31 protein-coding genes and 1 pseudogene are annotated in these 43845 nt (G+C 53.6%); 18 read left to right on the forward strand and 14 right to left on the reverse strand.

Translation table 11 applies throughout. From position 1 onward, the window contains the following. The 11 genes from KTQ90_RS05360 to KTQ90_RS05405 form a co-directional block, all read left to right on the forward strand. The coding region (locus tag KTQ90_RS05360; protein WP_217317495.1) for a transposase at window positions 1–571 on the forward strand (571 nt) is incomplete at its 5' end. Window positions 572–724: 153 nt separating this feature from the next. Continuing rightward, on the forward strand, window positions 725–853 hold the full coding sequence (locus tag KTQ90_RS13865; RefSeq protein WP_302180504.1) for a hypothetical protein: 129 nt from the start codon (window positions 725–727) through the stop codon (window positions 851–853). A gap of 741 nt (window positions 854–1594) precedes the next feature. Further along, entirely contained in the window at window positions 1595–1876 is a 282-nt protein-coding gene (citD, locus tag KTQ90_RS05365; protein WP_217317496.1) for a citrate lyase acyl carrier protein, read from the forward strand. 23 nt (window positions 1877–1899) lie between these two features. After that, window positions 1900–2790 carry a citrate (pro-3S)-lyase subunit beta gene (gene citE / locus KTQ90_RS05370; RefSeq protein WP_022157586.1) on the forward strand — a complete coding sequence of 297 codons (891 nt, stop codon included), beginning with the start codon at window positions 1900–1902 and terminating at the stop codon, window positions 2788–2790. Continuing rightward, window positions 2787–4325 (forward strand): citrate lyase subunit alpha, encoded by a 1539-nt coding sequence (gene citF / locus KTQ90_RS05375; protein WP_217317497.1) that lies wholly within the window; start codon window positions 2787–2789, stop codon window positions 4323–4325. Before citE ends, citF begins: the two co-directional genes overlap by 4 nt. Before the next feature lie 148 nt (window positions 4326–4473). Continuing rightward, window positions 4474–4980 (forward strand): citrate lyase holo-[acyl-carrier protein] synthase, encoded by a 507-nt coding sequence (gene citX, locus KTQ90_RS05380; RefSeq protein WP_217317498.1) that lies wholly within the window; start codon window positions 4474–4476, stop codon window positions 4978–4980. Between the two features lie 11 nt (window positions 4981–4991). Beyond that, a complete protein-coding gene (locus KTQ90_RS05385; protein ID WP_217317499.1) occupies window positions 4992–6890 on the forward strand; it encodes a GNAT family N-acetyltransferase in 1899 nt (632 codons plus the stop codon). Window positions 6891–7388: 498 nt separating this feature from the next. Further along, window positions 7389–9626, forward strand: a complete 2238-nt coding sequence (locus KTQ90_RS05390) for a hydratase (RefSeq protein WP_217317500.1) — start codon at window positions 7389–7391, stop codon at window positions 9624–9626. 20 nt (window positions 9627–9646) lie between these two features. Continuing rightward, on the forward strand, window positions 9647–10858 hold the full coding sequence (locus tag KTQ90_RS05395) for an NADP-dependent isocitrate dehydrogenase (protein ID WP_022157592.1): 1212 nt from the start codon (window positions 9647–9649) through the stop codon (window positions 10856–10858). 556 nt (window positions 10859–11414) lie between these two features. Then, on the forward strand, window positions 11415–13079 hold the full coding sequence (locus KTQ90_RS05400; protein WP_217317501.1) for a hypothetical protein: 1665 nt from the start codon (window positions 11415–11417) through the stop codon (window positions 13077–13079). 40 nt (window positions 13080–13119) lie between these two features. After that, window positions 13120–13596, forward strand: a complete 477-nt coding sequence (locus KTQ90_RS05405) for a hypothetical protein (RefSeq protein ID WP_217317502.1) — start codon at window positions 13120–13122, stop codon at window positions 13594–13596. 147 nt (window positions 13597–13743) lie between these two features. On the opposite strand, the gene KTQ90_RS05410 is transcribed toward KTQ90_RS05405, so the two are convergent. From KTQ90_RS05410 to KTQ90_RS05420, 3 genes are all read right to left on the reverse strand, one after another. Then, window positions 13744–15687 (reverse strand): DEAD/DEAH box helicase, encoded by a 1944-nt coding sequence (locus KTQ90_RS05410; RefSeq protein ID WP_217317503.1) that lies wholly within the window; start codon window positions 15685–15687, stop codon window positions 13744–13746. A gap of 724 nt (window positions 15688–16411) precedes the next feature. Continuing rightward, complete coding sequence (locus tag KTQ90_RS05415; protein WP_217317504.1) at window positions 16412–17590, reverse strand: FprA family A-type flavoprotein; 1179 nt, start codon at window positions 17588–17590, stop codon at window positions 16412–16414. 67 nt (window positions 17591–17657) lie between these two features. Next, complete coding sequence (locus KTQ90_RS05420) at window positions 17658–18572, reverse strand: endonuclease/exonuclease/phosphatase family protein (RefSeq protein WP_217317505.1); 915 nt, start codon at window positions 18570–18572, stop codon at window positions 17658–17660. A gap of 113 nt (window positions 18573–18685) precedes the next feature. On the opposite strand from KTQ90_RS05420, the gene KTQ90_RS05425 reads away from it, so the two are divergent. Then, the gene (locus KTQ90_RS05425) at window positions 18686–20086 is read left to right on the forward strand and encodes a DUF2851 family protein (protein ID WP_217317506.1); all 1401 of its coding nucleotides are present in this window, start codon (window positions 18686–18688) and stop codon (window positions 20084–20086) included. A gap of 175 nt (window positions 20087–20261) precedes the next feature. Continuing rightward, window positions 20262–20792, forward strand: coding sequence for an LOG family protein (locus tag KTQ90_RS05430; protein ID WP_217317507.1), 531 nt, complete (start codon window positions 20262–20264; stop codon window positions 20790–20792). A gap of 547 nt (window positions 20793–21339) precedes the next feature. Here the strand turns inward: KTQ90_RS05430 and KTQ90_RS05435 are convergent. The 5 genes from KTQ90_RS05435 to KTQ90_RS05455 are packed head-to-tail and all read right to left on the reverse strand — an operon-like array spanning window position 21340 to window position 28268. Further along, window positions 21340–23457 (reverse strand): S46 family peptidase, encoded by a 2118-nt coding sequence (locus tag KTQ90_RS05435; RefSeq protein ID WP_217317508.1) that lies wholly within the window; start codon window positions 23455–23457, stop codon window positions 21340–21342. Between the two features lie 38 nt (window positions 23458–23495). Continuing rightward, window positions 23496–24491, reverse strand: a complete 996-nt coding sequence (locus tag KTQ90_RS05440) for a BsuBI/PstI family type II restriction endonuclease (RefSeq protein ID WP_217317509.1) — start codon at window positions 24489–24491, stop codon at window positions 23496–23498. After that, window positions 24488–25507: a DNA cytosine methyltransferase gene (locus tag KTQ90_RS05445; protein ID WP_217317510.1), complete on the reverse strand. Its 1020-nt coding sequence runs from the start codon at window positions 25505–25507 to the stop codon at window positions 24488–24490. Before KTQ90_RS05445 ends, KTQ90_RS05440 begins: the two co-directional genes overlap by 4 nt. Window positions 25508–25533: 26 nt before the next feature. Further along, a complete protein-coding gene (locus KTQ90_RS05450) occupies window positions 25534–27021 on the reverse strand; it encodes a lipopolysaccharide biosynthesis protein (RefSeq protein WP_217317511.1) in 1488 nt (495 codons plus the stop codon). A 17-nt stretch (window positions 27022–27038) separates the two neighbouring features. Then, on the reverse strand, window positions 27039–28268 hold the full coding sequence (locus KTQ90_RS05455) for a nucleoside recognition domain-containing protein (RefSeq protein ID WP_217317512.1): 1230 nt from the start codon (window positions 28266–28268) through the stop codon (window positions 27039–27041). 178 nt (window positions 28269–28446) lie between these two features. Here KTQ90_RS05455 and coaD point away from each other — a divergent pair, with 178 nt between their 5' ends. Beyond that, window positions 28447–28899 carry a pantetheine-phosphate adenylyltransferase gene (gene coaD, locus KTQ90_RS05460; RefSeq protein WP_217317513.1) on the forward strand — a complete coding sequence of 151 codons (453 nt, stop codon included), beginning with the start codon at window positions 28447–28449 and terminating at the stop codon, window positions 28897–28899. 168 nt (window positions 28900–29067) lie between these two features. After that, a complete protein-coding gene (ybeY, locus tag KTQ90_RS05465) occupies window positions 29068–29490 on the forward strand; it encodes an rRNA maturation RNase YbeY (RefSeq protein ID WP_007898564.1) in 423 nt (140 codons plus the stop codon). A 394-nt stretch (window positions 29491–29884) separates the two neighbouring features. Here the strand turns inward: ybeY and KTQ90_RS05470 are convergent, their stop codons facing one another. Further along, window positions 29885–31162, reverse strand: a complete 1278-nt coding sequence (locus KTQ90_RS05470; protein WP_217317520.1) for a M16 family metallopeptidase — start codon at window positions 31160–31162, stop codon at window positions 29885–29887. Window positions 31163–31271: 109 nt separating this feature from the next. Here KTQ90_RS05470 and KTQ90_RS05475 point away from each other — a divergent pair, with 109 nt between their 5' ends. Together KTQ90_RS05475 and KTQ90_RS05480 are read left to right on the forward strand one after the other, a co-directional pair. Next, complete coding sequence (locus KTQ90_RS05475; RefSeq protein WP_217317514.1) at window positions 31272–34442, forward strand: glycoside hydrolase family 2 TIM barrel-domain containing protein; 3171 nt, start codon at window positions 31272–31274, stop codon at window positions 34440–34442. Window positions 34443–34538: 96 nt separating this feature from the next. Beyond that, complete coding sequence (locus KTQ90_RS05480) at window positions 34539–36074, forward strand: sulfatase (protein WP_217317515.1); 1536 nt, start codon at window positions 34539–34541, stop codon at window positions 36072–36074. A 106-nt stretch (window positions 36075–36180) separates the two neighbouring features. On the opposite strand, the gene KTQ90_RS05485 is transcribed toward KTQ90_RS05480, so the two are convergent. The 5 genes and pseudogenes from KTQ90_RS05485 to KTQ90_RS05505 all read right to left on the reverse strand — a co-directional run bounded on the left by KTQ90_RS05485 (window position 36181) and on the right by KTQ90_RS05505 (window position 42350). Then, the gene (locus KTQ90_RS05485) at window positions 36181–37824 is read right to left on the reverse strand and encodes a flotillin family protein (RefSeq protein ID WP_217317516.1); all 1644 of its coding nucleotides are present in this window, start codon (window positions 37822–37824) and stop codon (window positions 36181–36183) included. A gap of 132 nt (window positions 37825–37956) precedes the next feature. Next, window positions 37957–38472: a hypothetical protein gene (locus KTQ90_RS05490; RefSeq protein ID WP_217317517.1), complete on the reverse strand. Its 516-nt coding sequence runs from the start codon at window positions 38470–38472 to the stop codon at window positions 37957–37959. A 260-nt stretch (window positions 38473–38732) separates the two neighbouring features. Next, on the reverse strand, window positions 38733–40034 hold the full coding sequence (locus KTQ90_RS05495; RefSeq protein ID WP_217317518.1) for a uracil-xanthine permease family protein: 1302 nt from the start codon (window positions 40032–40034) through the stop codon (window positions 38733–38735). Between the two features lie 118 nt (window positions 40035–40152). Beyond that, window positions 40153–40723: pseudogene (locus KTQ90_RS05500) on the reverse strand (virulence RhuM family protein). A gap of 76 nt (window positions 40724–40799) precedes the next feature. After that, a complete protein-coding gene (locus KTQ90_RS05505) occupies window positions 40800–42350 on the reverse strand; it encodes a YifB family Mg chelatase-like AAA ATPase (protein WP_217317519.1) in 1551 nt (516 codons plus the stop codon). A gap of 164 nt (window positions 42351–42514) precedes the next feature. Between KTQ90_RS05505 and ruvB the strand changes: the two genes are divergently transcribed. Further along, window positions 42515–43549 carry a Holliday junction branch migration DNA helicase RuvB gene (gene ruvB, locus KTQ90_RS05510; RefSeq protein WP_022157504.1) on the forward strand — a complete coding sequence of 345 codons (1035 nt, stop codon included), beginning with the start codon at window positions 42515–42517 and terminating at the stop codon, window positions 43547–43549. The last annotated feature ends 296 nt before the right edge of the window (window positions 43550–43845 follow it).

Genomic DNA, 43845 nt, shown 5'->3' on the forward strand with positions numbered 1-43845 from the left:
ATGCAGTTTTCAGGTGCGTAGAGGCGAGAAGAGACTCACCATGGAGAAATCGCCTGTCAAGACAATGATTTCGCAAAGCGGACGACATATTGTCTCTGAACTCAATAAGGAGATAGAGAAGATAGACAAGCGCATTGCCGAACTCATCAAGTCGGACGAGGAACTCACCGAGGTGTTCACCATCGTGACCTCGGTGCCTGGCATAGGAACGCAGAACGCCGTGTGCCTGATGGTGTACACCGACAACTTCCGCAGATTCAACTACGATTCAAGGAAGATAGCCTGTTACTACGGCATAGCCCCATTCGGCAAAGATTCGGGTACCAGTGTGCATTCCGATCCGCATGTACACTACATGGCGAACCGCCAGATTAAGGCCATGCTGACGCAGGCTGCACTGGCTGCTGTCAACTTCAATCCCGTTATGGCGAGGTACTATATGCGCCTCGTAGAACGCGGAAAGAAGAAGCAGGTTGCACTGAACAATGTCAAGAACAAACTTGTGCATTTGGTCACAGCAATGGTTAGAAATCGCCAAACATTCACCCCTGAATATAAAATCTCAGCTTAAAATGAAAATAATGGTCAAAACATTTGGATTTTAACATAGAAAGCAGATCATCACAGATGTTAGGGTGCGCAGACCTCCCACAGAATCCACAGATTTCAGAAGCAAGAGTGCCTTCAAGGGGGTGCACTTGTCTCAAGTGCACCAACCGAACTGATGGCACCAACCGAACAGATGGCACCAACCGAGCAAGAAATACGCCAACCGAGCAAGAAGTGCACCGTCAGCTTGGTTGGTGCAGCAGAGACTGCTGCACCCCCTGAGAGATGCGCATCAACAGACTAAGAGTTGCGTTACCCGACATTTCGTTTTAGAATGTTACCACGTACTGGTAACACTATTACATGTACGCGGTAACGACATTACCAGTATACGGTAACAGCGTTACCAGTACGCGGTAATCACCCAAAGGGGGTGCACTTGTCTCAAGTGCACCAACAAAGCAAGCGATGCACCCAACAAAGCAAGCGGTACACCAACAAAGCAAGCGATGCACCAACAAAGCAAGTGGTGCACCAACAAAGCAATTGGTGCACTTGAGACAAGTGCACCCCCTAAGAGGTACCCCAGCAAAAAAATCCTCGCAAAATGCTTGCTCGTTTCACAATTAATGCGTATCTTTACCTCGCGAAATAGAAATCCGCACGCAGAACGTGTTTTGTGCGGACACAGACATTATTACCCTTATATACTGCTCGCGCGAGCGTAAGTATAACTCGGTTCTCTTCGGTGTAAAGACGGAAGGAAGTGTTGTTGTATTTACGCAATTTTTGTTTTATTACGTTTCTACTCCACACCACTCCCAACCGCATCTTCTCCAGGCACGCCGGCGCCCATGAAGCAAGCAAAAGCAACACACATGCTGAAGCATGCAAAAGCGCATGGAAACATCAAGCACGTAAAGCAAGTTAAAGCGATGCACGTGCTGACGCACGCAAGGCACGCTGGCGCCCGTCGGAGCACACGACGCCGACCCCATATCTCTCAAAGAATCTAAAGACCACAAACTTTTTAAATACTATACCTATGGAACTTAAACAAGCTACTGCCGGAACAATGGAGTCCGGCGACATCATGATTCAGATTGCCCCTTGCGAGAAAGAGGGACTGAACATCGATTTGCAGAGTTCGGTTGCCTACCAGTTCGGCGACCAGATACGCAAGGTGATAGCTGAGACGCTCGATGGACTCGGTATCACCCGTGCCGAGGTGCACGCCACTGACAAGGGCGCGCTCGACTGCACTATCCGCGCACGCGTCACTGCGGCTGCCGTAAGAGCTACGGGCAAAGACGTGTGGAAAGACTAACCCCTAAAAAAACTTTTTGACCTATGAAACGACTAAGAAGAACTATGATGTTCGTGCCGGGAAACAACCCCGGTATGATGCAGGATGCATATATATATCATCCCGACTCAATAATGCTCGACCTTGAGGACTCTGTTACAATGGCAGAGAAAGACGCGGCACGCCTGCTCGTCTACAACGCATTGAAGACCATCGACTATGGCACGACGGAAATGGTGGTGCGCATCAACCCGCTCAACACTCCGTACGGCAAGAAGGATATCGAGGCTGTCGTTAAGGCTGGCGTCGACGTCATCCGTATGCCTAAGACCGAGACCGCCGAGGAGGTGATCGAGGTGGAGCGCGAGATAGAGAAGGTGGAGCAGGAGCTGGGCTGCGTGGGTCGCACGCAGATTATGGCTGCACTGGAGAGCACGCTCGGCGTTGTGAACGCCTACGCCATCGCTACCGCTTCCAAGCGCATGATGGGCATAGCGCTCGGTGCGGAGGACTACTGCGCCAACCTGAAGACGCAGCGCTCGCCCGAGGGCATGGAGCTGCTCATGGCACGCCAGACCATCGTGGTGGCTGCACGCGCTGCAGGCATCGACGCGCTCGACACCGTCTACTCTAACCTCAACGACATGGAGACATTCCGCAAGGAGGTGGAGCTGATTCATCAGTTGGGCTTCGACGGAAAATCGATCATCAACCCGCGCCAGATAGAAATCATCAACGAGGTGTTCACGCCGACTCAGAAGGCTATCGACAAGGCGCTCGCCGTTATCGCTGCCATCAAGGAGGCTGAGAAGAAGGGTTCGGGCGTTATCGCCGTGAACGGTAAAATGGTTGACCGACCAGTGGTGATACGCGCACAGCGCGTCATCGACTTGGCACTGGCTTCGGGCGTAATTAAACAGGAGGACATAGCATGAGCACACTGAACGAAAGACATACCCTCGCCGAGCAGGTGGCTCAGGCTATGGGAAAGAGCGTATATAATAATGTAGAGGCACACAAGGACATCACGCCGCGCCTCGAACTGCAGCAGAAAAGCCCCAAACTCATGACGCTCGAGGAGGCTATACGCCACTCGGGACTGAAGGACGGCATGACTATATCGTTCCACCACCACTTCCGCGGTGGAGACAAGGTGGTGAACATGGTTGTGGCTAAGCTCGCAGAGATGGGATTCAAGGGTCTGCACCTCGCGGCTTCGAGCTTGCAGGACGTACACGAACCGCTCATCGAGCACATTCGCAACGGCGTAATCACAGAGATTTCAACATCTGGTCTGCGCGGCGAACTGGCTAAGGAGATTTCGCACGGACTGATGGAGAAGCCGGTGGTGTTCCGCTCGCACGGCGGACGCGGCGAGGCTATCGCTTCGGGCGAGTTGCACATCGACGTGGCGTTCCTCGGCGCTTCTTCTTCAGACCCGCTCGGCAACGCCTGCGGCTACTCGCGCTCGGAGAACGCTAAGAGCATCTGCGGTTCGCTCGGTTACGCGCTGCCCGACGCTCACTACGCCGACAAGGTGGTGATACTCACCGACGACCTCGTGCCTTATCCTAACACTCCGAACTCTATCTCGGAGCACGACGTCGACTACGTGGTTGAGGTAGAATCGGTAGGCGACTCATCAAAGATTGCTTCGGGAGCCATCCGCGACACAAAGAACCCGCGCGACATTCTGCTCGCTCAGCAGGCTGCGAAGGTAATCGTGAACAGCGGCTACTTCAAGAACGGATTCTCTATACAGACCGGTTCGGGCGGCGCTTCGCTCGCTGCCGTTAAGTATATCCGCCAGAGCATGATAGATCAGGACATCAAGGCTTCGTTCGCCCTCGGAGGCATCACCGCTCACATGGTGAAGATGCACGAGGAAGGACTCATCGAGCGCCTCATCGACGTGCAGTCGTTCGACAAGGTGGCTGCAGAGTCGCTCAAGAACGACCCGAAGCACAAGGAGGTGTCGGCTTGCGAATACGCAAGTATGCACGAGCAGGGCGCTGCTACACACTATCTCGACATCGTGATACTCTCGGCGCTTGAGGTGGACGTCAACTTCAACGTGAACGTGCTCGTAGGTAGCGACGGCATCATACGCGGCGCTATCGGCGGACACCCCGACACAGCCGAAGACTCGGCTCTCTCTATCATCGTCTGCCCGCTGCTCCGCGGCAGAATACCGTGTGTCGTTAACGAGGTTACTACGCTCATCACGCCGGGTCGCACCGTAGACGTGGTCGTAACCGAATACGGCATCGCTGTCAACCCGGCTCGACCGGAGATAGCTGAACGTCTGAAGGCTGCCGGCTTGAAGCTCGTCACACTCGAAGAGCTCCGCGACCGCGCACTCTCTGTAATCGGCAACCCCGCACCGCTGCCATTCGGCGACAAGGTGGTAGGCGTCGTTATGAACCGCGACGGCTCGGTAATGGATGTCATCAAGAACATCGTTGAATAAGTTTTGAATTTTGAGTTTTGAATTTTGAGTTGTCGGCTACGCCGATGTTGAATTATTCAATGTTTAATTCACAATTCAAAAATTCAAAACTCAAAATGCGCGAAGCGCACAATTCAAAACTCAAAACTCAAAATTCAAAATTCAAAGAATGATTACGCTCCACGAACTTCTGGCGAGCCGCGACGCACGCCATGCCACACAGCAGAAGCTGCTGGCTGAACACTCGGGAAAGACACTGGTGTGCCTTACTGTCGTCATGCCAGGAAGCGTGAAGCGTAATCAGCAGTCGCTCACGGCAGCACACGCCGCTGTAGAAGCCATGCGCAAAGCTTTCGGTCAAGAGCAGCTCCTCGAGCTCGACCTCGAGACCGGCTACGAAGCCTACCTCATCACCCCGATGCCGCTCCTCGAAGCCAAGGGCATAGCCGTCAACATCGAAGACACCCACCCACTCGGGCGCCTCTTCGACATCGACATCATCAACGCCGACGGCGTGCCCGTCTCAAGAGACGCCATCGGCGAAAAGCCACGACGCTGTCTCGTCTGCGACCACGAAGCGCGCTACTGCATGAGGATGCGCTGGCACACGCAAGAAGAGATATGGGCGAAAATCAACGAAATGGTGGACAGCTACGTCGAAGCTCGCAAATCTTAATACTTAAACCTATGGAGATACAGACCCTCAACCCCGCAACACCCCGTCAGCGCCAACGCATAGAAGCGTTCCTCAAACGCAACGCACTGCGCATCGACGACATGAACTACTACGCCGCAGTGTTCGACGACGACGGCGAGATGATAGCCGGTGGCGGATTGAAGGACGACGTAATAAAGTGCGTTGCAGTGGACGATGCGCACAAAGGCGAAGCTATCGCCAACACGCTCGTCTCGCACATCATATCGCACGCCAACCAGGAGGGCTACAGCTGCATCAAGCTGTTCACAAAGCCCAAGAACCGTCAACTCTTCGAGAGTCTGTCGTTCAGGCTCCTCGCCGAAGCCCCCGAAGCAATACTCATGGAGACCGGCATCGGAGGAATCAGCAATACGGTCGAGGCTCTGAAAAAGATAAAAGAGGAATCAGAAAAGTATAAAGAATACAATAAGGAGTGTAAAGAGGATAGTAAGAAGTGTAAAGAAAACACCTCATATCTCAACACCTCAACACCTCAACACCTCAACACCACAATGCAGCCCACCGGCTGCATTGTAATGAACTGCAACCCCTTCACCCTCGGCCACCGCTATCTTGTGGAGAGCGCATCGCGAATGGTGGAGCATCTCTTCGTGATTGTGGTTAGAGAAGACCGTTCAGCCTTCTCCTATCAGGAACGCAAGGCGATGGTCACGGCAGGCACAGCCGACCTTAAGAACGTAACGGTATGCGACGGCAGCGAGTATGCCATCAGCAACACCACCTTCCCCACTTATTTTCTGAAACGACTGTCGGATGCCACCGACACGCAGATACTGCTCGACCTCGATCTGTTCCGCCGCCATATAGCCCCGGCACTTGGCGCCGAAGTTCGCTTTGTAGGCACCGAGCCCACCGATGAACTGACACGCAGATACAACGAACTGATGATGAAGAGTCTTGGCAAAGACCATGTGGTTCAGATTCCGCGTCTTGAGAATGGCGGTGTGGCGGTCAGCGCATCGCGTGTTCGCAGGGCAATGGATAGCAACAGTCTGAAGGAAGCCGCACAGCTCGTGCCACCCACTACCCTACCTTATATTATAGCACATCTCGCAACACGCGCCCTTCATGCCGAACTCGACACCACTCCAAAACCCGGTCTTGTAGACAAGGACAACAGCGGAGCGCACCGCGACATGGATCATGCGCTGATGTCGCGCAGCATACGTGCCATACATCCCTATTTCGTCAGACTCGCCCTACTCGGTTTCGCTGCCGACATGCCCAGCCATGACGACATTGTAAAGACGGGCATTGAGGCAGAGCGCGCCATGTTTGAAGCCACCAATGGCGTCAACACATACAAGGGAGCGCTTTTCTCCATGGGACTCGCCGTCGTAGCCGCCGCAGGAAAGGCTTGGCAAGGCTACAGCATCACGCCGCAGGCACTTTCCGCAGCCATCAGCAAACTTGCCTTCGCTTTCCCAGACACAAAAGGCACGCACGGCAGCAAGGCAAAACAGACTGCGGCTTCTGAAACGGCTACGTTCAAGGGAGCACTCGACAATGCCCGCGAGGGATACCCCATGCTCTTCAACGACTGGCTACCGTTCTATGCGAACCTCAGCAAGAACGGCGAACCGCATGCGCTCCACCTCACGCTTCTGCGCATAATGTGCGACCTCGACGACACCAACATCGTATACCGCACGTCGCTTGCCATGATGAAGCAGGTGAAGGAAGAATCGCGCGACGTGCTCAGCCGATGGAGCGAAGCAACACATGGTACGCCGCAAGATGACGGCGGCACAAACCTCGACACTATACTCGGCGACATGAACCGCAGCTTCGTGCAGCGCAACATATCGCCAGGCGGAAGTGCAGACATGCTCTCGCTCGTAGTATTCATCAATGGCGTTCTCGGTTGAGAACGCCATTGATGAATGTAAAGAACGCCAATCAGAAGGCATGAGCATATCAAATTGGAAACTCGAAATAGCAAACACGGAATTGAAGGCTGGCATTTGCTGAAAAGAGAGTATGAAAAAGAAAAAATCAGCCACAAATCTTTGGTGGGATAATATAAAATATGTATCTTTACGCCGTGAAATGACAGTTCGCAGAACGAATGTGTTCTTGCGGAAACAATGAGTTTTTTTTCATCCATTACTACTCGCGCGAGCGTAAGTATTGAAGCAGTCCTATTCAGTGTTTTTAGAACAGGAGTGTTGTCGTATTTACGTGTTTTTAAAACAATAATCTTACACCACATCTCCAACATATCTATATACGCTGATATAGTATAAGACGATAGTTCACGCTATCATACACTGGCTGTTCATGCTGTCATACACCCCAACCGGCAATATCGGTTATCTCAAAGAATTATAAAACCTAACTCTATAAACTATAAACAATCTAACTTTATGGTAGAAGTAATCAATCATGGAGTTTACCTCCTTAACGGCAATGAAATCGTAAACGAGTGTCAGACCCTTACCCCGGAGCAGGCACGCGAGAACACTATCACCTACGGCATCCTCCGCTCTCACGACGTGGACGGCTCGAAGGGAAAGAAGATGCGCATCCGCTTCGACGCAATGATGTCACACGACATCACATACGTTGGAATCATTCAGACAGCACGCGCAAGCGGTCTGCAAGAGTTCCCATTGCCTTACGCTATGACAAACTGCCACAACTCGCTCTGTGCAGTAGGCGGCACTATCAATGAGGACGACCACGTATTCGGTCTGTCAGCAGCTAAGAAGTACGGCGGCATCTACGTTCCTGCCAACCAGGCTGTCATCCACCAGTATGCTCGCGAGATGATGGTGAAGTGCGGCAACATGATTCTCGGTTCCGACTCTCACACACGCTACGGTTCGCTCGGTAATATGGGCGTTGGCGAAGGCGGCGGCGAGCTCGTGAAGCAGTTGCTCAAGAACACATGGGACATCAACGCACCGGAAGTGGTGCTCGTATGGCTCGAGGGCAAGCCCAAGAAGGGCGTAGGTCCGCACGACGTGGCTATCTCTCTCGTTAAGGCTACATTCGAGAGCGGCGTTGTGAAGAACAAGGTGCTCGAGTTCGCAGGTCCTGGCGTTAAGGAGTTGCCTATCGACTTCCGTAACGGTATCGACATCATGACTACCGAGACCACTTGCTTGAGCTCTATCTGGGTTACAGACGAAGAGGTGAAGCACCATTACGACATACACGAGCGTCCGCAGGACTTCAAGGAACTGAAGCCGGGCGACGTAGCTTACTACGATATGATGATTCGCATCGACCTTTCTTCTCAGGAGGCGATGATCGCTCTGCCGTTCCACCCGTCGAACGCAGTTACTATCCACGAGCTTCAGGCCGACCCGGTGGGCATCCTCACACGCATCGAGGAAGACGCCAAGAAGCGTTTCGGCGACAAGGTGGACGTGCACCTCGTTGACAAGGTTGTCGACGGCAAGGTATACGCCGACCAGGGTATCATCGCAGGCTGCTCGGGCGGTACATACGACAACCTCGCAGAGGCTGGCGCTATCCTTAAGGGCAAGAGCATCGGCAACGACTACTTCACAGCTTCGGCTTATCCGCAGTCGACACCGGTATCAATGGCTGTAACACGCGAAGGCATCACAGCCGACCTCATCGAGGCGGGCGTTGTTATGAAGCCGGCATTCTGCGGTCCGTGCTTCGGCGCAGGCGACGTTCCGTCTAACAACGGTCTGTCTATCCGCCACACCACACGCAACTTCCCCAACCGCGAGGGTTCTAAGCCTGGTCAGGGTCAGCTCTCTCTCGTTGCGCTTATGGACGCACGCTCTATCGCTGCTACAGCAGCCAACGGTGGCGTGATTACGGCTGCGACAGACGTAGAGTACGAGAACACTCACAAGCCATACGTTTACGACGACAAGATATACAAGTGCCGCGTATACAACGGCTACGGCAGACCGCGTCCTGAGACAGAGCTTCGCTACGGTCCGAACATCAAGGACTGGCCTACAATGTATCCGATGCAGGAGAACATGTTGCTCGAGTTGGCAGCTGTTATCCACGACCCGGTTACAACTACCGACGAGCTTATCCCGTCTGGCGAGACAAGTTCTTACCGTTCTAACCCGTTGAAGCTTTCTGAGTTCGCCCTCTCTCGCCGCGTGCCTGAGTACGTTGGTCTGAGCAAGGAGATTCAGAAGCAGGACCTCGCACGCCGTGCAGGTGAGGTGAGCGCAAACATCGCAGAGGCTCTCGCAAAGGTAGGCGCAAAGGCTGAGGAGACATCGTTCGGCTCATGCGTATTCGCCAACCGTCCTGGCGACGGCTCGGCTCGCGAGCAGGCTGCTTCTTGCCAGAAGGTGCTCGGCGGCGACGCTAACGTTTGCTACGAGTACGCTACAAAGCGCTACCGTTCTAACTGTATCAACTGGGGTATCGTGCCGTTCACCATCGCCAAGGACGTTGAGTTTAACTTCGAGCCGGGCGACAAGCTCTTCGTGCCGGGCATCCACGAGGCTATCCTCGCTGGCAAGGAGGAGATCGACGCGCAGGTTATCGCACGCGACGGCGTTAAGCCTATACACCTCTTCTTCCAGAACCTCACCGCCGACGAGCGTCAGATTCTGGCAGACGGCTGCTTGATGAACTATTATAAGAACAAGAAATAAACTCTTAAATCCAAATAACTATGACCGAAAAAATTCAGATGACCACTCCACTCGTAGAGATGGATGGCGACGAGATGACCCGTATTTTGTGGCAGATGATCAAGGATGAGCTTATCCTTCCGTTCGTTGACCTCAAGACAGAGTATTACGACTTGGGACTCGTTAAGCGCGACGAGACCGGCGACCAGATAACAAAGGACGCAGCTGAGGCTACAAAGCGCCTGGGCGTAGCCGTTAAGTGTGCTACCATCACACCTAACCACCAGCGCATGGACGAGTACAAGCTCCATCAGATGTGGAAGAGCCCGAACGGCACTATCCGCTCTATCCTTGACGGCACCGTATTCCGCACACCTATCACTATCCCGAGTATCCATCCTGCAGTGAAGAACTGGGAGAAGCCTATCACGATCGCTCGTCACGCTTACGGCGACGTTTACAAGAGCGTTGAGATCCGTGCCGACGAGCCGGGCGTAGCTAAGCTCGTCTTCGACGGCGAGAGCGGCAAGCACGAGGAGGTTGTGGTTCACACATTCAAGGGCGCTGGCGTGCTCCAGGCAATGCACAACACCGACAAGTCGATTCGTTCGTTCGCACACTCTTGCTTCAAGTTCGCGCTCGACACCAACCAGAGCCTCTGGTTCTCTACAAAGGACACCATCTCTAAGAAGTACGACGCACAGTTCAAGATTATCTTCTACGAGGTATTCGAGGAGTACAAGGAGGAGTTCGAGAAGCGCGGCTTAGAGTTCTTCTACACTCTCATCGACGACGCTGTAGCACGCGTTATCCGCTCTAAGGGCGGCTTTATCTGGGCTTGCAAGAACTACGACGGCGACGTTATGTCCGACATGGTTTCTACCGCATTCGGCTCGTTGGCAATGATGACTTCTGTGCTCGTTTCGCCGGACGGCAAGTACGAGTACGAAGCTGCTCACGGCACCGTTACACGCCACTACTACAAGTATCTGAAGGGCGAAGAGACATCTACCAACCCGATGGCTACTATCTTCGCTTGGAGCGGCGCTCTGCGCAAGCGCGGCGAGATGGACAACCTGCCCGAACTCGTACGCTACGCTGACGCTCTCGAGGCTGCTTGCTTCGACACTCTCAACGAGGGTATCGTAACGAAGGACCTCGCTGGTCTTATGGAAGGCGTTACTCCGCAGACAAAGAACTCTGCAGGCTTCATCGCTGCCATCCGCGAGCGCTTGGAGAAGAAGCTGGCATAATTCGTACTGAACAAGCAGGTTGAACCGCTTTTACAATTATGTTCTACTTCGGATTAACCGGACTTAAAATATTACACTAAACAACGGATCAACCGAGCTTAGAATATTATACAGAAACAACGGATTAACCGGATTGAACGGATTTTCTTCATTGAGTAAAGAATCCGCTTAATCCTGTTAATCCGTTGTTCGTTTCTACGCACCAAGTCTGTGCTTCTCATCACTACAAATACTACAGTTTGTAAGTTAAAGACTATTGCTATTCGATAAAACAGACAGCAATAGTCTTTTATATCTTCGCAGTAAAACCTCACGAAAAGTCATCGTCACCCGAACGGAATCCGATCGGACGGCGGACGGAAACCGATCAGACGGCGAACGGAATCCGATCGGACGGCGGACGGAAACGGTGAGAAAAGTTTACCTGACAAGCAATAGTTAAAAACCAACATTTCATTGATATTTGTTTGCTGTTTCGCCAATTCTTTGTACATTTGCCACAAGTCACGCTGTTAGACTAACAGAACGTGGCACAACCATTAAAAAAACCATCGTAATGAAACACAGGTTAATCGCACTGGGTCTGCTGGCATCTGCCGTAGGACTCGCACAAGCACAAAGCACCCGTCAGTTGTATCTTGTGAAAGGCAAGAAAGTTGTAGCTACATTCCCCGCTTCGGACGTCGACTTCATTACGTTCGACGGCACACAGCAGTTCTACCTGCCTATCACGCTGAAGCAGGGCAAGGGCACAACCATCGTGATGTACAACGCGAGCGACGACTGGGACAAGGACCCGGCGGAGCGAAAGTTCGACCAGCTTGCCGGACAGCCTGTGAAATTCGTGTGGTATAGCGACTACGGATTCGACGGCACGCTGAAGATTACGTCTGCCAGCGGCGACGACGTGCCCTACGAGTACGTCACCGACGACGAGGACTTCGGCACGTGCTGGCTCTGCATCATGCCGGCGGAGCCGATAACCATAGAGACCGTGGGCAAGGAGAAGACTACGTTCGCAGGTCGCGCCTTCGTGGGCGACTATAAGGGCTTCCCCATCTCGGTCGGCACAAACGGCGTGCTGCAGAGCGCAGAGCCTACGCTCAGCCTCAACCTCGCAGCCAACTCGTCGTTCCACGCTACGGTGAGCGGAGAGAAGACTTTCGGCGGATGCTACACGTTCGACGACGCCACAAACCGATTCTCTTACGACGACACGTACAGCGCCGACGTGTGGGGACGCCGCACGTACGGCGTCTCGGGCAAGTGGTTTGAGGGCGGCGACGCGCTCGTGGTGGTGAACGACCTTAACAACGACAAGCCCGACAACAATCGCTACTACTTCGCAAGCACCGCCGACTGCTCATACACGGCTGCCGCAAGCGACTCGTACGGCTCGCGCTACCTCCTGGAACTGCTCGAAGGCGCCGCACGACGCTGGTATTACTACGACCGTCTCTCTAACTCTATCGAGCCAGTGAGCCTCAGTTTCTCTAATGGCGCATCGGTAGCCGACGCCGCCGACGCTCTCGTGAGTAACGCTGCAGGCGAGACGCTGTTCCGCTACACACGCGCTTCAGAGACTGCCCAGCCACAGTTCGTGATGAAGGGCAAGGAGGCAGGCACGTTCCTGCCCGAAAGCGGCACGGGCGACGCTCTGGTGCTCGACGGATTCGGCAACGCCACATACGGCGCCGTGAAGGGCACGTACACATACGAGAACGGCGTGGTGAAGATGAAGCCCACGACGGGCAGCGAGATGACGTTCCTCGTAGACCTCACAACGATGAAATACTCTACTTCGGCTGCGGCTGAATGGGACGGCGCCGAGAACTTCGCAGCGCCAGTCAACGGCACGTACGACTCGAACACTATGTCGATGGGTATGTTCGCTCTGCAGTTCAACCACAACTATGCGGGCAAGGAGGCGAAAGGCTCTGTGAAGGTGCAGGTGACGCTGACCAGCGATATGTACGAGACGAAGGAGATAATAGCCAGCACCGCATCGTACACATACGATGCTACGGCTAAGCAGATTACCGTTTCGGGCGTACTCGCAGGCACAGCAGACGGCAGAAGCAGCGAGCGCGTGAGCATCGTGTTCGACGTGAACGACGCAAAGACTCAGCTCACATGCAACGAAGACAAGCTGCTGCGCGCCGTTTCGGGCGGCGACACACGCTACATCAACCTCAAGGGTCTGACGCTGCAGGCACGCTGATGCCCCACTACATCACAAACAGTAAGAGAAAGGATACATTATGAGAACAAGAATAATTGCTATACTCGCTCTGCTCGCCACGGCTCTCGGCACGCACGCCGACGATGTGGTGACGGTGGTGACGCAGAACGGACAGAAGTCGTACTCTATGGACAAGCTGGCGCGCATCGAACTGGGCGAAGACGACCTCGTGGTGGTCGGTTCCGACGAGAAAGGCACGACGTACGCCTTCGACAAGGTACAGAAAATTCTGATTTCGCTCAACACGACGGCGCTTAACGACGCCACAGCCGACAGCAAGCCCACGCTCAAGCTCACCGTCTCTACAGACGGCGCAGAAATGAGCTTCAACGGATGGGACAGCAACATCGCAGCCCCACTCTATGTCTACGACGCAGGCGGCAGAAGCGTGCTCCATCGCGAGGCGTGGCGCGGCGAGACCGTGAGCATATCGGCGCTCGCTAAGGGCGTGTACGTGGTGAAAGCCGGTGAGCACACCGCGAAGTTCAGGAAGTAACAACAAAAAAACGTAGCGGAGGTCTCTGGCCTCCGCAGCATCCAACATAGTAAATAGCGAATATTAGCTATAGACTTGGTGCTGCGGAGGCCGGGAGACCTCCGCTACTGTTATATAAAAACTATTTACTTCTTCTTTCTCGGCTCTTTACTTCTTCTTTCTCGGCTTGCGGCGTGCCCATCCTTCTTCAGAGAAGTCTGGCTCCTCGCCTTTGAGCTGAATGTCGGGGTTGTTGATGAACTGTCGCCAGTCGTCCTGGCGTCCGCTTTCGTAGCGCGAACCTCCGCGCTGACCACGCTGCGAACGGTTGCGACCCTCCATCTCGTTGCGGCGCTTAGAGCGCTTCTCGTACGGATTGGCGTCGTTGGCAGCGTCCTTGCGGCGCGATGTACGACCACCATCACGGTCGGAAGAACGGCGCGAGCCACGCTTTCCGTCGCCACTTGAAGCAGCAGCCGTGTCATCGGCGTCGTTGCAGCGCACGGTGCGGTTGCGGTAAGACGCTCCGTTCAGCGCACGCATCACCTTCTCGGCGTCCTGCTCCGGCACTTCGATATACGAAATGCGTGCAAGCAGATCGATATGTCCAACATCCTGGCGGCCATGCACGTTGCGGTTGATGAACTGCATCACCTCACCAGGATAGAATCCGTCGTCTTTTCCCAGATTGATGAACAAACGGCGATAGCCTGCCTCCGGCGCACGCTTCTCGCGCTTTCTGCCGTCGCGGCCCTCGCCGCGCTCCTTGCGGTCGCGTGTGGTAGAAGGCTTCACAATCTCCGGCGCGTTGGCGTAGTACTTCAGGAACTTGCCGAACTCCAGCGAAACGATCTTCTTCAGGATATCCTCCTTGTCAAAGTACTCGAAATGGCGGTTGATGTCCTCCATGAACGGAGCAATCTGCTCATCGTCCACATCCACCTTCTCTATCTCGTCGATGGCCTTGAAAAGCTGCTTAGAGCAAATCTCCTGCGGCGTAGGCAGCGTGCCGTCAACGAACTCCTTGCCTATCACGCGCTCCACCTCGCGAACACGTCCGCGCTCCTTGGTGTGGATGATAGAGATAGAGGTGCCCTTCTTGCCCGCACGACCCGTACGGCCAGAGCGGTGAGTGTAACTCTCTGTATCGCTCGGCATACCATAGTTGATGACGTGCGTGAGGTCGTCCACGTCCAGACCGCGCGCAGCCACGTCTGTAGCCACGAGCAGCTGCGTGATGTGCTGGCGGAACTTCTGCATAGTGATGTCGCGCTGCTGCTGCGAGAGGTCGCCGTGCAGCGGTTCGGCATTGTATCCGTCACGTATGAGTTTGTCAGCCACCTCCTGCGTCTCAGCCTTTGTGCGGCAGAACACGATGCCGTAGATGCGCGGATAGAAGTCGACGATGCGCTTCAATGCGAGGTACTTATCCTTGGCGTTCACCATATAGTAGATATGGTTGACATTCTCAGCGCCCTCGTTGCGCGAACCCACCACAATCTCCTTGTGGTCGTGCAGATAGTTGAGCGCAATCTTCTCAATCTCCTTGCTCATCGTAGCCGAGAAGAGCAGCGTGTTGCGGTCGGCAGGCACGTTGTCGAATATCTCGTTGATGCTGTCAGAGAAGCCCATGTTGAGCATCTCGTCAGCCTCGTCGAGCACAACGTTCTGCACGGCGTCGAGCTTGGCTGCTCCGCGGTGCATAAGGTCGATAAGACGGCCCGGTGTAGCCACGATAATCTGCGCGCCGTGCTTCAGCGCACGCATCTGGTCGACGATAGACGTACCGCCGTATACTGCTACAATGTTGATTCCTTTAATATACTTAGAGAACGACTTCAGGTCGTCGGCTATCTGTAGGCAAAGCTCGCGTGTGGGCGAGATGACGATAGCCTGCGTAGTGCGGTCTGTTGGGTCGGTGCGCTGCAACAACGGAATGCCGAAAGCGGCTGTCTTGCCGGTTCCGGTCTGCGCAAGTGCGATAACATCGTTGCCGTTACCCAACAAAAACGGTATAACTTCCTCCTGAACCGGCATCGGATGTTCGAAGCCGAGTTCCTCGATGGCGCGGCGAATCTCTTCGCTTACGCCCAATTCTTCAAATGTCTTCAATGTAAAAATGTTGTTTCTTTAATGCCTGCAAGCCAGAGGCTTCGCAGAGCTGCTTAATACTAAAAAGGGGTGGACTTAACTCTAATCTGTAGCTGCTCGGTGTCTTCCCCAGCCATGTCACAACGTCGTATCTTTAGCGAATAAGAAATTGATTGAAGACATTAGGGCAGCTTCCCGTAAAATATAAATCCTGAATTCGGGTACAAAGTTACTGCAAAAATCCGATTAAGCGAAGCAAATGGAAATTTATTTACATTTGTGAGCGCGAGGATTTTATCTAAATCGAAAACAATACAAAATGAATTCATTCATTTTTATTGTTGAGATGCAGCGTAACTTATCAAAAGATACTGCAAAAATCCGATTAAGCGAAGTAAATGGAGATTTATAAAACTAAAAAACCAAAAAGATTTTGAAGAATAGAAATAAAAAATGTATTTTTGCAAATGATAGAATAATATAAAGATTTGTCAAAATGGAGAAAATAACTAAAGCAGAAGCATTGCGACGCTAGAATTCTGCCAAAGAACAGAAAAAAGCTATGGTCGAAAAGATGCGCGAAATACTTTACGATGACTACAAGACGCGAACAGGAGAGGAACCGATGACATTCAATGTATTATAATACGTTAATTGAATCAATTATATAGCAAAATAAACGCCCGTGTTTTTGCACGGGCGTTTATTGGTTTATATACGTATGTATTTATTGCATTACACCTTCTTACTTCAGTCGCTCAGCCATTGCCTTGCCGAGCGCCTCGCAAGCCGCTTCGGTCTCTGCGCTGAGGCTCTGCTTTATCTCAGCCGGTGTGCCTACAAGCTCGAACTTCATGCGTGTTTCGTTCCACTCCGTAATCTTCTTCACAGCCTGACCAGCCCATGTATAAGAGCCGAAGATGCCGAGGAGGTGGTCTTTGATGCCGCGCTCAGCGAGTTCGTTGAGCAGCATCTCCATTTCGGGATAGAGTCCGTTGTTGTATGTGGGCGCACCAAGGATGAGTCCGCGATACTTGAAGATGTCGCTGAGGATGAACGAGTGGTTCTCGCGCGACACGTCGTGGATGACGATGTTCTTCACGCCGGCACGGCTTGCTGCGCTGGCTATCTTCTCGGCAGCGCGCTCCGTGTTGCCGTACATCGAGCCGTAGCATACCACGAGTCCCGGCTCTGTAGCGTAGCGGCTCATGCGGTCGTACTCGCCGATGACGCGTGCGATGTGCTCATGCCATATTGGTCCGTGCGTCGGGCAGATATAGTCGATCTGCACGCCGGCGAGCTTCTTCAGCGCCTGCTGCACGGGCACGCCGTACTTGCCCACGATGTTCGAGTAGTAGCGCTGCATCTCGTTCCAATAAACGTCGCAGTTCATCTCGCTGTCTACGTATGCGCCGTTCAGTGCGCCGAAGCATCCGAAGGCGTCGCCCGAGAAGAGCACGTGCTCTGTGACATCGAGCGTAACCATCGTTTCAGGCCAGTGAACCATAGGTATCATGGTGAACGCCAGCTGGTGTGTGCCGAGCGAGAGCGTGTCGCCGTTCTTCACTTCTACAATCTCGTCTTCCTCGTTGCCCACGTTGTAGTAACCGCGCATCATGTCGAACGTCTTCTTGTTGCCCACGATCTTTGCGTCGGGATAATACTTCTTGATGAGTGCGAGCGAGCCGCTGTGGTCGGGCTCCATGTGGTTGACGATGATGTAGTCGATAGGACGGTCGCCGATGACGCGGCGCACGTTGTCTATGAACTGCGAGAAGAAGTCTACTTCTACTGTGTCTACGAGCGCTACCTTCTCGTCGTCGATGATATAGGCGTTGTAGCTTACGCCGAACGGCAAGGGCCAGAGACCCTCAAAAAGTGTTTTGTGGCGGTCGTTGACGCCTACTGGATGAATGTTGGTCATGTTATGATATGGTGTTATGGTGAGGTGGTGAGATATGCACTAATGTCAACATCTCAACACAACAACATCATTTCTTATAATTGATTCTTACAAACACTGGATAGTGATCGCTTGGTGTGCGGAGAGTCATCTTGCGGAACTCCAGCTCGCTGGGCGCCTGGTTACTGTTCTGAGCGTCGGTCTGAGCGTCGTCGGTCCAGTACATGTTGGTGAGCATGCCGTAGCGGTCGACGTTGAACTCGGGCGAAACGAATACATGGTCGATGCGCGACTGTGTCTTCATGTACGGCTTGTAGTCGTTGAACGTGCCGTTCTCGGCGAAGCGCAGACGAGCGTGCGTGTACGAGTCGTTGAGTATGCCCGACGATGTGAAGATGCGGTATATCTCGTCGTTCTGGTCGACGTTGAAGTCGCCGGTGAGCACCACGGGGGCGCCCTTTGCTATCTCTCCAATCTTCTTCACAACGAGCTTTGCAGCCTCCCGGCGCGCCACTACGCCCACATGGTCCATGTGCAGATTGAAGTAGTAGAAGCGGAAACCGGTCTCTGCCTGCTCAAACTCGCCCCACGAGCAGATGCGTATGCACGCAGCGTCCCAGCCCAGCTTCGGCTTGTCGGGCGTTTCGTTCAGCCAGAAGTTGCCCTTGTTGAGCAGCTTCACGCGGTCTTTCTTATAGAATATGGCGGCATATTCGCCCTTTGTCTTGCCGTTGTCGCGGCCCACGCCGATATAGTCGTAGCCGTCGAGTGCGCCGAGCAGGTCGCCGAGCTGCGCATGCAGCACTTCCTGCGCGCCGAAGATGTCGGGACTCTCGAAGTTCACCTGGTCGCAGATTACCTTGCAGCGTGTCTTCCACACGTTGCCGTTGCGGTCGTCGTCCGAATTATGGTAGCGTATGTTGTATGATCCCACGAAGAGCGACTGTGCGCTCATTGCCATTGCGAAGCAGAGCGCAGCGGCTGATAGTAGATAGCGTTTCATTTCTTTATGTAGTTAATTGATTCTGTTTACAAAATTACTGATTTTTTGAATATAAAAACCACTTTCAATGTGAAAAAAAACGTAACTTTGAGGTCGTTAAAATCCGAATGTCTATGGAAAAGCTACTGCACTATATATGGAAGCATCGTATTCTGCCGCTCGCCGAACTGCAAACTACCGACGGACGCAGCGTGGAGGTGATAGACCCCGGACTGCATAACATGCACGCCGGACCCGACTTCTTCAACGCTAAGGTGCGCATCGACGGCGTGATGTGGGTGGGCAATGTGGAGATTCACGAGCGCTCTGCCGACTGGTTTCTGCATGGTCACGACACCGACGCGGCGTACAACAACGTGGTCTTGCACGTGGCGGCGGTAGTGGATGCCGATGTCGTGACGGAACGTGGCGACCACCTGCCGCAGGTGCAGCTCGAGGTGCCGCAGCACGTGCTCGCCAACTACCGCCGCCTGCTTGCCTTCGACCGCTATCCGCCGTGCCGCGACGCCGTGCTGCCGCTCGACTCGATAAAGAAGCGCACGTGGCTGAGCGCGCTGCTTGCCGAGCGGCTCAACGATAAGACGGAGGCTATACGCCGCCGCGTGGCGCTGTTCGAAGGCTCATGGGAGGCGGCGTTCTTCGCCACGATGGCGCGCAGCTTCGGCTTCGGCGTAAACAGTGAGGCGTTCGGACAGTGGGCTGAGCGTCTGCCACTGATGCAGATTGCACACCACCGCGACGACCCGTTTCAGGTGGAGGCGATGTTCATGGGCATGGCTGGTCTGCTCGACGAGACGCAGATGACGCCGCAGACGCGCGAGGCGGCTGAGGGCGACGCCTACTTCCTCAGTCTGAAGCGCGAGTTCGGCTATCTCTCGCGCAAGTTCGGACTCGAGCCGATGTCGCGTCAGGCATGGCGCTTCCTGCGTCTGCGCCCGCAGAACTTTCCTTACATACGCATGTCGCAGCTGGCTCAGCTCTACTGCTCGCGCCGTGCGGCGCTTGCCGATATAACGGCGTGCGAGAATGTGAAGAAGCTGCACGCCGTGCTGCAAACCGGCGTGGGCGAATACTGGCGCACTCACTACACCTTCGGCAAGGAGAGTCGCGCTAACGACAAGCGTCTCTCTGCCTCGTCCATAAACCTGCTCATCATCAACGCCGCCGTGCCGCTGCTGCACGCCTGGGGCTGCTACCGCGACGACGAGCGACTGGTGCAGCGCGCGCTCGACTGGCTCGAAGAGCTACCCGCCGAGGACAACACGTATATACGCTTATGGAAGGAGTGCGGCGTGGAGGCGAGCAACGCCGCCGACACGCAGGCGCTCATACAACTGCAGCACCGCTACTGCGAGCGGAAAGACTGCCTGCGCTGCCGATTCGGATACTATAGTCTAAAGAGAGGTAGCCCCTCCCAAAGCCCCTCCCAAAGCCCCTCCCAAAGCAACAGCGAGAGCCCCTCCCAAAGCAACAGCGAGAGCCCCTCCCAACCCTCCCCATCGGGGAGGGCTTAGTTAGCAGTTCTTCCTCGGCTTAGTCAGCAATGGCTTAGAAAGGCCTAAAAAGGCTTAGGAAAGCTTAGTTAGTAGTCAGCAATGGCTTAGAAAGGCCTAAGAAGGCTTAGAAAGGCTTAGTTAGTAGTCAGCAATGGCTTAGAAAGGCTTAGTTAATAATAAAAAAATAATAGCAATGAACATTTGTATTTTCTGCTCCGCCAACTCGAATCTTCCCACCGAATACTTCGACCGCACGCGCGAGCTGGGCGCCTGGATGGGTGCCAACGGGCATACGCTGGTGTTCGGCGGATGCAACCTCGGAATGATGGAGTGCGTGGCTGAGGCTGTGCACAACGCAAAGGGAATGACCGTAGGCGTCGTACCGTCGATTGTCGAGAAAGGTGGCAAGGTGTCTGAGCATGTCGACGTGAAGATTCTCTGCGACAACCTCTCCGACCGCAAGGATCTAATGATTCAGCGCAGCGACGTGATAATAGCGCTGCCTGGCGGAGTGGGCACGCTCGACGAGATATTCACCGTGCTTGCCGCTGCCTCCATCGGCTACCACAACAAGCGCGTCATTCTCTACAACATCGGCGGCTTTTGGAACTCGCTCATCGCCATGCTCGACGACCTTAAGGCGCACGGAGTGCTGCGTGCGGGCTTCGACGACACGCTGAAGGTGGCGCAGTCGCTCGATGAAATCGCCGGTTTTATCGGATAAGGCACAGCTCCTGCCCGATGAAATCGCTGATTTTGTTCGATGAAATCGCTGCTTTTATCATCCTACAGCCTCAACGAAAGTCATCGTTCTCCGTACGCCGTCCGATCGGGCGGCGAACGCAATCCAATCGGGTGGCGAACGCAATCTGATCAGACGGCGGACGCAATCCGATCGGGCGGCGTTCGGAACCCACCGCTAAAGATTAATATTTTAACAACGGACTCCGTAGTTTCTTCTCTACGCACCCTAAACTTCTGTGGGTTCCGTGCGTTCCGTGGGAGAACAATACGCACTCTAAACTTCTGGATTCCGTGCGTTCTGTGGGAGTTTCCTCAAGGTTAGTGCACTTCTTGCTACGTTGGTGCACTTGGGGACAAGTGCACCCCCTTGAAGCAACCTAACTTCTGTGGATTCCGTGCGTTCTGTGGGCACTTCTTTTTCCCACGGAATTCACAAAATTCACAGAATCTCTTGCTATGGGTATTTCCTATAAAAATAGGCTACGACACAGAACAGTCGTAGCCTATTTTCATTATGTAACAAATTCTTACTTCACGCCAATCTCCTTGAGCAGACGCTCTGCGTTGCCCCACTTGTCCATGAGGAAGAGCATGTAGCGGATGTCGACGCCGATGCAGCGAGCCAGGCGCTTGTCGAACCAGATGTCGCTTGAGAGCGAATCCCAGTTGCCGTCGAACGCCAGACCGATGAGATTGCCGTTGCCGTCGAACATCGGCGATCCGGAGTTGCCGCCGGTGATATCGTTGTTGGTGAGGAAGCAGAGCTGCATCTTACCCGTTGTCTTGTCGGTGTACTTGCCGAAATCGGGCGAAGAGAGAAGCTGCTTCATCACTGGCTCAGCCTGGTAGTCGATGATGCCCTTCTCGCCAGCCTCCATCTTGCGCACGATAGACGAAGCATCGGTGTAGTAGCCCGACGGCTCGCCGCCAAGCAGATAGCCGCCTACCTGACCGTACGACAGACGCATCGTGAAGTTGGCGTCAGAGTAGTGAGGCAGTTCCTGCTCGTAGCGCACCTTGGCGTCGCAGAGGTAGCGCTCCTGCTCCTCGATAGCCTCGCGCACGTCGTTTATCACGCCCCTGCACTTGTCGTACACAGCCTTCAGAGCCTTTGCATACTGGTAGCCGGGGTCTTTTGCGAGCGCCTTCTCAGAGAGCTTTATCTTCTTGCCGCTCTTCATCAGAACGGATGTAGACCACAGCCACTCTACATACTTGCGTGTGTCGCCGCCGAACTGCTTCTCGATGGTCTTGTAGAACTCGGGCAGGTCTTCCTTAGCCACATACTGACGGAAGTTGTCGATGAGCGCAGCCTGCACGTCCTTGTCGAGAGCCGCGTCCCACTCCTCGCTGTTGTCGGGGAAGCTGTATGTGGTCTTAGCCTTCTTGCTACCCTTCTCGGGCATCATGCCGATAAGCGTGAGAGCACGTGTGTTGAACTCGCCGGTGCGTGCGAATGTCTCGCGCCATACGGTGCTGAGCTTGTCGGCGTCGAAGCGTGTGGCGTAGAGGTTCTTCATCTTTTCGAAGTCGAGCTTGCCCTTCAGGTAGCCGGTCCACTTCTGATACTCCTGGATGCGGTCCTCGAAGTCGGCCTTCTGACGGATGATGCCAACGGAGTCGATACACTTGTTCATACCGAGCGAGTTCTTCCAGTAGTTGGAACTCTGCGCGTACTTAGAGTCGTACTTGATGCGCACAGCCTCGTCGGCGCGCATGTGACGTATCATCACCTCCTGCTTCACACCGCGTATCTGGGCGCGCGGAGCGTTCTCGGCGTCGCGCATCTCGCGTATGCCGTAGCTTGAGAGATAGCGCTCTGTAGAGCCCGGATAGCCGATAGTCATGGCGAAGTCGCCCTCCTTGTATCCGTCCATCGACACCTTAGCCCAGTGCTTCGGCTTGTAAGGCACGTTGTCCTTCGAATAGGCAGCAGGTCCGTTGGTCTTAGGGTCGGCGTAGATGCGGAACACCGAGTAGTCGCAGGTCTGGCGCGGCCACATCCAGTTGTCGGTCTCGCCGCCGAACTTGCCCATCGACTTCGGGATAGTAAACACAAGGCGCAGGTCGCGGAAGGTGCGGTATGTCGTAGCGTAATACTTGTTGCCCTCGTAGAACGGCTTAATCTCAAGGTCGAGCGACGGGTCCTGCTCGTGCAGCTCCTTAATCATCTGGTTCTCCACCTCGTTGAGCAACTTCTCGCGTTGCTCGTTGTTCATCTCGTTGAAGCCGCGCTGGGCGAGCATCTCTGTGATGTCCTTCTGGTCGACCATGAAGCTCACGAACATATCCTTGTTAGGCAGCTCCTCCTCGAAGGTCTTCGCATAGAAGCCGTTGAGCATGTAGTCGTGCTCCACGGTAGAGTGCGAACGGATAGCCTCGAAGCCACAGTGGTGGTTGGTGAAGACGAGTCCGTCGGGCGACACTACGACGCCAGAGCAGTAACCCGAGAAGTTGACAACGGCGTTCTTGATGGCGTCCTCGCTCTTGTAGAGCTGGTCGTAAGAAGGAGTGAAGCCATAGCTCTTCATCTGCTCGTAAACCGCCTGCGGCAGGTTGTAGAGCGTCCACATGCCTTCGTCGGCATGAGCGGCAGCCGATGAGAGCGCAAGGGCTGCAGCGAGGAACAGATTCTTTTTCTTCATTTTATTAATTTTATATGGTTAGTTTGTCAATAAAATCATCATTTATGTATATCTAAAAAATTATAGCCATTGAAATGCACAAGATGTTCTGGCGATTCTGCAATCCACACTTCCGTTTCCCATGCTATATCTTTAGCCTTTTGCTTGAAAGCATTTTTGGTCTCAAAGGCCGTAAAGAAGACAACGTCTGCTGTACAACCAGACTCTTTGAGCTTACGTTTTACTTTTCGCACTCTTATTTCGTTCCATTCTCCAGTGGAGTGATAGGCTTCAATAAGGTACAACAAGTTTTTCCCATGGCTATATGCCACGACATCAGGCAGTTCGTCATGTTCCAAGACGAAAAAGTTTATCTCTTTCAATGCTTTTTCATCCAAATGCAGGAACTTATCTGTTGTATCACCTACATAAAGTACTTCTGCACCAAAACCGAACAATGGTAAGAAAGTCTCTATTATCTCTTTTTGCAAATCATTATGTGCGCCATAAGACAGACTTATCCGTTTGCCTCCGGGAAGAGTTACCGGAACTTTCATCAGATTACGTCTACATTCTAACTCTTCCTTAAGTGATTTCGCTTCTTTCAGATACCCAGAAAGTCGCATATCCCATTCTTCAGAACCATAACTATACAACAACTCCACAAAAGATTTGCTTAAAGCATATCCACGCGAAGGGTTGTTAGTAGCCAGATTCTCTTTGGATGAAGAATTGATGACGATTCCTGCTTCAATCAGCAATTTTAAATCCTTCCTTCTTATATCGTCATAAGATCCTGGAGAAATGTGTTCTCCATAATTTTCATTCTCAAATGATATTATATCTCGTGTTCTTACAAAACCATCATTCTCTTCAGAAAGAGCTTCAGCGAAACTTTTCTTTATTTTTCCTACCGCAAGACAGGCTTTAGCCATGCGCTCCACCTTTCTATCGGTACCATCAACAGGTATACCTATTTTCTGGAAGACATCCAAAAGATTGTATACCAACGACCTTACTTTTGCAGATGTCTTAGCTTGAACTTTTATCTTCATATCGCAAACAAACTATTAGGAATATTTCTTTGTAAAATATATTCTTCTGATTTTTGTTCCAAATAATAAGTATTCTTTACCTGCTGAGCAATCTTATATGCCAGCAATGGCGGTACCGCATTTCCTATTTGATAGAATTGCTTGGTCTCTGTGCCAGAGAACTCAAACCAATCAGGGAATGTCTGAAGACGCGCTGCTTCACGGTACGTAAGACGTCTCCGTCTTCCGTCCGCAAGACGCACCCTCTGCATATCGCTCGTTGCCCCTGCAAGATTTCTGCAAGTAATGGTTCTCGCAGGCCTGTCTGGATATAAATCACGAGGATTTACACAATGCGACTTCTTCTCGTATACTGCTATGTATTCGTCTTGTCGCGAAGTAAGTATCTTACTTTCGGGTTCAGGACTTAACATTGTGTCTCCTATCGCTTCAGCAACAGTTCGCTTCTCACGCTCTATTGCAGGAAAATGGAATGATGCGCGGTGTCCGACACATATAAGTCTTTCGCGCCTTTGAGGAACACCATAATCAACGGCATTCAACACTTTGTATTCCACGATATAACCCAAATTCTGAAGTTCCTGAACTATCAAGTCCAGATACCATTTATGTCTCCCTAAGATATTGGCGACATTCTCAAAAAGAAACACTTTAGGTTGTAGACGACGAACAGCATCTATAAATATAGGAAAGCCGTCACGTGCATCTTCCATGCCTTTTTGATTACCAAATCTGCTGAACGGTTGACAGGGAGGTCCCCCTATTATTATATCTATATTTTCTTCTTCCGGATAATTAAAACCTACTTCAAGAAACTGGTTATAGCATTTTCCTTTAAGATTTCTGTTATACGTATCAACAGCCTCGTCAACCATTTCGAAACCGATAGTTCTAAAACCTACAGCCTCAAATCCAAGCGACAAACCTCCACAACCAGCAAACAAGTCCAATACCACCGCAGGTTCTTGAACTTTTGGTTTCAATAATCCATCTATGTATTGACTATATTCTGTCATCTATAATTCTTTGTTCAATTTTTATTTCACTTGAAATACTTGCCCACGACGGGCAGACTCTTCAGCGACAGGTCGTGATAGACGATGTGACCGATGAACGCCACGACGAGTGCGGTGTTCACAGCGAGCGCAGCCCACTCGGGCAGGTTGTCGTTGGCAAGATTCATGAGGAAGTAGAACAGCGCCGTGATAGCCACGTACACGCCTATCGACTTCAGCGGATAGTTGATGGGATACTTGCGCTGACCGACGAGATAAGACAGCACCATCGCCGTGCCGTAGCCCGCTACGCCGCCCCATGCGCAAGCCATATAGCTGTACTTGGGCACGAAGAGCACGTTCACCACTACCAGCACCAAGCAGCCCGCAGCAGAGAACCACGCACCGTATATGGTCTTGTCGATGAGCTTGTACCAGAACGAGAGGTTGAAGTAGACGCCCATCATTATCTCGGCAGCCATCACGATAGGCACGACGCGCAGACCAGGCCAGTAGCTCTCGTTAGGGATGATGAAGCGCAGGATGTCGATGTAGGCGATAACGACGAGGAACGCAAGCAGCGTGAAGATGATGAAGAACTTCATGGCCTTGGCGTACGTCTCGCGGTTGTCCTTGTCTTTCGACTTGCCGAAAACGAACGGCTCGTAGGCGTAGCGGAACGCCTGCGTAATCATCGCCATGATCATCGCAATCTTCGTAGCCGCACCGTAAATGCCGAGCTGCGTCTTCTCGTCGGCTCCGTCGTAGAGATACGGGAAGATAATCTTGTCGAGTGTCTGGTTGAGGATGCCGGCTATGCCCAACACTAACAGAGGCATGGCGTAGCGCAGCATACGGCGCCACAACTGCACGTCGAAGCGCCAGCGGAAACCCGTCAGCTCGCGCCAGAAGCAGAGCAGGACGACGGCTGTACAAATGAGGTTGATGTAGAACACCATGCCCACGTCGAGCGTGAACTGCGCGTCGTACAAGCCGAACGGGTTCAGCTTCAGCGCCGGCAGCACGATGAGGTAGAGCAAGTTGAGCACGATGTTCAGCACGATGTTCACCAACTGCAACGCCGCGAACTTAATGGCCTTCTTCTTGTAGCGCAGATAGGCGAACGGTATGCACTTGAACGCGTCGATAGCCACGCAGACGAACATCACTGCCACCCAACTCTGATGGTCGGGGTACTTCATGAACGTAGCTATCTGTGGCAGAAAACTGAACACGAGCGCCACGAAAAGCGCCGCCGTCGCTCCGACGGAGATAAGCACCGTAGAGTAAACGGTCTGCGGGTTCTCCTCCGTCTTGTTCACGTAGCGGAAGAAGGTTGTCTCCATACCGTACGTAAGGATGACAAGCAGCAGCGCCGTGTAGGCGTAGATGTTCGTAACGACACCATATTGTCCGCCGCTCGCGACGAACGCTGTGGTCTGGATGGGCACCAGCAGATAGTTGATGAAACGGCCCGCAATGCTGCTCAAGCCGTAAATGGCGGTGTCCTTTGCTAAACTCTTTAAATTAGCCATACTTTACTTTTTTACTTTTAAAAGAACATGTAGCATATTGCGATTGCCGCAATTACGCCAGCGAGGTCGGCAAGCAAGCCGCAGGCTACGGCGTGGCGTGTGTAGCGTACGCCGACGCTGCCGAAGTAGACGGCGAGGATGTAGAAGGTGGTGTCGGTGGAGCCCTGGAAGATGCATGAGAGGCGACCCACGAACGAGTCGGCACCGTATGTAGTCATGGCGTCGACCATCATGCCGCGCGCTCCGCTACCCGATAGCGGCTTCATGAAAGCCGTGGGCAGCGCGCCAACGAAGTCGGTGTTGCAGCCAAGAGCCTCAACCACCCACTTCACGCCGCCAATGAGCATATCCATAGCACCCGAAGCACGGAACACACCGATGCCAACAAGTATCGCCACGAGATAAGGAATAATGCGCACAGCCGTAGAGAAACCGTCCTTTGCGCCCTCGATGAACGCATCGTACACGTTCACCTTCTTGCGCATGCCAGCCAGGATGAACACCACGATGATAAGCATCAGCAGAATGTTAGCCACCGACGTGCTCACGACGTTCATCTGCGCCTTGTCCATAGCCGAGAAGCCCCAGATGATGGCGGCAACGGCGAGCGACAAGCCGCCCAGCGTGAGCAGCATAGTGCGGTTGAGCAGGTTGATACGCTGATAGATTGACGTAACGATGATGCCGGCGACGGTAGAACAGAACGTAGCGAGCAGAATGGGCACGAAGATGTCCGTAGGCTGCGCTGCGCCGAGCTGCGCACGATACACCATGATGCTCACCGGTATGAGCGTCAGACCCGACGTGTTGAGCACGAGGAACATTATCATCGGGTTCGTCGCCGTGTCCTTCTTCGGGTTCAGCTCCTGCAGCTGCTCCATAGCCTTCAGTCCGAGTGGCGTTGCGGCATTGTCGAGTCCGAGCATGTTGGCAGCCACGTTCATAAAGATGCTGCCCGTGACGGGATGCCCCTTCGGTATGTCTGGAAACAGTCGGGAGAACACGGGCGAAAGCACACGTGCCAGCACGTTCACCACCCCACCCTTCTCGCCTATCTTCATTATGCCGAGCCACAGCGAGAGCACGCCGGTGAGTCCGAGCGAAATCTCGAACGCCGTGCGCGAGGTGTCGAACGTAGAGTTCATGATTGCGGGGAACACTTCCGTATCGCCCATGAACACAAGCCGCACAAGGGCTATGCAGAAGGCGATGAGGAAGAACGCAATCCAGATATAGTTGAGTACCATTCTATATTATGTATTAGCTTTTATTCTTATTTATATATTAGTTCAATATGCAAAATTACATTATTATATCGAAATACGGCAGAAACGAAACTCTATTTATTTTACAAAATCTGAGAAAACGTGTGTGGCTATGTGAAATAAAAGTTGTACATTTGCAGATATTAGTAAACGGAAAGCTATGGAAAGAATCGGAATATTCGTCGGATCGTTCGACCCGTTCACCATCGGTCACGACTCTATCGTGCGCCGCGCCTTGCCACTCTTCGACCGCCTCGTCATCGGCGTGGGCGTGAACGAAAAGAAGCGCTACATGCTCACGGCGGAGCAGCGCGTAGAGGCTATCAGAGGGCTGTATGCCGGCGAGGAGAAGATAAGCGTGGAGCAGTACAGCGACCTGACGGTCGACTTCGCGCAGCGCCACGGAGCGCAGTTCATCGTGAAGGGTGTGCGCTCGGTGAAGGACTTCGAGTTCGAACGCGAGCAGGCTGACATCAACCGCCGACTCACGGGCATAGAGACCGTGGTGTTCTACGCCCTGCCTGGCATGGACAGCGTGTCGTCGTCGGTGGTCAGAGAACTGAAGAACTTCGGAAGGGACGTGGACTCTTTTCTTCCGAAAAGAATCGGATAGGATGGTGAGGTGGTGAGATGGTGAGATATGATGGTGATGTGGTGAGATGTTGACATTAGTGTATATCTCACAACAACACATCTCAACACCACACCATCTCAACATCTCACCACAACAACACCACAACACCTCAACATAACAACATAACAACATAACAACATCAAGAATATGATTACATACAACGTAGACGGCGTGAAGATGCCGAAGATAAAGAAGCGCGAGACGACAGCATGGATACGTGCCGTCGCCGCTACATACGGCTATAAGGTAGGCGAAGTGGGCTACATGTTCGTTGACGACGAGAAGATTCTCGAGGTGAACAACGAATATTTAGGTCACGACTACTATACAGACGTGATAACGTTCGACTACGACGAGCCGGGCATCGTGAGCGGCGACATCGTAATCTCGCTCGACACCGTGCGCACCAATGCCGAGAAGTTCGGCAAGCAGTACGACGACGAGCTGCACCGCGTGATAATTCACGGCATACTGCATCTCTGCGGCATCAACGACAAGGGACCGGGAGAGCGCGAGATAATGGAGGACGCAGAGAACAAGGCACTTGCCATGCTGCAGAACCTCTGCTGAGATATTCTCCCACAGATGCGCACAGATTATAAGGGTGCGTAGAAATCAACAACGGATTAAGCTGATTAAACGGATTTTCTTCATTGCAGAGAAATCCTATTAATCGGCTTAATCCGTTTTTGCTTTTAACGTAGCGGTTGGTGCACTTCTCTCAGGGGGTGCAGCAGTCTCTGCTGCACCAATCAAGTAAATGACGCTATCTATTCTGTGGGTGTACTTATTGCTCGGTGGGTGTACTTCTCCCAGGGGGTGCAGCAGTCTCTGCTGCACCAACCAAGTAAATGACACTATCTATTCTGTGGATACACTTATTGCTCGGTGGGTGTACTTATTGCTCGGTTGGTGCACTTGAGACAAGTGCACCCCCTGAAATCGCCACAACTTAGAATTGCGCCTACTTGATTACGAGCATCGTGAGGCGTTCCTCGGCAAAGAGATCCTGCGCCACACGCTGCAGGTCGGCAGCCGTGAGCGCGTCGATGCGCTCGCAGAGTGCCGTCACATCCTTCTTCCAACCATAGTGCAGATAGCTCTTGGCGAAGTCGAGTGCGAACGACTCGCGCGAGTCGCAGGCGATGCCTATCTGTCCGCGTATCTGCCGTTTGGCAGCACGCAGCTGCGCGTCGCTCAGCGGACGCTGCATCACCTTGTCCAGCTCGCGACGTATGAGTCGTAGGCAGCGCTTCACGTTCTTCGGGTCGCAACCGAAGTAGACCGCCCAAAGACCCGTGTCACTATAGCTCTGCGCCATGCTCTCAACGGTGTAGACGAGAGCGTTGCGCTCGCGCAGCGACACGTTCAGGCGTGCCGTCATGCCAGGTCCGCCGAGGATATTGTTGAGCAGATAAAGCGCAATGCGGCGTTCGTCGTGAACGTCGTAGGCGCGAGTGCCAAGCATCACATGAGCAAGGTGTGTGTCCATGTGGTGCTCTATGTGCTGCGCCACGTAGGGCGGAAGAACAGCAGTGGCGGTATCATTGCCGCCGCCACATCCTGCCGACTCGTCACACAACGCTTGCTGCTGCGGCGGCAAGGATACCGCCGCTACGTTAGTGTTAGCCCGCTCAAGCAGTCGCACGAGCTTGTGGAAGTCGACGTCGCCGTAAGCAAAGAACACGCTGTTCTCGGGTCGATAGTAGCGTCGCGTGAAGCGCAGCGCGTCAGCCGTTGTGTAACGGCGCAGCTTCTCTGCCGTGCCCAGTATGTTATGCCCCAGCGGATGTCCGCTGAAAACGGCGTTCTCGAAGAGGTCGTACACGAGTTCGGCGGGCGAGTCGTTGTAGCTCTCTATCTCGTCTACGATCACCTCTACCTCCTTGTCTATCTCCGCCTGCGGATAGGTGCTGTGAAAGACGATGTCGGTGAGCAGGTCGACAGCGCGGTCAATGTTCTCCTTCAGTACGGCGGCGTGATACACCGTCTCCTCCTTGTTGGTGAAGGCGTTGAGGTCGCCGCCCACGCTCTCCAGGTGGCCCAGTATCTGCATCGAGCTGCGGCGCTCCGTGCCCTTGAAAGTGATATGCTCGCAGAAGTGCGCCATTCCCTCCTCGCGTCCGAGCTCCTCGTCGCGTGTGCCGGCGCCTACAGCGTAGCCGCAATATACCACGGGTTGGGCGGACGGAAGGTGGATTATGCGCAATCCGTTAGCAAGAGTATGTGTATTATAGTTCATCTTCATTGATTTTAACATACAAAATTACAATTTTTGGTAAATTCCGCCAAATTTGTAGTAACTTTGTTGTCAGAACTTTAAACCGCAGAAAACAAACAACAAAATAATTATGAAACATCTGCTATTAACACTGGCTGTGGCAGGCTTGGCTCCGTGCCTCGTCAACGCAGCCGAACCGAAAGAAAGAGTAGCCGAACCGACATTCACGGAATGGCACGACCTCTCGGTTAACAACGTCAACAGATTCGCTACACGCACATCTTTCTTCGCTTACGAGAACCGCGAGGCTGCGCTGAAGGGCAACCGCGACAAATCGAGCAACTTCCTTTCTATCGAAGGCGACTGGCGTTTCCAGTGGGTGGAGAACGCCGACCAGCGTCCTACCGACTTCTTCCGCACCGACTATAACGACGCTGCGTGGAAAAACATGCGCGTGCCGGGCATCTGGGAGCTGAACGGCTTCGGCGACCCCGAATACGTGAACATAGGATTCGCATGGCGCGGACACTTCAAGGACAATCCGCCGATGGTGCCGACAAAGGACAACCACGTAGGCTCTTACCGCCGCACAATACGCATCCCCGACTCATGGAACGGACGCCAGGTGATAGCTCACTTCGGATCGGTTACGTCGAACATGTATCTCTGGGTGAACGGCCATTTCGTGGGCTACGGCGAGGACTCGAAGTCGGCAATGGAGTTCGACATCACTCCTTTCCTCAAGAAGGGCGACAACCTCATCGCTTTCCAGACATTCCGCTGGTGCGACGGCTCTTACAGCGAGGACCAGGACTTCTGGCGCCTCTCGGGTGTGGCTCGCGACTGCTTCCTCTACTCGCGCTCGCAGACCGCTCACATCGACGACGTGCGCGTGACGCCAGACCTCGACGCCGAATACAAGAACGGATCGCTCGCCGTTGCGCTCAAGGCTAAGGGCAACGCCAAATTCATCATCGACCTCATCGCTCCGAACGGCGACGTTGTGAGCCGCAAGATAATCAACTCTTCGAAGGTGAAGAAGCAGAAGGGACACGACGTGGCTTTGGTGAACGCTACCGTGAAGTTCGACGTGGAGAACCCACTGAAGTGGACCGCAGAGACTCCTAATCTGTATAAGGTGGTTGTCACCGTGCAGCAGCAGAACAAGGACGTAGAGTCGGTTCCGGTGCGCACTGGTTTCCGCAAGGTGGAGATAAAGAACAAGCAGCTGCTCGTGAACGGACAGCCGATTTTCATCAAGGGCGCTAACCGCCACGAGATAGACCCCGACGGCGGATATGTCATCTCACGCGAACGCATGGTTGAGGACGTGAAGCTGATGAAGCAGTTCAACGTGAACGCCGTGCGCACATGCCACTACCCCGACGACCCGTACTTCTACGAGCTTTGCGACGAATATGGTATATATGTATGCGCTGAGACCAACCAGGAGAGTCACGGATTCTTCTACGATAGCGACGCTATCACAACAACCGACCTCTTCGCCAAGCAGATAATGGAGCGCAACATGCACAATGTGCACAACCAGTTCAACCATCCGTCGGTAATCTACTGGTCGATGGGCAACGAGACTGCCGACTCGAAGAACTTCGCTGCCGTGAAGAAATGGATTAACGAGTTCGACCCGTCGCGTCCGGTTCACTACGAGCGCGCTATCCTCGGACCTAACACCGATTTCTACGCCGAGATGTACATCACGCCTGAGGCTGCAGAGCGCTACGCTAAGGACCCTGCAAGCACCAAACCGATGATTCATTGCGAGTACGCTCACGCTATGGGCAACTCTTGCGGCGTAATGCAGGACTACTGGGACCTCATACGCAAGTATCCTATCTATCAGGGTGGCTTCATCTGGGACTTCGTAGACCAGGGTCTGCGCGGCAAGGACGCTAAGGGCAACATGATATACAACTACGGCGGCGACTTCAACTCTTACGACCCGTCTGACAACAACTTCAACTGCAACGGATTCATCTCGCCCGACCGCAAGCCGAATCCTGAGGCTTACGAGGTGGGCTACTGGTATCAGAACATCTGGGTGAAACCGGCTGATCTTGCTCAGAAGAAGTTCAACGTGTTCAACGAAAACTTCTTCCGTCCGCTCGACAACGTGTCGCTCTCTTGGGCTATCGTGGCTGACGGCATCGAGCGTCAGAACGGCACAATCGCCGACCTCGCCGAGATAAAGGCGCAGAGCTCTGCCGACTTCGTGCTGCCGTACAATATCGACAAACTCAAGGAGGCAAAGGACGTGATGCTGAACGTAGAGTTCCGTCTGAAGAACGACGAGGGCTTGCAGAAGGCTGGCGACATCGTGGCTTATCAGCAGTTCGCATTGCGCGAAGCTAAGGGCACAGACCTCGCTCTGACGGAGAACGAGCAGAAGGCGCTGAAGGCTGTGAAGCTCACCGACAAGAAGAAGGAACCGCTGCTCACGCTGCAGGCACAGAACTTCACGCTCGCTTTCGACCATGCTACGGGCTTCATCACACGCTACGAGGTGGGCGGCAACTCGCTCCTCGGCGAGGGCGGTTCGCTCAAGCCTAACTTCTGGCGTGCCGTAACCGACAACGACATGGGCGCACAGTCGCAGAAAAACTTCGCTGCTTGGCGCACTCCGAAGATGAAACTTCGCTCGCTCACAGTTGATAAAAAACTGAAGACTGTAGTAGCTGTGTATAACATGCCTGCTGTGAAGTCTACACTCACACTCACATACCAGGTAGAGGCTAACGGCACACTCGTAGTCACTCAGGATCTGAAGACCACTCCGGGCGCAAAGGTGTCGGAGATGCTCCGCTTCGGTATGGTGATGAACCTGCCTTACGACATGGACCAGGTGCAGTGGAACGGACGCGGACCGGTAGAGAACTACTCCGACCGCAAGATTTCGCAGAATGTTGGCATCTACCACTCTACTGCCGACGACCTCTTCTACCCGTACGTACGTCCGCAGGAGACCGGAACGATGAGCGACCTGCGCTGGTGGAACCAGACCAACAAGAACGGCGTGGGCTTCCGCGTAGAGAGCGACAAGCTCTTCTCGGCTTCTGCCCTCCACTACGACCTGCTCACTCTCGATGAGGGCAAAGAGAAGAAACAGCGCCACTCACAGTCGGTAGAGAAGTCGAAATATACCAACCTCTTCATCGACCTCGTACAGTCGGGTGTCGGCGGTGTTGACAGCTGGGGTGGCGACGGACGCGCCCGCAAGGGTCACCGCGTAGAGTATAAGGACTATACTTTCAGCTTCCGAATCGCGCCGAAAACGCTGTATTAAGATATAGATAACAACGGATTAACCCGATTAAACGGATTCCTTCAAGCTAAGAGAAGAATCTGTTTAATCGGGTTAATTATTAAAAAACAAATCACTATGAATCTGAAACAAGCTACTATACTCGCGGCTGCCGCAACATTGGGCTGCGCTCCTGCACACGCCGAACAGCAGAAGCGCCCCAACATACTCGTGTTTCTCGTGGACGACATGGGATGGCAGGACACATCCGTGGCGTTCTGGGACCGCCGAACGCGATATAACGACATGTACGAAACGCCGAACATGGAGCGACTGGCAAGCGAGGGAATGATGTTCACGCAAGCGTATGCCTGCCCAATCAGTTCGCCTACGCGATGCAGTCTGATGACGGGCATGAACATGGCGCGCCACCGTGTGACGAACTGGACGCTGGAGCGCGACAAGACCACCGACCATGAGAGCGACGTGGTGACACTGCCCGACTGGAACTACAACGGCATAGCGCAGGTGGACGCCCTGAACAACACCGCCGTGGCGAAGTCGTTCGTGCAGATACTGAAGGACAGCGGCTATCACACCATCCATTGCGGCAAGGCGCATTGGGGAGCGAAGGACACGCCGGGCGAAAACCCGTGCCACTTCGGTTTCGACATGAACATAACGGGCACGGCGGCGGGCGGAGTGGCTACGTATCTGAGCGAACGCAACTACGGACACGACCGCGACGGCAAGCCCAACTCGCGTATGTCGACTCCCGGACTGGAGAAGTATTGGGGAACGGGCACCTTCCTCACCGAAGCACTGACGCAGGAGGCGATAGGCGCACTCGAAAAGGCGAAGAAATACAAACAGCCTTTCTATCTCTATATGTCGCACTACGCCGTGCACATTCCTATCGACAAGGACATGCGCTTCTTCCCGAAGTACGTGCGCAAGGGTCTTTCGGACAAAGACGCTGCTTACGCCTCGCTTGTAGAGGGCATGGACAAGAGTTTGGGCGACATAATGAACTGGCTGCAGCGCAACGGCGAAGCGGAGAACACCATCATCATCTTCCTCGGCGACAACGGCGGACTGGCGTGCAGCCCTGAGTTCCGCGAGGGCGAACCATTCACGCAGAACGCGCCGCTGCTCAGCGGAAAGGGCTCGCTCTACGAGGGCGGCATACGTGTGCCGTTCATCGTGAAGTGGGGCGACACCGTAAAGCCCGGCACACGCAACGCAAGCAGCATAATAATAGAGGACCTCTACCCCACTATACTCGACATGGCGGGCGCGAAGCAGTATAAAGTGCCGCAGACCATCGACGGCGTCAGCATCGTGCCCACGCTGAAGGGCAAAGCGGACAGCCGCATAGCCGACAGAAGCCTTATCTGGAACTTTCCTAACGTGTGGGACGGCTACGGACCGGGCATCAACCTGAACTGCGCCATACGTCGCGGCGACTGGAAACTGATATACTATTACGCCACTGGTCGCAAGGAGCTGTTCAACATTGCGCAGGACATCAGCGAGAGCCGCAATCTTGCTGAGCAGTATCCGGCGAAGGTGAAGCAGCTTTCGGCAGAACTGGGCAAGAAGCTGCGCAGCATGAACGCACAACGCCCGTCGTTCAAGACAACGGGCGCTGCATGTAAATGGCCAGATGAGTAAACAAAAGTAGCGGAGGTCTCCGGCCTCCGCAGCACCAAGTCGAACTAATCGTAAGACTATCTGCTGCGGAGGCCAGAGACCTCCGCTACAATCAATATTACTCTTTTTATTTTTTATCTGTTTTCTCTTCCTTCTTCTCCGTTCCTTCGTCCTTCTTCTCCGAATGAAGTATATTCTTCACGGTTTCGCCGATGGGCAGCTGGTCGAGAACGCCGAGACTTGGCGCTACGGTTTTCACGAGCGAGTTGAGGAAGTTGCCGGTTGCTCCGTCGCCACCGTCGAACACCGTGACGTTGCCAAGCTGCATCTTCTCGAACGCCTTCACCTGCTCGCCTGCAATCTCCTTCCACTGGTCAACCATCTTGTACTGGATAGCGATAGCCGGGTTGAGTTCGGCGGCTTTCACCATTGCCTGGAAGCCGTCAGCCTCAGCCAGGAGCGACATCTTCTTACCCTCTGCCTCGGCTTCGAGACGCATGCGTATCGCCTTTGCCTCAGCCTCAGCCTGCGCCAGCGTAGCCTTTGCCTTCGCTTCAGCCTCGCGTATCACCTTCTCTGCCACGGCGTCTGCCTGCAAGATAGCCTCCTGCTTAGCCACTTCTGCTGGCACAATCTTCTCTGCCTTCAGCGACGACTCCACCTTCAGAGCCTTCGCCTCCTCCACTTCCTTCTGCGCCTTCTCGCGTGCGGTCTGCACGGCAGCCTCCGAACGCGCAGCAGCTTCGCCAGCCTCCTTGTCGGCGTTTGCCTGAGTAACCGAGAGTTGGGCGTTGGAAAGCGCTATTTCTTTCTGCGCCTCGTTGCGACCGATAGCGGCTTTCTTTTTCGCCTCCGCCTGCTTAATCTCCATATCCGAGTTAAGCTCTGCGATGCGACTCTCCTTCGCCGTGTTCGCCTGCTCCACATTGATGTTCATTTCGGCCTCAGCGCGAGCCACCTGCGACTCCTTGTCGGCGTTTGCGAGCGCCACCTGCGACACACGCTCCTTGTCGGTCTGCGCAACGGATATCTCCTGCTCCTTGCGTGTGGAGGCGATAGCCACCTCCTGGTCCTTGCGAGTCTCGGCAACGCGTGTCTCACGCTCCTTAATCTGGTTCGCAATCTTTATCGCACCGAGCTTCTCCTGCTCCTCAATGTTAGCCTGAGCCTCGTTCTGCGCCTTCGATTCTGCCTCCTTACCGAGGTTGACGATATAGTTGGCGGCGTCGCGGATGTCGCTGATGTTGATGTTCATCAGATACAGACCGAACTTGCGCAGCTCGGTGTCGATATTATCCTTCACCTTGGCGAGGAACTTGTCGCGGTCGGAGTTGAGTTCCTCGATGGTCATGTCGGCGATGACGAGACGCATCTGTCCGTAAACCACGTCGGTGATGAGGTTCTGCTTGTCATCCATCGAGAGTCCGAGCATACGCTCAGCGGCGTTCTGCATCACTTCGGGGTCGGTACTGATGGCAACGGTGATGGTCGTGGGCACGTCTACGCGGATGTTCTGAGCAGAGATGGCACCCGTGAGCTTGCAGTCTATCTGCATCGGCTTCATCGAGAGGAAGTCGTAGCCCTGGATGATAGGCCACACGAAGGCAGCTCCGCCGTGGTAGAGTTTCGCCGACTTCGATCCGCCGGTCTTACCGTAAACGACGAGCACCTCGTCTGACTTGCACTTGCGGTAGCGCGAAAGAACACCAATGATACCGAGCAGCACGATTACGACGAGCAAGCCGGCGAGAAGGAAAATGTTTGATTCCATAGCATTTTTTTAGTTATTAGTTTTTAATTATTAGTTATTAATTTTTAGGCGGAGAAGATGAGGGAATAAGCATTTGTCAACACCTCAACACCACACCACCTCAACACCACACCATCTCAACACCACACCATCTCACTCAATATAATACTTATTGTCGCGGTACTCCTTTATCGTCACCACCTGGTCGGTCTTATAGTCGGTGTGTCCCGACTCCGACACCACATCGAGCTCGCGTTCCGCGCCGTCGCGCTTCACGAACACCGTATAGCGTCCGTCGCCAATATTGATATAAACCCTGCCAGCACGCCCAACGATATTCTGCGGACGCTCCGGCTTGCGCAGATTCTGCAGTCTGTACGCCAGCACGTACGAGTAGAACAGCACGAGCATGAACACCGCGCCCACCACCACAGCCAAAGCATACATCTGCCACGTGTCGCCGTCAAACAGCACACGCGTCCAGCCGAAGCCGATGAGAAAGTGGACGAGTCCCTTGAACGAGAACAGACTGCCAAGGTCGAAATTGGCATTGGCGTCGCCGTCCACGTCCATGTCCAAGTCGCCAAAGAACACGGAGATTACAAACTGAAGGAGGAAAATGCCGGTGGCTACCAGCGCGGTTAGCATAAAGATTTCGTGTGAGGTCATGTGGTTGTGGTTGTTAGGTTGATATGTTGAAGTGGTGAGGTTTTAGGTTGAGATGGTGAGGTGGTGAGGTTTTAGGTTGAGATGGTGAGGTGGTGAGATGTTGAGATTTGTTTGGATGATGTTGTGGAGTTGAGATGGTGATATATGCAAATGTCAACACATCAACATATCAACACCACAACACACTTCTCAACACATCAACATCTCACCACCACAACATCATTTCAACATCTCACCACCACAACACACTTCTCAACACCTTACTCCTCCTTCTTCGGGAGCAGCAAGTTGAGCAGTACAGCGAGGAGGAACACAACAGCGACGCAGTTCTCTGCGAACACCGTGCGCACAATCTCGGGGAATATCTTGAACATCTCAGTAGCCTGCGTGAAGCCGAGGCCCACGCTGAGCGAGAGACTCACGATAACCATGTTGCGCTGCGAGAAGCCCGTGCGAGCCATCATGCCGAAACCAGCATAAAGAATGCTGCCGAACATCATGATGGTGCAGCCGCCGAGCACAGCCTGCGGAATAGTAGTGAGCGCATGACCCACAACGGGGAACACACCGCCGATAATCATCACCAAAGCGCCGATGCCGATCGTGAAGCGGTTCACAACGCCCGACATAGCAGCCAAGCCTACATTCTGACTGAACGACGTGATTGGCGTACAACCAAACAAGCCCGACACGCTACTTACGAAGCCGTCGCAACTGATGGCTGCGCCCATCTCCTTTGTCTCAGGGTCGCGGTTCAGCGCACCGTTGCACAGCGCCGACGTATCGCCGATAGTCTCCGTAGCCGACACAAGATAAACAGCCACAACCGAGAGTATCGCACCGATGTTGAACTCCGGCGTAAACGGCATAAGACGCGGCATCGACACTACAGCCAAGCCCGAAATACCGCTGAAGTCGACCATTCCCATAAAACAAGCAAGGATGTAGCCCACGATAAGGCCCACAAGAACAGAAAGCGAACGAAGGAATCCCTTTGCGAAAACCTGGCAAAGAAGACAAGCGAGCAGCGTAACAGAACCCACAATCCAGTTGTTCAAGCTGCCAAAATCGGGCGAACCCATGCCGCCTGCAAACGAATTGGCTCCAATAGGCAGGAGCGAGAAACCGATAGCCGTAACTACCGTAGCCGACACGACGTGCGGAATGAGCTTTATCCAATACTTCACGAACAAGCCGAGCACGCCCTCAACAAGTCCGCCCACGATAACCGCACCGATAAGCGTGCCCATGCCGTATGCGCCGGCGATGCTGATGGCGAGCGAGAGGAACGTGAACGAGATGCCCATGACGATAGGCAGACGCGAACCGATGCGCCACACCGGGAACAACTGCACAAGCGTACCGATGCCGGCTATAATCATACAGTTCTGTATAAGTGCCGCACTGACCGCGCTGTCAAGTCCGACAACGCTTGCCAGAATCATGATTGGGGTGATGTTGCTGACGAACATCGCCAGCACGTGCTGCAAACCGAACGGGAGAGCCTTTCCCAACGGCACTCTACCGTCAAGCTGATAGAGATTCTCAATTGATTTTTTCATTGTGTGTATATAAACGTTTATTATAGATCAAAAAAATCGCAGAAACTTGTTTTTGATGTGCAAATATAGCGATTTATATTCAAAAACATACACACAACACTCACTATTATTACTACTTTTACTGATTCTCTCGGTTAATCAGGTTCACAACAACCTTCACCATTACATTCTTCTCCTCGGTTCTACTCTCGGCAATCATCAGCGTGAGCGCCACAAGTGTGTTGTCGGCAATGCGCTTGTGTCCGTCCTCGGCGTAAAGCACACGACATAAGGCGCACAACATCCTTCAGCTCGTTGTAGCGGTCGAGCTTTATCTGCTGATTGATGGCATAGCCCTTGATGAGGTATTGCTTGAGGACGGAGGTCGCCCAACGACGAAACGACGTTGCATTTTTACTATTCACTCTATATCCCACAGAAATAATCATATCAAGATTATAGTATGGAATCTCACGAACAATCTGTCGTTGACCTTCAATTCGAACCTGTGCATTTTTTGCACAAGTTGAAAATTCTTCTAATTCTTCCGACTTATATATATTACGAATATGACGAACTATTGAAGTTCTATCAACTCCAAACAGCTCCGCCATCTGACTCTGTGTTAACCACACTGTCTCGTTCTCCAACTTCACATTAAGCTGCACGCTACCGTCTTGCGAGCGGTATATTTCGATTGAATTGTTCATCTTTCTTTCCTTTCTACCGAGCTTAAATCAATCATAAAAAGACTAAAGCCCCTTTTACCTTTTTACTTTTTTACTTTTAATACATCCTGCGTTCCGCCCAGTCGCCACGGTCGAGGTTGCGGTAGCCAATAGCTTCGCTGATGTGCTGCACCTCCACGCGTTCTGAGCCGTCAAGGTCGGCGATGGTGCGCGCCACCTTGAGTATGCGGTTATAGGCGCGGGCGGAGAGCGAGAACTTCTCCATGGCGGTGCGCAGGAGAGCGATGGAGGCTTCGTCGGGCTCGGCGAACTGATGAATCATGCGCTCGGTCATCTGCGCGTTGCAGTGTACGCCCTTGAAGTCTTTGTAGCGGGCGGTCTGTATGTCGCGTGCCTTGATGACACGCTCACGGATGGCGGCACTCGGCTCGCCGGGCTGCGCTTTCGAGATGTCCTTGAACGGCACGGGCGTAATCTCGCACTGGATATCGATGCGGTCGAGCAGCGGACCGGATATCTTGCTCATGTAACGCTGTATCTGTCCGGGCGTGCAGCAGCACTTGTGCGTCGGGTCGTTATAATAGCCGCAGGGACAGGGGTTCATCGAGGCGATGAACATGAACGAGCAGGGGAACTCAACGGTATATTTCGAGCGCGAGATGGTTATCTTATGGTCTTCGAGCGGCTGACGCAGCACTTCGAGCGTCTGCTTGTTGAATTCGGGCAGCTCGTCGGCGAACAACACGCCGTTATGTGCCAGCGATATCTCGCCCGGCTGCGGGTTTATTCCGCCGCCTACGAGCGCCACTTCGGATATGGTGTGGTGGGGCGAGCGGAACGGGCGCTGTGAGATGAGCGACGTGCCGCGCTTCAGCTTTCCGGCAACGCTGTGTATCTGTGTCGTCTCCAGACTCTCCGAGAGCGACAGCGGCGGCAGAATAGAGGGCAGGCGCTTTGCCATCATCGACTTGCCCGAACCCGGAGGGCCTACCATGATAAGGTTGTGGCCGCCTGCCGCCGCCACTTCCAGCGCACGCTTCACGCTTTCCTGACCGCGCACGTCGGCGAAGTCGAGGTCGAAGCGGCTCTGCTGTTCGTAGAACTCGCGGCGTGTGTCGACGAACGTCGGCTCGTACACCTCACGCCCCGTGAGCAGCTTTATCACGTCCATGATGTTCTCCATGCCATACACCTCCAGATTGTTCACCACTGCCGCCTCGCGCTCGTTCTGCTTCGGCACAATCAGTCCCTTGAACTTCTCGGCTCTTGCCCGGATGGCTATCGGCAGCGCTCCCTTCACGGGCTGCAGCGTACCGTCGAGGCTCAGTTCGCCCACGAGCATATAGTCGGCGAGCACGTCGCTCGTCACGGCTCCGCTCGCGGTGAGTATAGCCATAGCCAGCGGCAGGTCGAACGAGCTACCCTCCTTGCGCAGGTCGGCAGGCGCGAGGTTGATGGTGATGTCTGCGTGCGGAAACTTATATCCGTTCACCTGCAGCGCCGACGCTATGCGGTCGCGTCCTTCGCGCACAGCGGTGTCGCCGAGTCCGGTCATGCGATACATCACGCCGGGCACGATATTCACTTCAACGGTTACGGTGGTTACGTCGAGGCCGTTAACGGCTGCGGAATAAGTCTTTACGAGCATAGTTCTATCTGGGTTTTAACGGGTTAATAGTGCGCAGCACTTTCACAAATCGGAAGTGCCTATTGACTACAAATTTAGTTGTTTCGTTTGTTTTATCCAAGTATATGGCGTTTTTTCTGCCAAAAATATACTAACTTTGTACAAAACAGATTATCCGATACAACATGGAAGAAGATTTCGACATACGTCAGGAGCAGGGACGCAAGGGCGAGAAGGACTTTGAGAACGCTCTGCGACCGCTGCGGTTCGGCGATTTCAGCGGACAGCAGAAGGTGGTGGAGAACCTCGAAGTGTTCGTCGAGGCGGCGAAGTACCGCGGCGAACCGCTCGACCATACGCTACTGCACGGCCCCCCAGGACTGGGCAAGACAACGCTTAGCAACATCATAGCCAACGAACTGGGCGTGGGCTTCAAGATTACGAGCGGACCGGTGCTCGACAAGCCGGGCGACCTCGCCGGCATCCTCACTTCGCTGGAGCCGCGCGACGTGCTCTTCATCGACGAGATTCACCGTCTCTCGCCGGTCGTGGAGGAGTATCTCTACTCGGCGATGGAGGACTACCGCATCGACATCATGATCGACAAGGGTCCGTCGGCGCGGTCTATACAGATCGACCTCAACCCGTTCACGCTCGTGGGTGCCACGACGCGCAGCGGACTGCTCACGGCGCCGCTCCGTGCGCGCTTCGGCATCAACCTCCACCTGGAATACTACGGACCGGAGATGCTGCAGAAGATCATCAAGCGCTCGGCGATGATTCTGAAGGTGCCCATCGACGACGATGCGGCTATAGAGATTGCGCGCCGCTCGCGTGGCACGCCGCGTATTGCGAACGCTCTGCTGCGCCGTGTGCGCGACTTTGCGCAGGTGAAGGGCAACGGACGCATCGACCGCGACATTGCGCGCCTATCGCTCTCGGCGCTCAACATCGACCAGTATGGTTTGGACGAGATCGACAACAAGATTCTGCTCACCATCATCGACAAGTTCCGCGGCGGACCGGTCGGCGTGTCTACCATAGCCACCGCTATCGGCGAGGACACGGGCACCGTCGAGGAGGTGTACGAGCCGTATCTCATCATGGAGGGCTTCATAAAGCGCACGCAGCGCGGACGTATGGTGACGCCCCTCGCCTACCAGCATCTCGGACGACCGATGATCGGCAGCAATGCTGTGGAGCCGGGACTGTTCGACTAACTCTCAACTGGAATGGCATACTTTTTGCCAAGACGATATTTGCACGATTTGACCGCTCATATCTCGCGAAAAATCAAAAACAAAATCCTTAGTCGATTTTTCGCGAGTTTTGAGCGTGCAGCCGTAAGCGTTTGTCTTACAGCATATTGTAGCGTTTTCTCTAAAAGTGTGCAATTTTAGCCTTAGCAAAACACAACTTATCGTGAGACTTTACAGTGTAAAAGCATAGGTTTTACCTAGTGAAAGTACATATAAAAAGTGTTTGAGAGAAGAATGAGGAAAGTTTACTGGTTATC

The sequence above is a fragment of the Leyella stercorea genome (genome assembly GCF_019052365.1).
In the GTDB taxonomy this organism is placed as follows: Bacteria; Bacteroidota; Bacteroidia; order Bacteroidales; family Bacteroidaceae; genus Prevotella.

Bases quoted from the DNA above. Each gene is read 5' to 3' on its own strand.
- KTQ90_RS13865 (WP_302180504.1), top strand. From the start codon at position 725: ATGGCACCAACCGAACAGATGGCACCAACCGAGCAAGAAATACGCCAA.
- citD (WP_217317496.1), top strand. From the start codon at position 1,595: ATGGAACTTAAACAAGCTACTGCCGGAACAATGGAGTCCGGCGACATC.
- citE (WP_022157586.1), top strand. From the start codon at position 1,900: ATGAAACGACTAAGAAGAACTATGATGTTCGTGCCGGGAAACAACCCC.
- citF (WP_217317497.1), top strand. From the start codon at position 2,787: ATGAGCACACTGAACGAAAGACATACCCTCGCCGAGCAGGTGGCTCAG.
- citX (WP_217317498.1), top strand. From the start codon at position 4,474: ATGATTACGCTCCACGAACTTCTGGCGAGCCGCGACGCACGCCATGCC.
- KTQ90_RS05385 (WP_217317499.1), top strand. From the start codon at position 4,992: ATGGAGATACAGACCCTCAACCCCGCAACACCCCGTCAGCGCCAACGC.
- KTQ90_RS05390 (WP_217317500.1), top strand. From the start codon at position 7,389: ATGGTAGAAGTAATCAATCATGGAGTTTACCTCCTTAACGGCAATGAA.
- KTQ90_RS05395 (WP_022157592.1), top strand. From the start codon at position 9,647: ATGACCGAAAAAATTCAGATGACCACTCCACTCGTAGAGATGGATGGC.
- KTQ90_RS05400 (WP_217317501.1), top strand. From the start codon at position 11,415: ATGAAACACAGGTTAATCGCACTGGGTCTGCTGGCATCTGCCGTAGGA.
- KTQ90_RS05405 (WP_217317502.1), top strand. From the start codon at position 13,120: ATGAGAACAAGAATAATTGCTATACTCGCTCTGCTCGCCACGGCTCTC.
- KTQ90_RS05415 (WP_217317504.1), bottom strand. From the start codon at position 17,590: ATGACCAACATTCATCCAGTAGGCGTCAACGACCGCCACAAAACACTT.
- KTQ90_RS05420 (WP_217317505.1), bottom strand. From the start codon at position 18,572: ATGAAACGCTATCTACTATCAGCCGCTGCGCTCTGCTTCGCAATGGCA.
- KTQ90_RS05425 (WP_217317506.1), top strand. From the start codon at position 18,686: ATGGAAAAGCTACTGCACTATATATGGAAGCATCGTATTCTGCCGCTC.
- KTQ90_RS05430 (WP_217317507.1), top strand. From the start codon at position 20,262: ATGAACATTTGTATTTTCTGCTCCGCCAACTCGAATCTTCCCACCGAA.
- KTQ90_RS05435 (WP_217317508.1), bottom strand. From the start codon at position 23,457: ATGAAGAAAAAGAATCTGTTCCTCGCTGCAGCCCTTGCGCTCTCATCG.
- KTQ90_RS05440 (WP_217317509.1), bottom strand. From the start codon at position 24,491: ATGAAGATAAAAGTTCAAGCTAAGACATCTGCAAAAGTAAGGTCGTTG.
- KTQ90_RS05445 (WP_217317510.1), bottom strand. From the start codon at position 25,507: ATGACAGAATATAGTCAATACATAGATGGATTATTGAAACCAAAAGTT.
- KTQ90_RS05450 (WP_217317511.1), bottom strand. From the start codon at position 27,021: ATGGCTAATTTAAAGAGTTTAGCAAAGGACACCGCCATTTACGGCTTG.
- KTQ90_RS05455 (WP_217317512.1), bottom strand. From the start codon at position 28,268: ATGGTACTCAACTATATCTGGATTGCGTTCTTCCTCATCGCCTTCTGC.
- coaD (WP_217317513.1), top strand. From the start codon at position 28,447: ATGGAAAGAATCGGAATATTCGTCGGATCGTTCGACCCGTTCACCATC.
- ybeY (WP_007898564.1), top strand. From the start codon at position 29,068: ATGATTACATACAACGTAGACGGCGTGAAGATGCCGAAGATAAAGAAG.
- KTQ90_RS05470 (WP_217317520.1), bottom strand. From the start codon at position 31,162: ATGAACTATAATACACATACTCTTGCTAACGGATTGCGCATAATCCAC.
- KTQ90_RS05475 (WP_217317514.1), top strand. From the start codon at position 31,272: ATGAAACATCTGCTATTAACACTGGCTGTGGCAGGCTTGGCTCCGTGC.
- KTQ90_RS05480 (WP_217317515.1), top strand. From the start codon at position 34,539: ATGAATCTGAAACAAGCTACTATACTCGCGGCTGCCGCAACATTGGGC.
- KTQ90_RS05485 (WP_217317516.1), bottom strand. From the start codon at position 37,824: ATGGAATCAAACATTTTCCTTCTCGCCGGCTTGCTCGTCGTAATCGTG.
- KTQ90_RS05490 (WP_217317517.1), bottom strand. From the start codon at position 38,472: ATGACCTCACACGAAATCTTTATGCTAACCGCGCTGGTAGCCACCGGC.
- KTQ90_RS05495 (WP_217317518.1), bottom strand. From the start codon at position 40,034: ATGAAAAAATCAATTGAGAATCTCTATCAGCTTGACGGTAGAGTGCCG.
- KTQ90_RS05505 (WP_217317519.1), bottom strand. From the start codon at position 42,350: ATGCTCGTAAAGACTTATTCCGCAGCCGTTAACGGCCTCGACGTAACC.
- ruvB (WP_022157504.1), top strand. From the start codon at position 42,515: ATGGAAGAAGATTTCGACATACGTCAGGAGCAGGGACGCAAGGGCGAG.